This window comes from Dubosiella newyorkensis (genome assembly GCF_001945605.1).
In the GTDB taxonomy this organism is placed as follows: Bacteria; Bacillota_I; Bacilli_A; order Erysipelotrichales; family Erysipelotrichaceae; genus Dubosiella; species Dubosiella newyorkensis.
Genome location: NZ_MPKA01000139.1, coordinates 1 through 57,671, shown reverse-complemented (window position 1 = coordinate 57,671; position 57,671 = coordinate 1). Strand labels below are relative to the sequence as shown.

55 protein-coding genes, 1 rRNA gene and 1 riboswitch (1 of these 57 running past the window's edge) are annotated in these 57,671 nt (G+C 42.8%); of the genes, 11 read left to right on the top strand and 45 right to left on the bottom strand.

Translation table 11 applies throughout. The features are described 5' to 3' along the window. The 9 genes from BO225_RS11720 to BO225_RS11680 all read right to left on the bottom strand — a co-directional run. A protein-coding gene (locus BO225_RS11720; RefSeq protein WP_076342378.1) for a dipeptidase crosses the window boundary here: on the bottom strand, nt 1-526 show its 5' portion. 476 nt of this gene lie to the left of the window's left edge; 526 of the gene's 1,002 nt are visible here — the first part of the coding sequence; its start codon is at nt 524-526; the stop codon falls past the left edge of the window. A gap of 50 nt (nt 527-576) precedes the next feature. Beyond that, nucleotides 577-2,565 (bottom strand): ABC transporter permease, encoded by a 1,989-nt coding sequence (locus BO225_RS11715; protein WP_076342377.1) that lies wholly within the window; start codon nt 2,563-2,565, stop codon nt 577-579. After that, the gene (locus BO225_RS11710) at nt 2,558-3,325 is read right to left on the bottom strand and encodes an ABC transporter ATP-binding protein (RefSeq protein WP_076342376.1); all 768 of its coding nucleotides are present in this window, start codon (nt 3,323-3,325) and stop codon (nt 2,558-2,560) included. The genes BO225_RS11715 and BO225_RS11710 overlap by 8 nt, the downstream gene beginning before the upstream one ends. A 115-nt stretch (nt 3,326-3,440) precedes the next feature. Continuing rightward, nucleotides 3,441-4,439, bottom strand: a complete 999-nt coding sequence (locus tag BO225_RS11705) for a sensor histidine kinase (RefSeq protein WP_076342375.1) — start codon at nt 4,437-4,439, stop codon at nt 3,441-3,443. Next, the gene (locus BO225_RS11700) at nt 4,436-5,104 is read right to left on the bottom strand and encodes a response regulator transcription factor (RefSeq protein ID WP_076342374.1); all 669 of its coding nucleotides are present in this window, start codon (nt 5,102-5,104) and stop codon (nt 4,436-4,438) included. Before BO225_RS11700 ends, BO225_RS11705 begins: the two co-directional genes overlap by 4 nt. Before the next feature lie 9 nt (nt 5,105-5,113). Beyond that, nucleotides 5,114-9,412 (bottom strand): PolC-type DNA polymerase III, encoded by a 4,299-nt coding sequence (locus BO225_RS11695; protein ID WP_076342373.1) that lies wholly within the window; start codon nt 9,410-9,412, stop codon nt 5,114-5,116. A 12-nt stretch (nt 9,413-9,424) separates the two neighbouring features. Beyond that, the gene (gene rnc, locus BO225_RS11690) at nt 9,425-10,108 is read right to left on the bottom strand and encodes a ribonuclease III (RefSeq protein WP_076342372.1); all 684 of its coding nucleotides are present in this window, start codon (nt 10,106-10,108) and stop codon (nt 9,425-9,427) included. After that, nucleotides 10,105-10,578, bottom strand: a complete 474-nt coding sequence (coaD, locus tag BO225_RS11685; protein ID WP_076342371.1) for a pantetheine-phosphate adenylyltransferase — start codon at nt 10,576-10,578, stop codon at nt 10,105-10,107. Before coaD ends, rnc begins: the two co-directional genes overlap by 4 nt. After that, nucleotides 10,575-11,846, bottom strand: a complete 1,272-nt coding sequence (locus BO225_RS11680; RefSeq protein WP_083632210.1) for an FtsW/RodA/SpoVE family cell cycle protein — start codon at nt 11,844-11,846, stop codon at nt 10,575-10,577. Before BO225_RS11680 ends, coaD begins: the two co-directional genes overlap by 4 nt. 278 nt (nt 11,847-12,124) lie before the next feature. Between BO225_RS11680 and def the strand changes: the two genes are divergently transcribed. The 4 genes from def (at nt 12,125) to BO225_RS11660 (ending at nt 16,184) form a co-directional block, all read left to right on the top strand. After that, the gene (gene def, locus BO225_RS11675; protein ID WP_076342370.1) at nt 12,125-12,685 is read left to right on the top strand and encodes a peptide deformylase; all 561 of its coding nucleotides are present in this window, start codon (nt 12,125-12,127) and stop codon (nt 12,683-12,685) included. A 68-nt stretch (nt 12,686-12,753) separates the two neighbouring features. Next, nucleotides 12,754-14,586: a ribonuclease J gene (locus BO225_RS11670; RefSeq protein WP_076342369.1), complete on the top strand. Its 1,833-nt coding sequence runs from the start codon at nt 12,754-12,756 to the stop codon at nt 14,584-14,586. A 31-nt stretch (nt 14,587-14,617) separates the two neighbouring features. After that, complete coding sequence (locus BO225_RS11665) at nt 14,618-15,469, top strand: metallophosphoesterase (RefSeq protein ID WP_143356848.1); 852 nt, start codon at nt 14,618-14,620, stop codon at nt 15,467-15,469. A gap of 70 nt (nt 15,470-15,539) precedes the next feature. After that, nucleotides 15,540-15,635: riboswitch (TPP riboswitch) on the top strand. A gap of 27 nt (nt 15,636-15,662) precedes the next feature. Beyond that, nucleotides 15,663-16,184: an energy-coupled thiamine transporter ThiT gene (locus BO225_RS11660; RefSeq protein WP_076342367.1), complete on the top strand. Its 522-nt coding sequence runs from the start codon at nt 15,663-15,665 to the stop codon at nt 16,182-16,184. 371 nt (nt 16,185-16,555) lie between these two features. Here BO225_RS11660 and BO225_RS11655 read toward each other — a convergent pair whose 3' ends face one another. After that, nucleotides 16,556-17,548, bottom strand: coding sequence for a tyrosine-protein phosphatase (locus tag BO225_RS11655; protein ID WP_076342366.1), 993 nt, complete (start codon nt 17,546-17,548; stop codon nt 16,556-16,558). 167 nt (nt 17,549-17,715) lie between these two features. Between BO225_RS11655 and BO225_RS11650 the strand changes: the two genes are divergently transcribed. Beyond that, nucleotides 17,716-17,988, top strand: coding sequence for an FRAT-87 protein (locus BO225_RS11650; protein ID WP_076342365.1), 273 nt, complete (start codon nt 17,716-17,718; stop codon nt 17,986-17,988). A 113-nt stretch (nt 17,989-18,101) separates the two neighbouring features. Here BO225_RS11650 and BO225_RS11645 read toward each other — a convergent pair whose 3' ends face one another. The 19 genes from BO225_RS11645 to BO225_RS11565 all read right to left on the bottom strand — a co-directional run bounded on the left by BO225_RS11645 (nt 18,102) and on the right by BO225_RS11565 (nt 36,197). Then, a complete protein-coding gene (locus tag BO225_RS11645; protein WP_233120337.1) occupies nt 18,102-18,395 on the bottom strand; it encodes a rubredoxin in 294 nt (97 codons plus the stop codon). A gap of 697 nt (nt 18,396-19,092) precedes the next feature. Further along, nucleotides 19,093-19,440, bottom strand: coding sequence for a hypothetical protein (locus BO225_RS11640; RefSeq protein WP_143356847.1), 348 nt, complete (start codon nt 19,438-19,440; stop codon nt 19,093-19,095). 315 nt (nt 19,441-19,755) lie between these two features. Beyond that, entirely contained in the window at nt 19,756-20,994 is a 1,239-nt protein-coding gene (locus BO225_RS11635; protein ID WP_076342363.1) for a hypothetical protein, read from the bottom strand. Next, nucleotides 20,991-21,701: a LytR/AlgR family response regulator transcription factor gene (locus tag BO225_RS11630; protein ID WP_076342362.1), complete on the bottom strand. Its 711-nt coding sequence runs from the start codon at nt 21,699-21,701 to the stop codon at nt 20,991-20,993. The genes BO225_RS11635 and BO225_RS11630 overlap by 4 nt, the downstream gene beginning before the upstream one ends. 181 nt (nt 21,702-21,882) lie before the next feature. Then, nucleotides 21,883-22,911 carry a hypothetical protein gene (locus tag BO225_RS11625; RefSeq protein WP_143356846.1) on the bottom strand — a complete coding sequence of 343 codons (1,029 nt, stop codon included), beginning with the start codon at nt 22,909-22,911 and terminating at the stop codon, nt 21,883-21,885. A gap of 243 nt (nt 22,912-23,154) precedes the next feature. Beyond that, complete coding sequence (locus BO225_RS12930; protein WP_143356845.1) at nt 23,155-23,298, bottom strand: nucleoside/nucleotide kinase family protein; 144 nt, start codon at nt 23,296-23,298, stop codon at nt 23,155-23,157. Further along, a complete protein-coding gene (locus tag BO225_RS11620; protein ID WP_083632209.1) occupies nt 23,288-23,743 on the bottom strand; it encodes a cytidylate kinase-like family protein in 456 nt (151 codons plus the stop codon). The genes BO225_RS12930 and BO225_RS11620 overlap by 11 nt, the downstream gene beginning before the upstream one ends. A 12-nt stretch (nt 23,744-23,755) precedes the next feature. Further along, nucleotides 23,756-24,736 carry an ArsB/NhaD family transporter gene (locus tag BO225_RS11615; RefSeq protein WP_198936150.1) on the bottom strand — a complete coding sequence of 327 codons (981 nt, stop codon included), beginning with the start codon at nt 24,734-24,736 and terminating at the stop codon, nt 23,756-23,758. Further along, the gene (locus BO225_RS12570) at nt 24,699-25,079 is read right to left on the bottom strand and encodes an SLC13 family permease (protein ID WP_198936149.1); all 381 of its coding nucleotides are present in this window, start codon (nt 25,077-25,079) and stop codon (nt 24,699-24,701) included. Before BO225_RS12570 ends, BO225_RS11615 begins: the two co-directional genes overlap by 38 nt. Nucleotides 25,080-25,230: 151 nt before the next feature. Next, nucleotides 25,231-26,478 (bottom strand): cation:proton antiporter, encoded by a 1,248-nt coding sequence (locus tag BO225_RS11610; RefSeq protein WP_076342360.1) that lies wholly within the window; start codon nt 26,476-26,478, stop codon nt 25,231-25,233. Between the two features lie 112 nt (nt 26,479-26,590). Next, nucleotides 26,591-27,904 (bottom strand): phosphopyruvate hydratase, encoded by a 1,314-nt coding sequence (gene eno, locus BO225_RS11605; RefSeq protein WP_076342359.1) that lies wholly within the window; start codon nt 27,902-27,904, stop codon nt 26,591-26,593. An 89-nt stretch (nt 27,905-27,993) separates the two neighbouring features. Further along, entirely contained in the window at nt 27,994-30,174 is a 2,181-nt protein-coding gene (locus BO225_RS11600) for a peptidase U32 family protein (protein ID WP_076342358.1), read from the bottom strand. A gap of 31 nt (nt 30,175-30,205) precedes the next feature. After that, nucleotides 30,206-30,610, bottom strand: a complete 405-nt coding sequence (locus BO225_RS11595) for a metal-dependent transcriptional regulator (RefSeq protein WP_233120336.1) — start codon at nt 30,608-30,610, stop codon at nt 30,206-30,208. 98 nt (nt 30,611-30,708) lie between these two features. Beyond that, nucleotides 30,709-30,969, bottom strand: a complete 261-nt coding sequence (locus BO225_RS11590) for an FRAT-87 protein (RefSeq protein WP_076340869.1) — start codon at nt 30,967-30,969, stop codon at nt 30,709-30,711. 267 nt (nt 30,970-31,236) lie between these two features. Continuing rightward, nucleotides 31,237-31,452: a hypothetical protein gene (locus BO225_RS11585; protein ID WP_076342357.1), complete on the bottom strand. Its 216-nt coding sequence runs from the start codon at nt 31,450-31,452 to the stop codon at nt 31,237-31,239. Between the two features lie 56 nt (nt 31,453-31,508). Further along, nucleotides 31,509-32,261: an N-acetylmannosamine-6-phosphate 2-epimerase gene (locus tag BO225_RS11580; RefSeq protein WP_076342356.1), complete on the bottom strand. Its 753-nt coding sequence runs from the start codon at nt 32,259-32,261 to the stop codon at nt 31,509-31,511. Continuing rightward, complete coding sequence (locus BO225_RS11575) at nt 32,258-33,040, bottom strand: DeoR/GlpR family DNA-binding transcription regulator (protein ID WP_076342355.1); 783 nt, start codon at nt 33,038-33,040, stop codon at nt 32,258-32,260. Before BO225_RS11575 ends, BO225_RS11580 begins: the two co-directional genes overlap by 4 nt. After that, entirely contained in the window at nt 33,041-33,940 is a 900-nt protein-coding gene (locus BO225_RS11570; RefSeq protein ID WP_076342354.1) for a glycyl-radical enzyme activating protein, read from the bottom strand. It abuts the gene before it with no gap. Then, nucleotides 33,933-36,197, bottom strand: coding sequence for a pyruvate formate lyase family protein (locus tag BO225_RS11565; protein WP_076342353.1), 2,265 nt, complete (start codon nt 36,195-36,197; stop codon nt 33,933-33,935). The genes BO225_RS11570 and BO225_RS11565 overlap by 8 nt, the downstream gene beginning before the upstream one ends. A 229-nt stretch (nt 36,198-36,426) precedes the next feature. Here BO225_RS11565 and BO225_RS11560 point away from each other — a divergent pair, with 229 nt between their 5' ends. The 4 genes from BO225_RS11560 (at nt 36,427) to BO225_RS11545 (ending at nt 38,354) form a co-directional block, all read left to right on the top strand. Then, nucleotides 36,427-36,930 (top strand): ECF transporter S component, encoded by a 504-nt coding sequence (locus BO225_RS11560; protein ID WP_143356844.1) that lies wholly within the window; start codon nt 36,427-36,429, stop codon nt 36,928-36,930. A gap of 72 nt (nt 36,931-37,002) precedes the next feature. Further along, nucleotides 37,003-37,449: a DUF6568 family protein gene (locus BO225_RS11555; RefSeq protein WP_076342351.1), complete on the top strand. Its 447-nt coding sequence runs from the start codon at nt 37,003-37,005 to the stop codon at nt 37,447-37,449. A 120-nt stretch (nt 37,450-37,569) separates the two neighbouring features. After that, entirely contained in the window at nt 37,570-37,914 is a 345-nt protein-coding gene (locus BO225_RS11550) for a hypothetical protein (protein ID WP_076342350.1), read from the top strand. Then, nucleotides 37,911-38,354 carry a hypothetical protein gene (locus tag BO225_RS11545; RefSeq protein WP_076342349.1) on the top strand — a complete coding sequence of 148 codons (444 nt, stop codon included), beginning with the start codon at nt 37,911-37,913 and terminating at the stop codon, nt 38,352-38,354. The genes BO225_RS11550 and BO225_RS11545 overlap by 4 nt, the downstream gene beginning before the upstream one ends. 35 nt (nt 38,355-38,389) lie before the next feature. Here the strand turns inward: BO225_RS11545 and metK are convergent, their stop codons facing one another. From metK to BO225_RS11490, 12 genes are all read right to left on the bottom strand, one after another. Beyond that, nucleotides 38,390-39,490, bottom strand: coding sequence for a methionine adenosyltransferase (gene metK / locus BO225_RS11540; protein WP_076342348.1), 1,101 nt, complete (start codon nt 39,488-39,490; stop codon nt 38,390-38,392). Nucleotides 39,491-39,671: 181 nt separating this feature from the next. Continuing rightward, nucleotides 39,672-39,845, bottom strand: a complete 174-nt coding sequence (locus BO225_RS12565) for a hypothetical protein (protein WP_198936148.1) — start codon at nt 39,843-39,845, stop codon at nt 39,672-39,674. Beyond that, complete coding sequence (gene metG / locus BO225_RS11535) at nt 39,845-41,803, bottom strand: methionine--tRNA ligase (protein ID WP_083632207.1); 1,959 nt, start codon at nt 41,801-41,803, stop codon at nt 39,845-39,847. The genes BO225_RS12565 and metG overlap by 1 nt, the downstream gene beginning before the upstream one ends. A gap of 21 nt (nt 41,804-41,824) precedes the next feature. After that, nucleotides 41,825-43,339 carry a PHP domain-containing protein gene (locus BO225_RS11530; protein ID WP_076342346.1) on the bottom strand — a complete coding sequence of 505 codons (1,515 nt, stop codon included), beginning with the start codon at nt 43,337-43,339 and terminating at the stop codon, nt 41,825-41,827. An 89-nt stretch (nt 43,340-43,428) separates the two neighbouring features. Next, nucleotides 43,429-44,844 (bottom strand): hypothetical protein, encoded by a 1,416-nt coding sequence (locus BO225_RS11525; protein WP_076342345.1) that lies wholly within the window; start codon nt 44,842-44,844, stop codon nt 43,429-43,431. 58 nt (nt 44,845-44,902) lie between these two features. Further along, nucleotides 44,903-46,042: a 1-deoxy-D-xylulose-5-phosphate reductoisomerase gene (gene dxr / locus BO225_RS11520; protein ID WP_076342344.1), complete on the bottom strand. Its 1,140-nt coding sequence runs from the start codon at nt 46,040-46,042 to the stop codon at nt 44,903-44,905. A gap of 56 nt (nt 46,043-46,098) precedes the next feature. Next, entirely contained in the window at nt 46,099-48,510 is a 2,412-nt protein-coding gene (locus tag BO225_RS11515) for a glycogen/starch/alpha-glucan phosphorylase (RefSeq protein WP_198936147.1), read from the bottom strand. Nucleotides 48,511-48,629: 119 nt separating this feature from the next. Next, the gene (locus BO225_RS11510) at nt 48,630-49,121 is read right to left on the bottom strand and encodes a winged helix-turn-helix domain-containing protein (protein ID WP_076342342.1); all 492 of its coding nucleotides are present in this window, start codon (nt 49,119-49,121) and stop codon (nt 48,630-48,632) included. Between the two features lie 97 nt (nt 49,122-49,218). Then, complete coding sequence (locus tag BO225_RS11505) at nt 49,219-49,710, bottom strand: hypothetical protein (protein ID WP_076342341.1); 492 nt, start codon at nt 49,708-49,710, stop codon at nt 49,219-49,221. Between the two features lie 2 nt (nt 49,711-49,712). Continuing rightward, complete coding sequence (locus tag BO225_RS11500) at nt 49,713-50,033, bottom strand: FtsB family cell division protein (RefSeq protein WP_076342340.1); 321 nt, start codon at nt 50,031-50,033, stop codon at nt 49,713-49,715. A gap of 34 nt (nt 50,034-50,067) precedes the next feature. After that, the gene (mnmG, locus tag BO225_RS11495; RefSeq protein WP_076342339.1) at nt 50,068-51,918 is read right to left on the bottom strand and encodes a tRNA uridine-5-carboxymethylaminomethyl(34) synthesis enzyme MnmG; all 1,851 of its coding nucleotides are present in this window, start codon (nt 51,916-51,918) and stop codon (nt 50,068-50,070) included. After that, nucleotides 51,918-53,549, bottom strand: a complete 1,632-nt coding sequence (locus tag BO225_RS11490; RefSeq protein ID WP_076342338.1) for an oligosaccharide flippase family protein — start codon at nt 53,547-53,549, stop codon at nt 51,918-51,920. The genes mnmG and BO225_RS11490 overlap by 1 nt, the downstream gene beginning before the upstream one ends. A gap of 91 nt (nt 53,550-53,640) precedes the next feature. On the opposite strand from BO225_RS11490, the gene BO225_RS11485 reads away from it, so the two are divergent. Both BO225_RS11485 and BO225_RS11480 read left to right on the top strand, forming a co-directional pair. Next, on the top strand, nt 53,641-53,922 hold the full coding sequence (locus BO225_RS11485; protein ID WP_076342337.1) for a Dabb family protein: 282 nt from the start codon (nt 53,641-53,643) through the stop codon (nt 53,920-53,922). Further along, on the top strand, nt 53,912-55,435 hold the full coding sequence (locus BO225_RS11480; protein WP_083632205.1) for an NAD(P)H-hydrate dehydratase: 1,524 nt from the start codon (nt 53,912-53,914) through the stop codon (nt 55,433-55,435). The genes BO225_RS11485 and BO225_RS11480 overlap by 11 nt, the downstream gene beginning before the upstream one ends. 10 nt (nt 55,436-55,445) lie before the next feature. Here BO225_RS11480 and BO225_RS11475 read toward each other — a convergent pair whose 3' ends face one another. The 4 genes from BO225_RS11475 to rrf form a co-directional block, all read right to left on the bottom strand. Further along, nucleotides 55,446-55,745: a hypothetical protein gene (locus BO225_RS11475; protein WP_076342336.1), complete on the bottom strand. Its 300-nt coding sequence runs from the start codon at nt 55,743-55,745 to the stop codon at nt 55,446-55,448. Further along, nucleotides 55,742-56,029, bottom strand: a complete 288-nt coding sequence (locus BO225_RS11470) for a hypothetical protein (protein ID WP_076342335.1) — start codon at nt 56,027-56,029, stop codon at nt 55,742-55,744. Before BO225_RS11470 ends, BO225_RS11475 begins: the two co-directional genes overlap by 4 nt. 4 nt (nt 56,030-56,033) lie before the next feature. After that, the gene (locus tag BO225_RS11465) at nt 56,034-57,494 is read right to left on the bottom strand and encodes a DUF1846 domain-containing protein (RefSeq protein WP_083632204.1); all 1,461 of its coding nucleotides are present in this window, start codon (nt 57,492-57,494) and stop codon (nt 56,034-56,036) included. Between the two features lie 88 nt (nt 57,495-57,582). Then, a 5S ribosomal RNA gene (gene rrf / locus BO225_RS11460) occupies nt 57,583-57,671 on the bottom strand; the annotation flags it as partial.

The following is a 57,671-nucleotide window of genomic DNA, read 5'->3' as shown; positions in this document are numbered from 1 at the left end:
GATAATCGATCCCAAATTCACTCAATCCATGTTCGGTATCGACTCTTTGGAGCGGATCCGGGATCTTGGAGTCTTTGTATTCGTAAGCGGAAAGATTGGGCGATCCGATCCGATTTGGATAGTTCCATGTCAAAGCGATCATTCGAACACCCATCCGATAATAATTGCGAAGCATGGCCAAAGAAGAGAAGACGACATCTCCTTCCTCAAGGGTTAAAAGCCCCGAGATCTTCCCGTCTTTCTCGTTTTTTGCGATATCGCCATATGTAAGCACAGGGGCGATCAAATCCGAATGCTCTTCAAGCATCCGGCAATAGAGATCATAGAGCTTCATCGTTTCTTCTTCAGGGATCGCTCTTTTTTTTAGATCCGTAAACAGCGCAAAATTTTGCACGAGAACATTTCCTTTCTTTAACGCGTTCAAATTGATCGACAAATCATTCTCCAAGTAATTGATCGAATGGCCGTTTTCTTCTTGCTCAAGCAATGCGAGGATCGTATCGCAATGCATATCAATAACTTTCATTTTTCTACCTCATTTTTTTTACTATACACGAAAACACAAAAGCGTCCAACTCAAGGACGCTTTGTGACAATATCATAATAGACTTTCGCAGTGATCGAATAGATCAAAATATAGAGAAGACTAAAGCCCGCAAAACAGCCGATCGTCGTCCAAATAAATAGATTCGTATTTGTCAGCGAAAGAATGCGCAACATTCGACTGACCATCGGGAAAGCAAAGACGATATGGATTCCTGCGACGATCAGAGGCAAAAAGAAGACGATGAGCACTTGCGTTTTGATCGTGCCTTGGATCTGTTTTTGATCCAAGCCGACTTTCTGCATGATGTCGTAGCGTTTTTCATCCTCATAGCCCTCCGAGATCTGCTTATAGTACATGATCAAGATCGTCGCCATGATAAACAAGATGCTCAAGAAGATCCCTATAAAGAAGAAGCCAGCATATAAGCTTCGAAACGAAAGCATGATTTCATCAAAATTGCGCGCATAATACGTGAGCACATCGATTGGTTCAAGGTTTTTGTGCAATGCTTCATCCAACACTGTTTCATCGACTTTTCCTTCGGCGACATTGAACTGTTCACGATATTCAAAGCTTGGCGCGTATTCTATGCCGACTTTGGCATAAGTTTCAATGATATGCGAGCGGATCTCTTCGAATTGAGCATCTGGAACGATCAAAGTATGCGTATCGTTAATGTACGTATCGGTACTCGAGAATAAAGAAGTTTCATGTAGGATGCCCTTGATGCGAAGCGGGATCGAGTCGACCTCGATCTCTTTGGCATCTAGGCTTCCTTTTTTGGAATACACATAACATTCATCTTGCCCTAAATACAGATCGGTTTTTTCGGCTTCATTAAAAGCGGACAAAGGAATAAACTCGATATAGACTTCAGCCATATGACCTGGTTGTACGATAAATCGGTTTCCTTCTTTTTTAAAATCTGTGGCATACGAGACAAATCGTTCGGCTTCTTGGGGATCGAGTCCGCTTTCTTGGATCGATCGTTGAACAGCTTCTTCGATCAGCGGCGCTTGCTCAATTTGATCAAAATGAACAGTGATCGTTTCATCTCTCTTTAGCATCGAGTTGACAGAGTCGACCATTCCCGTCCATAAGGAGAGCGTGCTCGAAAGCATGACGAGGACCATCGTTGACAATATACAAATGTTGGCTAAAGAAACGGCATTTTGCTTCATGCGGAACTTCATGTTCGAAACACTCAAAAAATGAGAGGTTTTATAGTAGAAGTGTTTGTTTTTTTCAAGAAGCTTGAGCAGCGTGATGCTTCCTGTCGTAAAGATCAAGTAGGTGCCAATGATTACGAAAACAACAGCGACAAAAAAGAGCACCATCGCTTCTACAGGATTGGTGATCGATAAAGAAAGACCATACCCGATCGCAAGACAGATCAAACCTGCAATCGCCAAGACCCATTTTGATTTTGGCTCTTTTTCGGAAACTTTATCGGCGTTGATTAAATCGATCGGCTTGCTTGTCTGGATCTGAACAACAGAATAGAGCCACATCAAACCATAGATGACGCCAATATACGTAGCTGTCTCGATCAAGCCGCGCTTCGAAATATAGAAGCCTAAAGGAACTTCGGTGCCGATCATTTTAATGATCAACAAATAGAACAGCTTGTCGAACAAGATCCCAAACAATAAACCAAGCGCAAGCGAAGCTGCCAGCACGTAAAATAGTTCATAAAAAACCACTCTAGCTAGATGCTTCTTTTCCATCCCAAGAACGGTCAGTACACCAAATTCTCTTTTTCTGCGCTTCAATAAAAAGGAATTGGTATAAAACAAGAAAATGATCGCGAACAATTCGACGATGACGACACCAAGCCCTAGCATCATGGCGATCTCCCCGCCCCCAATCATTTTATTCATTTGCGGATTGTCGGAAAGAGCGATGATCATATACAACATCATAGTCGTCATCATGCTTGTGATCATAAAAGGTAGATATGTCTTTTTATTTTTCTTCAGATTTTCAAAAGCGAGCTTTGCGTAAAATCCTTTAGACATGGAAAGATTCCTCCCTTGTCAGCAAGGAGAGCGTATCCGAAATCATTTGATACATCTCGTCTTGGTTTTTTTCACCTCGATAGATTTGATGAAAGACGATCCCATCTTTGATAAACAAGACGCGTTTGGCATGCGAGGCCGCCAAGATCGAATGGGTGACCATCAAGATCGTCTGCCCTCTTTCATTGACTTGCTTAAACAAGCGCAATAGCTCTTCTGTGCTTCTTGAATCCAAGGCGCCTGTAGGCTCATCGGCCAAAATGAGTTCAGGTTCTGTAATCAGCGCTCTTGCGACGGCGACACGCTGTTTTTGTCCGCCACTGATCTCGTATGGAAATTTTTTGAGCAGATCTTGGATCCCTAGCTCTTTGGCAAGAGGCTGGATCTTCTTTTTCATTTGACTGTACTTCTCATTCGATAAGACGAGTGGCAAAAAGATATTGTCTTGATTGTTGAATGTTTCTAATAAATTAAAGTCTTGAAACACGAAACCTAGATGTTTGCGGCGGAAAGCGGAGATCGAAGAATCTCTGATCGTGGTCATATCCTTTCCGTTGAGCAAGATCGAGCCGCTCGTCGGTTTATCAAGCGCGGCCAAAATATTGAGCAGCGTCGTTTTTCCGGCCCCCGATTCTCCCATGATCGCGACATATTCCCCTTCATCCACCGTAAAATTCACGTTTTCAAGCGCTTGGACTTGATGGACCCCTAACCGCGATGTATACACTTTTTTTATATTTTTAACTTCCAATAATGGCATACGATTTTCCTCCTTAACTGCTTTTATTATAAAGAGTTCAAAAAATGCCTCCCATCGATTTGGCTTACAAAAAAGTCAAGAATCTTACAAACGCGAAAGAAAAAGACCTTGAATGTTAGGATCCAAGGTCTAAGTCGTCTTTGAATAGATCATGTCGCTGCAAGGAGAGGATGATGGTCGTTCCTTTTCCAACTTTGGATTCAATCGTATAAGGATGATGGAGGCGTTTGAGCACAATGTCGCTTAAATACAAGCCTAAGCCGCTCGATTCTTTGGAGTAGAGACGGCCATTGTGTCCCGTATAGCCTTTTTCGCGTATCCGCTCAAGATCTCGCTTCAAGATCCCGATCCCTCGATCTTCGATAAAGAGATCATAGCCAATATTTCGGATCGTGATCTTCTGTCCTTCTGAATATTTGATCGCGTTGGATAGAAACTGTTCTAACGCGAAGCGAAGCCATTTTCGATCGGAAAGTACGATAAGATTTGTCTTTTGAAAGTCGATCGGGATCTTGCGATAAATGAATTCGATCGAAAACTCCCGAATGACAGAGGCGATCACCTCGTCAAGATCGACATTTTCAAACACGTAATCGCCGCTTTCACTCTCCAAACGCAAATACGCCATCACCATATCGGTATATCGTTTGATTTGAAGTGTTTCTTCTTTAAGATCCACCACCCGTTCGGGATCGTTTTTGAGTAAAAGCTCCATCGCCGAGATCGGGATCTTGATTTGATGAGTCCAAAGCGTAAAGTAATCGATCAAACGCCCATACTTGGCATGCTCGTTTTCTTGCCGTTCAAACTCTTCTTTCTCGATTTTTTTAAACACCTCCTGCAGCAAGGGGTCGCTCGTGCATTTGCTTAGATCGACATCGAGGAGCTTTTCTTGGTTGAGGACGAGCTTCCATACTTTGTTTTGTTCTTGAAAGCGATAAAGATCGACGCTCATGAATAAAAGGAGAAAGACTGCGGCGATCGCGCTTCCATACCAAAACGCTTCCCATGTCAGGCTATATAAAAAGGTGATCAATAGAGCCGTGAGCCAGAAGCTGAGCAGCATCCATACGATCCTTTTTCGATTGGAAAGATACTTCCAAAACGACTTCATACAAGATAGCCCAATCCTTTTTTCGTTTGGATAAAGTCGTGGATCCCGATCCGCTCCAATTTTTTCCGGAGGCGATTGATATTGACGCTTAAGGCGTTTTCATCGACATAATAATCCGTCTTCCATAAATATTCCATCAATTCTTCACGCCGGACGATCTTATCTTTTTTTTCCATCAACAATCGTAGGATCTTGCCTTCGTTTTTGGTCAATTCGACAGATCGATCTTGATACGTGACAAGATTTTCATCCATATTGAAGCGTACCCCGTTTTGTTCGAGCCATTCTGTCTTTCCGGAAAAATCGTAGGTTCGTCGTAAAAGCGCTTTGATCTTATAAAGGAGGACTTGCAGATCGAACGGCTTAGCGATAAAATCATCCCCGCCTTGCGAGAGCGCCATCACGATATTCATATTGTCGTTGCGGCTCGATATAAAAATGATCGGGACTTTGGAGTACTTTCGGATCTGTTCTGTCCAATAATAACCGTTTTTATAGGGCAAAGAGATATCCATCAAAATCAGATCGGGATTCGTGTTTTGCCATTCCTCGAGAACTTGATGAAAATCATGGACCAGAATTCCTTGATAATCCCACGATTCAAGAAATGTTTTCATTTCTCTAGCGATGATCTTGTCATCTTCGATAATCATAATTTTATACATAATACTTCCTTAAAAGAGTGTCAGCTGATTCTTTTCATCTAGGCCTTCGGTCGCGTTCATTTGTGAAAGCTTATCGAGAAGCGTTTTTGAGATCAAGGTCCGTTTCAATACATCTTCTTTGGAGAGGAAAGGCTGCTCCTCTCTTGCTTTGACGATCGACCTTCCTACGTTGTCGCCTAATCCATCCAGCGCCGTAAAAGGAGGAATGATCTCTTTTTCATTGTCTGGATTGACTCTAAATTCCGTCGCGGCTGAGCGATTGATCGAAAGATTCGTGAAACGGAAACCCCGCAGCACCATTTCTAAGGCGAGCTCGAGCGTATCGTAGATCGCTTTTTCTTTTGGCGAATTTTGATCTTTATTCATCTTGATTTCGCTCATGCGCTTGCGGATCGCTTCTTCGCCTTTGATCATCGTCTCGATATCATAAGCGTCGCAGCGAATGCTGAAATATTGACAATAATAATAGACAGGCTTATGGACCTTGAACCACGCGATGCGGACAGCCATCATCACATAGGCGACCGCGTGCGCTTTCGGGAACATGTATTTGATCTTTTTGCACGAATCAATATACCAGTCTGGCACATTGTGTTCTTTCATGAGCTGCTCCCACTCGTCTTTTAGACCTTTTCCTTTCCGCACGCTCTCCATGATCGTAAAACTTTGTTTCGGCGGAAGGCCATATCCCATGAGATCGACCATGATGTCATCTCGACAACCGATGACTTCATTAAGCTGACATGTCCCATTTTCAATGAGGTCTTTGGCGTTCGAGAGCCAGACATTCGTTCCATGCGATAAGCCTGAGATCGTCACGAGTTCGGCGAATGTCTTTGGTTTTGTCATTTCCAAGATTCCGCGGACAAATGGCGTTCCAAATTCGGGAATACCGGCAGCTCCTGTCACTTCCGAATAGCGTGTCGAATTGATGTCCAAGCCATCAAGCGAAGAGAAGATGGACATCGTCTTAGGATCGTTCATCGGGATCGTCGTCACGTCGATGCCGGTCATTCTTTCGAGCATCTTCATGGCGGTTGGATCGACATGGCCTAATATATCGAATTTCAAGATGTTGTCGTGGATCTGGTGGAAATCGAAGTGCGTCGTTTTCCATTCAGCATACGGGTTGTTGGCTGGATATTGAACAGGTGTAAAATCGTGCACATCCATATCGAGAGGAACCACGACGATCCCTCCTGGATGCTGTCCTGTCGTTCGTTTGACGCCTTCGCACCCTTTGGCAAGATCGGTCCGTTTAACTTCGCTAAATGGGATCTCCAAGTCCATTTCTTCTTCATAGCCGCGCACGAATCCATACGCGGTCTTTTCTTGGACGGTTCCTACTGTGCCAGCGCGGAAGACGTGATCTTCTCCGAACACTTCTTTCGTGTAGGCATGGGCGTTGGCTTGATATTCTCCCGAGAAGTTCAAATCGATATCGGGAACTTTATCGCCTTCAAAGCCTAAAAACGTCTCGAATGGAATATCTTGTCCATCGCCTCGCATCGTATGATGGCAGACAGGACATTCTTTGTCGGGCAGATCAAAGCCGGATTTTACTTCCTCTCCATCTAAAAACTCATAATGGTGGCAATGATGGCAAATATAATGAGGCAAAAGCGGATTGACTTCGGTGATTCCGGACATGGTCGCCACAAAGCTAGAGCCGACAGATCCTCTCGATCCAACAAGATATCCATCCTCTCGGCTCTTTTTAACGAGCAGATGGGAAATGTAGTAGACCACATAATAACCAGCGCCAATGATCGAATCGAGTTCTCTTTGCAGGCGTTGGACGACGATGTCAGGAAGATCGTCTCCATACCATTGATGTGCGGTTTCCATACAAATGTCGCGGAGCTTTTGGTCAGAGCCTTCGATGTCTGGCGGATACAGTTTATCTTTGATCGGATAGATCACTTCCATTTGCTCGGCGAGCTTTTTCGGATTCTCGATGACGATTTGACGAGCTTGCTCTTCTCCGATCCAGGCAAAGGCGTCGAGCATTTCCTGGGTGGTGAGCAAGTGTTGGTTCGGGGCTGGATACATCCGACGATCTTGGAGTTTATACTTATAGAGTGGATGGCGCGCGTTCCCGATCGCTTTCGCGTTGATATAAATATCCCGGATCCTCTTTTCATAAGGATGGACATAATGGGCGTCGCTTGTGGCGATCACGGTTTTTCCTTCTTCTTGCGCGGCTTCTAGAATGTAGCCGATGATCTTGCGTAGATCGTCTCCATTCAAGATGGAGCCGCGATCGATCAAGTTTCGATAGCACTCGAGCGGTTGCACTTCGATATAGTCATAAAAGCGCATCGCTTCTTTGAGCTTCTGATGATCTCTTGTATGCGCAAGGTCGAAGATCTCTCCGTTTTGGCACGCGGAGCCAAACAGCAGATTGCCTTTCGCGTGCATTTTTTCGAGTTCGAAGCGTGGAATGCGAGGTTCCGCGACGACGTTTTCGGTCGATTTTCCGTTATAGGCCAAATACTTGGTATGAGAGAGCGTGATGAGTTCAAAAAGCTCTTTCAGGCCGGCTTTGTTTTTGGCGAAAACCGTGATATGGGAAGGCTTGACTTTTTTAAAGCTGTCTTCTTTTTGGTTGTTTTGCAGATCGTCCAATGTGGCTTCGCCACCAAACGCGTTAAGCATATGGAAAAGGACTAGCGAGAGCACTTCCGCATCATAGTCGGCTCTATGCGCGCCTTCGCCATCGTATTTGACTCCATAATGGCGACAGACGTTTCCTAGTTTATAGCGTTTGAGATCGAGGAGCGAATGAGCAAGCGGCAGCGTATCGATCACGGGATTACTCAGTTCTTGAAGGCCGACTTGACGGCAGGCGGCGTTCATGAAGCCGACATCGAATGTGGCGTTGTGCGCGACCAAGATCGTGTCCCCGATCCAGTCGAGCAAGTCTTGGAGGACCTCTTCGATCGGTTTGGCGGTATCGACATCGCTTTGGTGGATGTTTGTCAACGAAATGATGTTGGCGGGAATCGTGCGTTTTGGGTTGATAAAGAGCTGCTTGCGGTCGATCACATCGCGTCCTTTGATCTTGACGGCGCCAAATTCAATGATCGAATCGAGGCGGTTGGATAAACCGGTCGTTTCCAAGTCGAAGACGACATATTCAGAGTCTTCAAGAGTTCGATGATCGTTGTTGTGGACGATCTTGTATTCTGGATCGACCATGCTCATTTCGCATCCATACATCATTTTGAAAGGGCGGTCTTTATTTTTCTTTAATAGAGCGCTGACTTTATGTTGGGCCATCGGAAAGGCTTGCACGACTTGATGATCGCAGATCGCGATCGCTTCCATGCCCCAATCATAGGCGGTCTGGATATATTCTTCGATATCGCACACGCCGTCCATTTCGGAAAAATTGGAGTGGACATGCCATTCGATCCGTTTTTCTTCGCTTGTGTCTTTCCGCTTTTTGACGGGGATCTCTTCGATCTTGGAGATCATGAAGGCGTTTGTCTTTGAATACGTATCGTAGACGACATCGCCCGTGACTTTGACTTGCATTCCTTTTTGGATCGATTCGATCGATTCGATCGTATGGCGTTTTCCTTCGAAGCGTTTAGCGACGATCGCGTCGTCGTAATCCGATAAATACAGCATTTGGAGCGTTTTCCCCGCTTTAGTGACACGGTTGTCGATATCGAAAATATGGGCTTCGATGGCGACGTTTTCTAATCCTTGCTGGAGTTCGTGGATCTTTAAGGTCGGCGCGGCTTCTTTTTTATAGCGAGTGTAGCTTTGGACCGGCTTTGGTGGTTGCGCCTTTTCATAGGCGGGAAGCTCGATCTTGACTTGTTCGATGGGCGCGTCGTCTTCGCTCAAATCGATTCCGATTTCCATATCGATTCCTGCGCTGGCAAGCGCTTGTTGAAGGCGTGAGAGCTGTCGTTTCATGGCACTGGCTTTTTCTTCGCTCGATGTGATAAAGCGAAAAGATTGTTCGCCTTGGACAGGGCTTAAATGTCGAAAGCACGAGAGCTTGTTGTCCTTTTGAATAAAATAGGCAATATAGCGGGCGAGCTCGTTGATCGAGAGGCTTGATGTTTTAGTTTGGATGCTAAGATCCAAAGCGCAATGAAAGGCGAGTTTGATCTTATCGATCAAGTTCTCGTAGACTTCAAAATCAAGAGGGGCTGGCAGCTGGATCCCTAATACGAGTTCTCGTCGTTTGGTATGAAATTCTGGTCTTTTATAAAAGGAGGCTTCCTTAAAAAAAGAGGCGAGCTCCTGTGGCAGGAACTCGATCAAAGCTTGTATATCGTTTGTCTGCATCGTTCCCCTTTCTTAGCGTGCCATTTTCTCGAAGGCATCTTTGGCGGCCATTTGTTCGGCTTTCTTTTTGGTGCTGCTTACACCTACGCCTAAACAAATATCGTCGAGATATACGCCCATCGTGAAGGTCGGCGCGTTGCTTGGACCAACTTCTTCGATGAGCTTGTATTGGATCGTCTTGCGCGTATCGGCTTGGACGACTTCTTGCAGGTGGGTCTTGTAGTCGGTGACTTCATCGCCTTTTTCTTCTTTGAATACGGGTTTCATCACTTTTTGAAGGATCGAGTCGACGGCCTCGTAGCCTTGATCTAGATAGACGGCTCCGATACACGCCTCAAAATGATCGGCCAAGATGCTGGCGCGCTTGCGCCCTCCGGATTTTTCTTCGCCGACTCCTAGCAGTAAGTATTTATACCAGCCAAGCTGCTCGTTCAAGTGAGCGAGGGTGGCTTCGCATACGGTTTGGGCGCGCAAGGTGGTCATTTTTCCTTCACGCATTTTGGGGCGCATTTCAAAGAGCTGCTGCGCGCTCCAGATCTGCAAGACGGCATCCCCCATGAATTCCAGGCGTTCGTTGTCGTCTTCTCCTTTATGGTGTTCATTTGCGTACGAGGAGTGCGTACACGCTTCTTTATAGATTTTTGGATCGTTGACATGATAACCATGCGCTTCCATCCATTCTGTCAATGTTTTCATGTTCTCTCCTTTTCTAAGCTTTTGAATACGCAAGCAGGCACAAAAGGCTGAATGTTTTGGTGGTATTTTAAGAGTTCCCGAACGTTCGAGCTCGAAAACAAGTCATATTCTGGTTTGGTAAATAGGCAGATCGTCTCTATGTTTGGGTCTAGATAGGCGTTCATAAAGGCCATGTTTTGTTCATAGGCGCAGTCTTGTTCGTTGCGGATGCCGCGTACGAGAACATGAATCTCGTGTTCTTGGCAGGCTTGAACAATCAGTCCTTTTTGGATCTTGCAGGTGACGTTGGGCAAGTCTTGGCAAGCTTCTCGAAGCCAGGCGAGCCGCTGCTCCATGGAAAACATGGAACTTTTTGATGAATTGGTGGCGACTAAAACGATCAGCTCATCAAAAAGTGTGCTCGCGCGCTCGATAATATCGAGATGGCCTAAGGTTGGCGGATCAAAGCTTCCGCAAAAGGCGGCTCTCATTTGAATTCTCCTTTCATTTCTTGTTCGCGGATACGAGAGATGCATTGTTGTGCGACCCCGATCGTCAAAGAGATCGCTAAGATCGATGAGCCACCGCTGGAAATATATAAGAGCGGGATTCCTGTCATCGGGATCAAAGCGCCGACTCCTCCGACATTCAGCGCGAAATGCATGAAAAGATAGGCGCCTGTCCCGATCAAAATGATTTTTTTGGGGACATCCCTTGTCCTTAATGCGTAATAAAATAGTCTATATTCGATCAAGGTATACATCAAGAGGATAAAGCCCAAGCCAAAGATGCCGGTTTCTTCGATCGTGACCGCTAAAATATAGTCATTGTCGGCTTGGGTCAAATACCCATATTTTCGCGAGGAATTCCCAAAGCCTTTTCCAAAAATATTGCTGTCGGCGATCCCATACAAAGAATTCGCTGGTTGATATCCGTTTCCATAAATATCATTGAATGGGTTTTTCATATTTTCGATGCGGGTGGCGATATGGGCCAATGGCGTTTGTTTGAGCATATTGACGCCGATGTCGCTGACAAAGAACAAGAGCCCGGCGCTCAGCGCCCCGACCACAAGAAGGGTCGTCGCGATCCTTTGGACTTTTTGGATCTTTGGATAGCTAGGCACCATCAAGCAGAAATAAAAGATCCCGGATATGATCATGAGCGTTCCAAAGTCTTTCTGCAAGACTAAAAGGATCAATGTGATCCCATAGGCGATGAGCGGAAATGAAAACATTTTCCAAAACGATTCTTGCATTTTACGTTTTCGGATGGCGGCAAATACCGCGCTGGCGGTAAACAAAATGATCAAAGGCTTTCCAAATTCAGAAGGTTGGAACGTGACTCCGATCGGCAATTGGATCCAAGCGTGGGAGCCTCCGATAGCCGGGAAAGCAAAAGGGATGATCATCAGCGCGACAAAGATCAATAAAAGCATCGCTCTCAATCGCCATACGCGTTTTAGGGTGATGATTTTATTAGCTGAAACGATACAGATATAGGAAGCAAGCAAAAAGCTGATCTGCTTTACGATCGCTTTGATGACGGTCATGATCGATGATTTTGTCGCCCCCACTGCAACAGAAGCGATCATAGCGGTTCCAAAACACATTAATAAAAAGACGCAGATATTGATCGTTCGATCGCTATTTTCTCGCAAGCTGATCCCATTGAGAAAATCGCGCAGCGCTTGTCTGCGCTTGATCCGTTTTAAATATTTGGCTTCTTTTTTTGAAGTTTTTTTTCGAGTCCTAGGCATGGATTTATCATATCACACAACGAAGGAAGGAAACAAAAACATTATCAAAGAGCGTCAAGATCCATAGATGGAGTGGGTAAAGTCATTTTAAAACTCAATTTTCGAGTCTGGTTCACTGCTCAATATTGCCTATCACATTTTACTTATGAATCCATTGGAAACAATGAGTTTTTTTGGATGCGATGCTATAATATGAAAGTGAATGCGATGTCTGAAGTTACAGGCTCATGGCTATTGCTGTGAGTTGTTGACAATAAGATATACAGGAGGTTACATTGATGAAAATTACAGTAGATTCGATCATCAGCGATCATGATCCGCTGATCCGGACAAAAAGCGAACCTGTGTCTTTGCCTCTTTCTAGCGAAGATCGAAAATTGTTAGAGGCGATGCTTACCTATGTGCGGGATTCGCAGGATGATGAAAAAGCGGAGGCGGAAAATTTGCAGCCGGCTGTCGGGATCGCGGCGATCCAAGTTGGCGTGCCTAAAAACATGATCGCGGTCGTCGTGCCGGATCCAAACAATGAGGAAGAAAATATTGAATTCGCGCTCGTGAATCCAAAGATCATTTCGGAATCGGTGCAGAACTCGTATTTAGAGCATGGCGAAGGGTGTCTTTCGGTCAAAGAAGAGCATCAAGGCTATTCGTATCGGCATGCGCGGATCAAGGTGAGAGCGTATGATCTTTTGCGGGATGAGTCGATCGTGATCAGCGCGTCTGGTTTTTTGGCGATCTGCCTCCAGCACGAGATCGATCATTTATCGGGGATCTTATATTATGATCGAATTCATAAGAATGATCCGTTCTTGAGCGATCCAGAAGCAGAAGTCTATTGAAGCTTCTGTTTTTTTTATGGTTTTAATGTATAATATGAATAGGTTTTTTGCTTAGAAAGAGGTCTTAAATGCCAAAACAATCAAATCAACATTCGGGGCATTTGACAAACAAGAAGACATATCATAATAAAAACCAAGTTCAAAAAGGCGACACGCTCATTTACGCGTTGGGTGGTCTTGGCGAAGTTGGTAAAAATATGTATTGCTATGAGTATGAAAACGAAATATGTATCGTCGATTGTGGGGTCTTGTTCCCTGGCGATGAACTTCTTGGGGTCGATTATGTGATCCCCGATTATCACCATTTGATCCGTATGAATAAGAAGCGGAAATTTCTCGTGATCACGCATGGTCACGAAGATCATATTGGTGGTATTCCATTTTTGCTCAAGCAAGTTCAGATCGACGCGATCTATGCTCCTCGGTTTGCCAAAGCGCTCATTCTAAAAAAATTAAGTGAACACAAAGGATTGGAAAAAGTTCCGATCATTGAGATCAATGAGGATTCTTCCATTAAGACTCGTTATTTTACGGTGGGCTTCTTTAATACGATCCACTCGATCCCGGATTCTTTAGGGGTCTTGATCACGACGCCAAATGGTTCGATCGTCCATACTGGCGATTTCAAGTTTGACTTGACGCCGATCGGCACGAATGCCGATTATCAAAAAATGGCGTATATTGGCGTGATGCAGCCAGATCTTTTAATGTCGGATTCGACGAATTCAGGGGTTGAGGAATTCTCTATTTCGGAAAAGGATGTCGCCAATGAGTTGTTGGAGATCATGCGCAACGCCAAGCATCGGATCATTATCGCGACGTTCGCTTCTAATGTCTATCGTGTGAATCAAATCATCGAGGCGGCTTTGAAATGTCATCGTAAAGTGGCTGTCTTTGGAAGAAGCATGGAGAATGTCGTGGATATCGGGCGTAAGATGGGTGTGATCAAGATCAAGAATTCGGATCTTCTTTCCCCAGACCAGCTTGCGCATACGCCAGATTCGGAGGTTTGTATTTTATGTACAGGTTCTCAAGGCGAGCCTTTGGCGGCTTTGTCTCGGATCGCTTCGGGCACGCATCGGCATATTCATTTGAAGCCAAGCGATACGGTCGTCTTCTCGTCTAATCCGATTCCTGGCAATACGGCTAGTGTCAACAAGATCATCGATAAGCTGTTCCGTTCTGGGGCGACGGTTTTGTCGCGTTCGGTCTTGACGAACCTGCATACGACGGGGCATGCTTCGCGTGAAGAGCAAAAGCTCATGCTTCAGTTGATCAAGCCTCGTTATTTTATGCCGATCCATGGCGAGTTCAAGATGCTCATGCAGCATCGGCAAACCGCTATCGATACGGGAATGGATCCGAATAAGATCTTCGTGTGCGCGAATGGAGATATTTTGATCTTGCGCAATCATGAGGTGCTTCAAAGCGACTGGCGTTATCAAGGCGATGATATCTATGTCGATGGAAACGATATTACGGGTCTTTCGACGGCTGTGTTGAAGGATCGTCGTATTTTGGCGGACAATGGTCTTGTGGCGGTCGTGATCGCGATCGATTCGAAGGAAAACAAGATCTTATCGCGTCCGATCATCGTTTCGCGCGGTTTCGTCTTTATTAAAGATTCGCAATCGCTAATCAAGGAGGCTGAATTTATCGTGAACGCTTCTTTGCAGGAAAAGATGAAGGAGAAAACGACGTTCTCGGAGATCAAGAATTGTATTCGTTCGACGCTTGAGCCTTTCTTGTATAAGAAGACGAAGCGAAATCCGATCGTCATCCCTGTGATCTTGAATTCAAAGCAGACGATGGAAGAGCTGACGAAAAAGCGGACGGCGCATGCGCGTTCCAAACGTCCGATCCATACAAAAAAAGAGCATATTGAAAGAGAAGAAAAATAATTCTTCTCTTTTTTATGATAAAATTTGGTGTATGACGAAACTACAGAAGATTTTATTTGTGATCGTTGCGTGCTTGAGCGTGTGTATGATGACGATTTGTTTCTCTTTGTATCGCGCGATCTATGTCGATCCCAATGAAGTGGTGATCCAATATAAAATGATCAAAGAAAAGAAAATCCCCGATGAAATGAAGGATGTTTCGATCGCGTATTTTACGGATCTAGAATATGGCGCTTTTGAAAATAAAGGGCGGGTGGATCGTTTGTTCAAAAAGCTGAACGATCTGCATGCGGATATTTTTATTTTTGGCGGCGATCTGCTTGCGGAAAATTATACGGTGAGCGAGGAAGCGAAAGCGGATATGATTGCCCGCCTTTCGGCGATCGACGCGCCGTTGGGAAAATTCGCGGTCCTTGGCGAACAAGATCTGATCAATGAAGAGCGCTTGCAGCAGGTGAATGATATTTATCATCAGGCGCAGTTCGAAGTTTTGAACAACACGAATCGGCTGATCACGAATCGATCTTCGCAAGGGATCGAGCTGATCGGATTGTATCCGGATCCAAATATGGAGCAGGCTTTGACGGGGATTGGGGATCAAACCTATAATTTATTAGTTTCTCATTATGCCGATCCTTTTTTAGATGATTCTTTGAAGGGGCATAGTATTTCGTTGGGGATCGCGGGCAATTCGCATGGGACCCAGATCATGTATCCGATTTATGGTGGCTATCGTAAATGGCCTGGCAATGAAAAGCTCAATCGGGCGGATGGTGCCAAGCTTTCTTTTCCTTATATGATTTCGAGTGGTACGGGGTGTATCAAAGTCAATGCGCGGCTCAATTCGAAGCCGGAAATCATTTATCTTGTTTTTTCTCGTTGATCTTCTTTTTTAACCAGCTTGGCTGGTTTATTTTTTTTATCTATTTTTCTTTTTTTATGGTATGATGTTCGTGTCAAGACAGGGGCGCCGAAAGGCTGAGATGCGTATGCGGTCCCTTCGACCTGATCTAGATAATACTAGCGTAGGGAGTCTCTATTTTTTTCCTACGCCTCGTAAACGGAGGTGTTTTTTTATGAAAAATCTATCGGTCAGAGAATTGGTGTTAATGGCGTTTTATGTGGCTTTGTTCATGGTGTTGGATACTTTTGTCAACGCGCTTCCTCTTTTTCAGATGCCTAATGGCGGCAGCTTGGGGATCTCGACGATCGCCTTGTTGATGGCAAGCTATCAGCTTGGCTGGAAGAAAGGGCTTGTGGTATCGATCTTGAGCGTGTTCGCTCAATTTGTGACAGGTCCAATGTACACGCCGAATTTGTTAGGTTTTTTACTGGATTACTTTATTGGCTTTAGCGTGTATGGTTTGGCGTGCTTGTTTCCTAATTTTGGGTATTTTTATTCGGGTGTGCTGATCACAAATTTGATTCGTTTTGTTTCGAGCACGATCAGCGGGATCGTTTGTTGGGAAACGCCATTGTGGGCTTCGATCACTTACAACGCTTCCTATATGTTGCCAACTCTGATCCTTGGTTTGGTTTTGGTTCCTTTATTGTATAAAGCTTTGGAGCCTGTATTGAAGAAAACGTTGAAAGCTTGAGTGGATCTCAAGCTTTTTTGCATCAAAAAAAGACCCTTTCGGGTCTTCGAATTTGGAAAGTGTTTTCCGACAGTCTATATTCGAATTGAAACGAAAACTGCAAGTTCCATTTTCTAAGCTGGCGCAAACATCCCCGTTATTAAATCCACGATTTCCCCTTATTGATTCCAATTCGATCTATATTTTTAATACACCAAGAACTCCCATGTCCAAATTAAAATCCACTCAATATTATTTAGGTAGACTGTCTTTGAAGGGCTTAATCTTAGAATTTAATCGTTTCGCTGTCTAGCTCTGTTAATAAACTACCATTTATATAGAGTATTCGCAATCCATAAGCCCCCTTATTTGTTATAGGTGTTATATAACTTTTATACAAGCAAACGGTCTTGTAGTGTGGTGATATCTTCTTGGCTGAGTTCGAGCGCTTCTTTCAAATAGCGATCGACGCTTCCGTAGGCGTCTTTGATGTTTTCATAGGCGATGTCTAGGTATTTCTTTTTGGCTTCGCACCAGGCATCGACTCCTTCTTTCCATTCGGGGTGTTTTTCGCACTTCAGCAGCAAGTCTTCTTTTTGCCCTTTTAAATATAAGGAGCTTTGTTCATAGTCTTTGTAGATGTCTTCTTTGGATACGCCTAGAGCGCTCAAGATCAGCATCGCGCCAATGCCGGTTCGATCTTTTCCTTGGGTGCAATGCCAGAGAAAGGCGCCTTCTTCGTGGTCGAGCAAGATCCGAAACAGCTTCTTATAGCAATTGATTCCTTGTTTGCTGACGACAAGATCTTCATAGAGTTTTTCCATGAGTTCTTTTGCTTCAAAGAGCGTGCCTGTGATGCCTTTTGCTTTTAGATCGTGCTGCAAAAGATCGAGTTCAGATAATTCTCGGGCTGTATCGTCATAATGCATGACGGGAAGCATGATCGGATCGGGTTGCAAAAGTCTTTCCGCTTCGGAGCGAAGGTCAACAATTGTTTTAAGATCGTATTCATTTAAGAGCGTTTTCTTGTCTTCTTTGGATGCTTTATGGAGTTCTCCGGAACGAATCAGCTTTTTTGGCAGGATAAAGCGTCCATCGGTAGTTTGCATGCCGCCATAATCGCGCGTATTGGGAAGAGAGCGAAGGCCAATGCGATGTCCTTTCAATGCGCCTGTATAGATCGATGGATTGCTTTTTTGAAGGGCTTCGTAAATCGAATCGACTTTATCTTTGTTGATTTCAAAGACATAGATATGGTGTTCTTTGCTGATAAGATAGAGTCCATTTTGATGATAGAACGCCCAGATGAGATCGGCTACTTGCAGTTGTTCTTTCTTTCCGTTATTTATATAGGTGATTCTTTCTAAAGAATGTTCTAAAGCCATACGATCCTCCCATTTAAATCGGTTATATTATACGCACTTGCTTAAAAAAAAGAAAAAGCCTTGCTTGATAAAGAAAGAAGAAGGACGCTTGATTTATCAAGGTCAAATTAATTTACTCTTATAATCCTTTATTTTAGAATGTTGACATTCAATAGGAGGTATTCACCATGAACAAAAAAGATTTTGAAGCCAACTTGAAAAAAGCGATTGGCCAAACAGAGTATGGAGATGAAGTCGTTGCCGATCTTGTAGAGCATTATGAATCCACTGGAAAATACGCTCAAAACAGTAAAGACCGCATCGATGATCGCATTGGTTCTTTAAAGGGCTGGGAAAAACGCCATAAAGAAAACGGCGATGAAAAAGCCGCTCAAGTAGAAGCCGATAAAATCGCTTTGTTGGAAAAAGCCTTAAAAGTCGTAGAAGACATGGAAAAATAAGGGATCGTTTGATCTAAACCAGCCTCGTGCTGGTTTTTTTATTAAAAAAAGACGTCAACTCAAGGAATGACGTCTAGAAAGAAACATGAAATTGATTATTTTTCTTTTTTTTACTACGCGTTCGTGATCGATTCACCGCCATCGTCTGGATTGACTTCGACTTTCATCACAAAATCGGATTTTGGCGCGTGACATAGTGGACATACAAAATCGTATGGAAGGTCTTCAAAGCTTGTTCCTGGTTCGATTCCTTTTGCTGGCAATCCTAATTTTGGATCATACATCCATCCACATACTGTGCATACCCAAACATCGGTCTTTGGTTCTAATTGAACTGCCGTATCGAATGCTTCCATCGCTTCAAGATCTTCTTTTGAATTGTCTTTGATGATTTTATCTTCTGCCATATTCTTATTCTCCTTTGTTCTATTTCTATTGTAGAAAGTTTTTAAGAAAAACGCATGATAGATGCTTAAGGATTCTAAATAGAAGCCGCCAAGCTAGGAGAGAAGAATCGTTGAAAATGATGAGTAAAAATGGCTACATCGACTGTCTGCAAAGAACTTGGGATGAACATGACTCCTACATTTACTGTCTATGCAGGTCGGCTGGGCTAAAAGCAACGTTTACCATTTAAAGTATTTGTTGATCCCTTTGCGCATTTCGGTAAAACCAGACTTCAAATACATTTCACAAACAGGACAGGATCATTCTGACCCGTTCAAGATCCGCGTGATTGTGGATATAAATCTTGCCTTTGGAAGAATTGATCAGACTGCCTGCTTTTCTTTTTGAAAAAGGAATCTCCGTAAATACAAGAGCAGTGGTGTTCAATATAGGGTAGCCACCTCCTATTTTCGAATTAAAAAATCGACCGGGGATAGGCCGATTCTTTTGAAGATCTTTTCATTTGCTATGGTCAAATTTTTCCTGATACTCATCAAGGGTATACATTTTCTGATCATCTATACTTTGGGTATTTTGAAAGGAACGAAAATAACCTGCTAAGATTCCCACGATAATCAGGATGAAAATAAGAATAGCAAAAATATGCTTTTTAGTTTTCATTGATTAAATTTATCTTATTTATTAGAGAAGTACGATTTATTGAGGATAAAATACAGCTGAACCGCTTTGTTGAAAATATCCATTTGAGAATGTAGCATAAACAACAATTCGGTCTCCCGAGAAAGATAGACTTGAGTCTACGCAAGGCCATCCGTTATAAGCAGATGGATGACCTAAGTAACACTTATCATATACGAATTGTGGTCTTCCACCAATTATTGCGGTTTCTGCATCGAGTGTAACTGTACCAAGTTGATTGCCGCTCGCATCATAGATATAGGAAGTATAGCGTAAATAACTCAATGGTGCGAGACCTAAATCCAAAGATGAATAGTCAGGCAAGATTATTTCATTGGAAGACATATCCTGAGAAAATGTTTTCATATATTCATCCAATGAATACATTCTCGTGTCTTCATTATATGGTTCTGCGTTTGTGGAAGTTTCCGGATTATCTGAAACTTCAGGATCTACCCTTTCGGTTGCAAAAATATGTTCGGAACTAAGAGAAACACAAAAAATAGTAGTTATGATTATTTGACTTATTTTTTTATAGTATTCATAATAGCTTTCCTTTTCTAACTATGGATCTCTGAAACCGGTATGAGAGATTTTCTGTTATCCAAATAATTATTTGTTAAATCTATTATAAATGACTATTTATTTATATCCAGCAATCAGGAACAACAGGTACTTATTTTACTTAACAGGTTGTAAATCGCTCAATAACAATTCTATTTTTTCTTTTTTATACTCTTCCAGTTTTTGATGCTGTATTTTTAAATGATATTTAGAAGCAAAATTATCATCAAAATCACAATCGAAGTTTTGAGTGGATAACGGAATGAAGCATTCAATTTTACGAAAAGATTTGTTGCGTTTACAAGTGATAATAATTGATTGATCTGTTTTAGTAATTCGTTTTTCTGCGCAATGAAGGAGATTATCAATCAAATGATAAAAAAAATCATATTGTTCCGATAAATTCATAAATTCAAAATCATTGATCGAAATTGTCGTTCTTAATTGAAATCCTGCCTGATGAATTCGAGGATGGAATTGCGTAATGATCGCATTGAAAACGTTTGATTCGGTAAGAATTCCATTAAATTCCTGAAATGTATTTTGTGCCAAGGATTCTAGTGTAGATATTGCTTCGCGTTCATTCCCTTCTTTTATTAAAGAGACAATTTTATTCTCTTTTTGTAAAAGTTCATGAACAAATGACATGTTTAATTTATGTTGCTGATTTAAAAATTCTATTTGATTTAGTAACTGTTTTTCTTTTTCCTTTTGAATTCCAAGTTCGGTTTCAATTTCCATTACAGATGTAAGTTTAGAGTGCAAAAAGGACAAGATGAAATTGGACACGACAAAAATGAGAAACAGTGCGATAACTATGCGTTGTGATTCCAGTACTTTGAAATAATCTTCTGCGTTTAAAAATAAAGCAAAAATAGAGAGTGGAAGAAATATAAAAATCCAGCTATAAGAAGGAAGCACTTTTTGATCAAACAACTGGAAAGTATGGACCAGTATTTTTATAAAACCCCAAAGAGTAAGAATCGCCAAAGCGAGCGTCAAAAAATATACATTCGTATATACCTCGTTTTGTGCATTAAAAGACATCTCGAATATAGATAATAATCCACCAATATATTTTGTAATACTTGCGATTGAAAAAAAGCAAAAAGCAATAGGAACAACTTTTGACCATGGAAGTTTAAACAGAAAGCGGTATAAGGCAATCGAAGCAAAAAAAACCAAGATTTCGTTCCAGGAGCTAAACATAGGAATATTTCCCAAATTCAAGAATAACCACAACCCTATAAGAAACAATCTGTTCTTTTTTATAGAAATGCTTGCGGATATAATTTCTTTTCCTATATAAAAAGCTATGACTAGATAAATAGTGTTGAACAAAAATAAAAATATCATTCGTAATCCTCGCATTGTAAATAGTTGATATAGTTCTGCAAAAAGCTTTTTCGATAATGGCGCGAAACCGGAACGGTTTGTCCATTGTGTAAATAAATGTCCTGTTTACCAATTGTTTGGATTGCTTTGAAATTGACAACAACAGACTTATGGGATTGATCAAAAGGCTGTTCTTTTAGTATTTCGATCCACTCGGATAATGAATGCTTCACGATACCTGATTTTCCGTTTTCTAATGTGATCTGTGTTTTTCGATTATATGCTTCAATAAAAAGAATCTGATGATAAAAAATCTTTCCTGGCTGAATTGTTCTTTCATAAAATCCCTGCTGATTTTTAAAATAATCATTCATGATCGAATCCATTTCGATAAAAAATTCAATTTTTTCTATCGGCTTAAGTAAATAACGACAAGCGTTGATTTTATATCCGGCAATTAGATAATCCTGAAAAGCAGATGTGATAATGATCCTAATGCGACAATTCATTGTTTTGATCTGCATCCCTATATCAATTCCGTTTTCGTCATCTAATTCAACATCCAGAAATAAGAGATCACAATCCTGAATTGAACGGAATACTTCATTTGAATGATGACAAATCTTTATGTCTTGAATCACAAGTTGTCTATACTCGCAATACTCGTTAAGTAAATGGGATAGATGATGAATATCATCAGGATTGTTATCACAGATTAATATTTTCATATTTTAAGCCCTTTCTAATTTTTGTTTATTATTAGAGTAACAAATATTAGACAGAATGAAAAGCTACGTCTTAGGAATAAAAACAACCTCTCATGCATAGGGTATAAATATGAAATGCCAGAAAATCATGCGATCAACTGGCACATTTCCTGATGAGAATGTTTTTTAGCGACCCAGATTTTTAGGGGATTCTTTCATAATCAGTATAGCTTTTATTTTGCGTACTTAATACAGCCACCGCGTTCTCTGCTCCTTGATTTACATCCGAAAGAATATCCTCATCTCTCCAATCAGCGGGATAAATATACGCTCTTTCGCCATCAAAATAAACCATTTCTTTTTCAATATCCGCTGGTGTTTCCAAATCAAAACATTGTTCTATCGTCCGTGGCACTAAAGCCATATCATACCGGAATCCATATCCTTGACGCGTGACATCATAGGTGCCATACGAAGCCACCTTTTCATCCTCGTCAACCATCAAAAACGTCACGATCCCATACCCTTTCGCGTTATAGTGGACTTCACTAAAATAATCTTTCGACTGAATATCCTGCGCTATCTCTTTCGAAAACTCGATCGTAGGAACACCGATAAAATTTGTTCCCTCATAAGAAACACCAAACTCGTTTTCCATATTTTCAAGTAAAAGATCGAAGTGCTCAAATGCCTCCTTCATCAAGGGAAGCTCGTCATAATCGACCTCATTTCCATGGATCGTCAAAGACCCTTCCTTGGTATCCGTACGATCAAACACGCCATTCAGATACTCATACACCCGATAAATCGTCTTAAATTGTTCAGCTTTATAGTCGGTGGAGCGCAACACAAATTCTTTCTCCGCCTTTAAATTGTCTCCATCGAATTCGCTGACCTCATACACGAATTCAACCGCTTTATCCTTTGAGGAATCTTCATTCATGCTCAAGCTCGTTTTCGTCTGGCGATCGTTTTCGTCTTCTGCATATTGGATCAAAAGACCAGGATATTCCGCCTCCACTGCATTCTTTCGATCCTGCAAGACGATCTTCCAAGAGGCGTCCTCAAATTTAAGCCCACCGATTTTCTTGGCAAGAATATCATACGTTTCTTTCCAAAAATCAAAGTCATCGTGCACCACTTCTTTTTTATTCGGAACAAAAATGATCAAGCAGCCAACAACGAAAACTATCATGATCGTCCATACGATCCATTTTTTTGATTTCTTCATATTCATCCTTTCTATCTCTTCTATTCTTGAAAAAAGCCATGCATCATTGAGCATGACTTTCCATTTTACAGGCTCGCTAAGACCAATGCGATCATAAGCAGACCAAGAATGACCGTTTTTTCGGCCGTAGTTCCCTTTTTTTCTGTCAATCTTTCCATAATGTACCTTTCTTGTAAGCGCTTGTTTTACAAATTATAGCACATATCCGAAAAGATTGATTCATTTTTTTATAATTATGTTTTTTTATTTTCTTGCTTCGATACAACGGTCAATAAAATCGATCAAAAAATCGATCGTTTCGTCCACCCCAAGCGTCGAAGACTCGATACACAAATCATAATACCGAGAATCATCCCATTTATTGTCGCAATAGTAATTATGATACATCTTGCGATTGCGATCCGTTTTTTTTGGTCAGCGCATACGCCTCTTTTTCATCGAGTTCAAACTCTTGCATCGTCCGCTCGATCCGCAAATCCATGCTCGCGTTCACAAAAATCGAAATCGGATCATATTCTTTCAAAATGCTTTCCCCACAATGACCAAGAACGATAAACGATTCTTTGACCCTCGCCTTCTCGCGCAAAAAGTCAAACTCCTTCATCGCGATATTGTCGATATTCGAATTCGTCAACCCCCGAACCGTTCGAGAACGGATCATCCAACGAGGCGCCTCATCGTATTGATTGATCCGGTCGATATCATAACTCTCATCGATCCCGATCTCGCTCAACATATTTTGATCATACAACGGCACATCATAATGGGCAGCCAATGCCCGCGAAATATCCCGACCCCCACTACCAAACTCTCTTGAAATCGTTATAATCATAGTCTCTTCCCTCTACACATACCGCACAAAAATACAAACCATCGAAATCATGACCACAAGCAACGTCGCCGTCACACAATATCTACAATATTTTCCCCATGAGATCGGATAACCCGCCTTCATCGCCACAGCCGTGCCCACCACATTGGCGCTTGCGCCAATCGGCGTGGCAGAACCACCAACATCCGTACCCATCGACAACGTCCAAGCCAATGTCGTCAAAGGAACCGATTGACTTTGCGCCAACATCCGAATGATCGGAATCATCGTCGCCGCAAACGGAATATTATCAACGACCGCGCTAGCCACAGCAGAAACCCATAAAATGACCAAAACCATCAAATAAATATTTCCATTCGACCAATTTGCAATCCATTCCGCCACGATTTCTAGAACACCCGTTTCTTCCAAACCGCCAACGACCACGAACAACCCCACAAAAAACAACAACGTCTTATAGTCGACTTGTTTCAGCAAATCTTTCGCCTGAGAGCCTGCGCAAACTAATGTGAGCAAAGCGATGAACACACCAATAAAAGCGACCGTCAAATGCGTATACGCATGCGAAACAAGCAAAACGATCGCAAGCAAAAAAATCAAAGTCGATTGAATAAAACACATCCTATTCAAGATCGCTTGAGATGGATCTGGAAAAGAGTCGATCTGTTCTAAATACGCTTCGCTCTTTTTTAATTTCTTCGCAAAACAAAACCAAAAGTAGAGTACGACAAAGAACAGCGAAATTCCAGCGATCATCCCCGTATTGTTTATAAAATCAGAAAAAGAATAGCCTAAAGCCGTTCCGATAATAATGTTAGGCGGATCGCCGCACATCGTCGCCGCACCCCCAAGATTCGCGCAAAAGATCTCCGCCAAGATCACAGGAACCGGATCAAATTTCAAAAGCTGCGCCAACTCGACAGTCACAGCCGCCAAAAACAAGATCACCGTGATACTATCGATAAACATCGCCAAGATGGCAGACATGATCATAAAAACAAAAAAAAATCCTTGTCGAACGATACTTGACGAGTTTCGCAAACCGCAAACAAAGCGAACGAAAGAAACCAGCCGAAGCTATCCCTTCCACCATGATCATCATTCCCGCAATGAATAAGATCGTCGCCCAGTTGATTCCTGAAGAAGACTTGGCACTTTCAGATGCCGAATACCAGAAATCTAAAGTAAAGATATTTTGAATGTTTAGCGTATACCATGCCGCCTGCCACGAGCGCAAACAAAAGCCAAACACGATCACCAAGACAGCCTCCCCACACCCTAAAGTAACGATGTGACGTTCAAACTTTTCCGTGATCACAAGGATAAACATGAACACAAAAAATAAAGCCTGCGACCCATGGCGCCAATGCTGCCAAACCCATAATCTTTCCTTCCTTCTTAATTACCACTTTATTTTAATTCTTTTTTAGAAAGTCTTAAGCCATTTTTTACCACAATAAAAGACCTGCTAAAAGAGCAGGCCTGCATTACTCGACAATTGGATCCGTGAGCGCTTCATGGATCTCTTGTTTTTCAACTTTTGTTTCTCCATGATGCGTAAAATCAGGATCATCTGGTTTATGTTTATATACGATCTTCAACAAGATCGGCGTGATGACCGTCGTGAATACGACACAAAGCAAAATCGGAGTGACAAAGAACTCGTTCAAGATCCCCAAGCTCATCCCTTTATCCGCAATGATCAAGGCGACCTCGCCACGAGAAATCATCCCGCATCCGATACGCAATGCCTGCGTAGGAGAATATCGACAAATCAGCGCGCCAAGACCACAACCAACGATCTTGGTCAAAACAGCCGCTACACACAAAATCAAAACAAGACCCAACATCGTCCACGAAGCTTGGATCGGCTCAAGCTTGAGCCCGATACTCGCAAAGAAGATCGGTGTGATCAACATATACGATAAAGTCCCGATCCGCTTCGTGACATATTCACATTGCGCCGTTCCAGAAATGATCAGACCACCAACAAAGCTTCCTGTAATATCAGCGACACCAAAGAACTCTTCCGCACAATACGCCATGATCAAAGCGAACGCGAACGATACGATCGAATACCGTTGGAGACCATGATTTGGATCATGACTAAACCACCATTTGAACACTTTATGCATTGCGATACCGACCACGATCGAGAACACAAAAAAGCCTAGGATCTTGAGCATGACCGTGCTGATCACGACAGAACTATCCGCCAAGGCGGTGACGAGCGTCAAGCAAATGATTCCAAGAACATCATCGATCACAGCAGCCGCCAAAATAACATTGCCACTCTCCGTAGACATGCAATGCATTTCCTTCAGCGTCTCGACTGTGATGCCGACACTTGTCGCGGTAAAGATGACACCAATAAACAAGTTTTCGATCCATGCAGAAGGTCCGACATTATAGATCATGCCGATCAAATATCCAACACTCAATGGAACAAAAACACCCAAAGTAGCGATCAGAAAGGCTTTCAACCCTGCTTTTTTTAAATCCGTGATGCTCGTTTCAAGACCAGCAGAAAACATCAGGACGATGACGCCAATTTCAGAAAGAGCAGAAATCAAATTGCTCGGTTCTACGATATGAAGAACCGCAGGCCCTAATACGATGCCCGCGATCAGAGCGCCCACGACACTTGGCATCCTCAATTTTTTCGAGAAGATCCCAAATGCTTTGGTGAACAACAAGATAATCGCAATATCGAGAAGATAACGGTAGCTTTCCATACTTTTCCTCCAATATTTACTTATTCTTTTCCATTAAACCACTAAAATATGTTTTTTGCTTGTCAATTGCAAAAAAAAAGAGGCTTTTCGAGCCTCTTAGAAAATTTTATTCTTATTTGAATAAGTTGTAGAACGCTTTCAATCCTGGATAACGAGCGATCGCAGTGGCTCCGCGTTTGTCGAGTTCGTCCTCGATACGGATCAAGCGATTGTATTTCGCGATACGGTCTGTTCTAGAAAGCGAACCAGTTTTGATTTGACCAGCGTTCAAACCAACAGCGATGTCGGCGATCGTTGTATCTTCTGTTTCACCCGAACGATGAGATACGATGCAAGTGTAGTTGTGTTCTTTCGCCAACTGCATCGCGTCGAATGTTTCTGTCAAAGTACCGATCTGGTTGACTTTGATCAAGATCGCGTTCGCGATACCTTTTTCGATACCTTCCGCAAGGATCGCAGGGTTCGTTACGAACAAGTCGTCACCAACCAATTGAACTTTCTTACCAAGACGGTCTGTCAATTTCTTCCAGCCTTCCCAGTCGCGTTCGCCAAGTCCATCTTCGATCGAGATGATTGGATATTTGTTGATCCATTCTTCGTACATATCGATCATTTCATCGCTTGTCTTGTTGCCTTGTCCGGATTTCTTCAATTCGTACATTCCAGTTTCATGATTATGGAATTCAGAAGCGGCAACGTCCATCGCGATCATGAGATCTTTTCCTGGTTCATAACCAGCCGCTTTCATCGCTTCTACAAGAAGTTCAAGTGGTTCTTCGTTTCCGTCTTTGCAGCTAGGAGCGAATCCACCTTCGTCACCAACGTTTGTATTATATCCTTTGTCTTTCAATACTTTCTTCAAAGCATGGAAAGTTTCGGCAGCCATACGTACAGCTTCCTTTTCGTTTTTAGCGCCAACAGGCATGATCATGAATTCTTGGAAATCAACTGTCGAATCCGCATGCGAACCACCGTTGATTACGTTGCACATAGGCACAGGAAGCGTGTTTCCGTTGAATCCGCCAAAGTAGTTGAACAAAGGCATTCCATAGAAATCAGCCGCAGCAAGCGCGCAAGCCATAGAAACACCTAAAGTCGCGTTGGCACCCAAGTTTTTCTTGAATGGAGTTCCATCAAGATCCAACATCGTTTTATCGATCAAGTTTTGGTCTCTAACATCCAAACCGATAACAGCTGGTGCGATGATCGTGTTTACATTATTGACCGCTTTTGACGTTCCCTTGCCACCATAACGGTTTTTATCTCCGTCACGAAGCTCCAACGCTTCTCTTTCACCAGTACTTGCCCCACTAGGCACCATAGCGCGTCCATAAGCGCCAGATTCGGTTGTAACTTCAACTTCAACCGTTGGATTTCCACGAGAATCTAAGACTTCACGTGCATATACATCCACAATAATAGGCATATTAAAATATCCTCCTCTTAGCCTTAAGCTACTAAAATTCTAACACTATGACCCCTTGTTTTCAATGTTTTTTAGAATGTCAAGCGCTTTCATTCAAGGCCGATCTCATCGGATAAGCGCCTCAAAATCGAGTCGATCGTTTTCTTAGACTCATCCACAAAAATACATAAATACGAGTCGATTCCTCTTTTTCTCAAAGAAGGAAGCCAATCAAAACGATCCTCCACTTCCCGTGAAAAGATCCGCATATTGCACGCCGAATCTCCCAATAAAGAATACGTTCGCCTGTCTTTTCCTTTCAACAGATAGTTATGCTCGTGGCATAACCGACACCCTATGCGCTTTCCATCGCTCAAAAGCGTATTGATCGGACAATGCTTCATCAACATCAGCCGCCTCTTTTGATAGAGACAAGGAACGATCGGAGGAATTTGATGATAGCGCGCCCTAAAGCCATCGATCATTTCAAGAAGCTGCTCTTTGCTCAATTCGTCGCTGACACCAATTTTCTCATACCCAAGCTCTATAAGCGCCGCGATCGCGTACGAATTCGAAACATTCATATTGAAAATGATAGGCCCCTTGCCCAAATGGCGGACCACGAATCCTTCATCCTCTGTAATACGGGCAAGCTTCTTGGCGCCAGACACATGCTCCGCGATCCATACGACATCCTCTTTTCCTTTTTGGTGCTCCTCTTCGATCTGGGCGAAGATCATTGGCGCATCTTGGATCGTGAAAGAATACGTGTACGGCCGCTCTTTTTCGATCGTAAAGCGCAAATGCGCCTCTTTTAAAGCGTCCAATCCTTCTTTTCGAAGAGCGTTCATCGCCTTGAGAGAAAAGAACACATCATCCGCCACATCGTATTCGATGCGGGAAAACCTAGCCCATGAAGTGTTGGTCTTCCGCATTTGTTTCTCGATCGTTTGTGGATCGCTCGCCTTCGATTTTGCCAATTGCGCCATTTCCTGGCTTTGAACTCGAACTGTATGCTTCCCATCGCTCAATTCGAGCACAAGAGGATGACCAACCCCTTGGCAAGATACTTTTCCAACAATCTCGATCTGACGATGATAGCTTTTCAAGATGGATTTGACCTCATCTTGAAGATTGGCGTCCACCGTCTTTTTGACATGGTTTCCTACTTTGACATGAAGTGGACCATCGATCGTGATCGTTTGATTTTTAAGAGCGCTATTTACAAGTTTTCCTTGCTTATTATAAATATAGTTGACATGACATCCTTCGCTCCAATTTTCCTTTTCAAAGCGGATCCCATCGTTTTGATGCAGATCTTCGATCAAACGAATCGTGATCTTTTTTCCTTTTACAGCAATTACTGTGCCGACCTTGATTCCGTGATGATTGCTCGCCTGCATTTCCATGAGCTCTTTACCGGTTTGATGGAACGCATGCCCCTTTGTGAATGTTCGATTGAAAGTGACTTCAAGCTTTTGATCGTCTTCTTTTGTGATCGTCTCGTGTTCGAGCGCCTTTTTGGTCGCCTTCACCGTCTCGTACACATATTCGGGCGATTTCATCCGTCCTTCGATCTTTAAAGAAGCCACCCCGATTTTTTGAAGCGCTTCTAGATCGTGGATCAATGAAAGGTCTTTTGGCGAGATCAAAAAAGAAGGGACATTCTTTTTCTCCTTCCCATCTTCTAGAAGGGTATACGACATCCTACATGGCTGGGCGCACTGGCCGCGATTGCCGCTTCTTCCATATTCAAGCGCCGAAAATTGACATTGTCCCGAATAGGAGATGCATAAGGCGCCATGAATAAAGACTTCGATCTCAATTCCAGTTTGTACGCACGCTTTGATTTGTTCGATCGTGCACTCCCTAGCTAGAACGACTCGAGAGACCCCTAGTTTTTTAAGCTGTTCGATCTGTTCAGGGGTCGATACAGAAAGCTGCGTCGAAGCGTGCAGTTCAAGAGCAGGAAGTCGATGATGCAATAGGTGCAACAAGCCAAGATCCTGAATGATCAAAGCGTCCACATTCATTTCATAGAGCGCTTTGGCTTGCTCGTACGCCTCTTCGATCTCATCTTCAAATAAGATCGTATTCATCGTGATATAGACTTTCACATTCATTAAATGCGCGCGCTCGATGATCTCCTTTGTTTCTTCCAATGTAAATCGGTTGGCGTACGCTCGCGCTCCAAATTGAGGCAAGCCAAAATAGAGAGCATTCGCCCCCGCCGCAAAAGCGGCTTCAAGCGACTCACGACTGCCGACGGGCGCTAATATTTCTGGTTGCATGATATCCTCCTTGAAACAAAAAAGAAGCCGGCTAGCGGGCTTCATGTTCTTCATAATACTTTTGGATCGCCTCGAATGTTTCCTCCGAAATCACATGTTCGATGCGGCACGCATCTTCTTGGGCGATTTCTTTTGGAACGCCAATTTGCTGAAGCATTTCGGAAAAGAAGACATGTCGCCGATAGGTGCGTTTCGCGACCTCTTCTCCATGTTCGCTTAAATATAAGCATTTATTCTTATCCAATTGAATCAAGCCCTGCTCGTTCATGATCTTGACGGCATGCGAGACGCTTGGCTTCGAAAATCCTAAATAGCTCGCCACATCGACGCTCCGCACTTGAGCAAGCTGATTCGATAAGACAAGAATCGCTTCAAGATAATCTTCGAGCGATTCTCCAAGATGCTCTTTCATCTTTCCTTTTTTTTCTGTATTCATATTTCTAATTTTAGATAAGACTAACTTGAATGTCAAACAGGAAACTGTCACGAAAAAAGACCGATCACTCGGTCTTTCTCTTTCAATGAATAAACAAATTAAGCGATTGCTTTCAAAGCTTTTTCTACGATCGCGATCTTAGCGGCTTCTTCATCAGCTTTTGCTGCGTCGCCTTCTTCACGATGTTTCTTTTCCCAACCTTTAAGTGTTCCTAGACGATCATCAAGGCGGTCTTTAGCATTTTGCGCATATTTTCCTTCTTCACCGAAGTTTGCTACTAAATCAGCGATTACTTCATCACCATATGCAGATCCACCGATAGCGTCAGTCAATACTTTTTTGAATTCATCTTTTGTCATGATAATTACCTACATTCCAAACGTAAAGTCTTTGTGATCCTCGGCCTGGTTCTGGAATGCTTTAACCTTTCATTTTCAATGTTTTAATCTATAAATTCAGGTCTGAGTTGGGCTCTTGATGTGCCTTGTTACTTTACATTCTCATAATACAAATATAACAATCAAAAAGACAGTGAAATGCAACATAAAATTTACAACTTTTTTACCGCCCCGATTTTATCGTTCATTCCGTCCCTTAGTATTATAAAAAATAATACATTTTAATTTTTAGAGCGGTTTGCTTTCTTGAAAAGCCTTCAAAAGCATTCCCGCGTCTAGCATCGTTCGTTTCGTCTCGCTTTGAAAACAGAACAAGACATTATTGCTCGCTCCGCAACAATTGCAGTCCTCCACGATCTCGAATACTCCTTCTTGTTCTTTCCAAAGAAATTTCTTTCCTTCATTTTTTTGACACAAAACGATCGCTTGTTGTTCTTGGTCCATAAAAACACCCTTTTTTAGAATACCGAAAAAAAGAAAAGAAGCGAAATCTTTCGCTCCTAATGTTTCGCCCGTTCTGCCTCTCTCCAATTGTCTTGGTATTTGCCTAGTAGATCTGTGAACCGTTTGGTCGTTAAATGCGGACGTGTGATGGCGCTGCCGACCACGACACTATGCGCGCCTAAAAAGATACACTTCATAGCGTCCTCTGGCGTATAGATATGCCCTTCCATCATCACATACGCTTCGTCTTGAAAGTCTTTGCACATTTTAGCGAACATCCGCATATCGGGCTCTTCGATATGCGCCGTCTCTTTTGTATAGCCATATAATGTTGGCGCCACGATATCCGCCCCATTTTCAATGGCGCGTCTCGCCTCTTCATAATTTGAAACATCCGCGAAAACGATCGCTTCCGGGATCTCTTGCTTGACTTGCTTGATCAAATCCCATGCTGGCTTTCCTTCATGGGTGATTTGCGCCGTGCAATCTAACGCGATGATCTCGGCGCCCGCCTCCCAGATCGCTCTAACTTCCTTTATCGTCGGCGTGATGAATACATCCGTATCGTCATGCCAAACTTTCCAAAGACCGATCATCGGAAGTTCTGGCACTGCTTCTTTGATCTTCTTGATCTGTTCAGGCGAGTTAGCACGTATTCCCACAGCGCCGCCCCAGCGAGCGGCTTCGGCCATTTTCACGACCATATCTTCCGTATAGATCGGATCATCTTTTTGAACTTGGCAGCTCACGATCAATCCGCCCTTCATACTTTCTAAAATCGCTTTTTTTCTTGCGTCGGTTGTTTTCATACGTTCTCTTTCTTTCCTTTCTCTTCATAGACGATCACATTTTCTGGCCGTTCCTCTAGTGGACAGGTATCCATATAAATATCTTGAAACGAATCAAGCTGTGCCCACGAACAGATCGCGCGCTTTCCGATCTTGGAAGAATCGACAAGAAGCCGGTTGTGTTTGCACCGTTTCAGCACTTCTTTTTTGACAGCTCCCACTTGGAAATCAAAAACGCTGACTTCTTTTCGTTCTAGATCGATCCCGTTCGTTGATAGAAATGCCAAATCAAAGTTGAACTGCTTCAACATCTCGATCGTCAAAGGTCCATAGCTCATGTCGCGGCCAAGGCCAAACTCGCCACCGAGCAAATAGATCGTTCCCGGAAATGTCACGGAGAGTTTTTCTAAAAAATACGTGTTCGGCGTGATGATCGTCACTTTCATGTTCGCGATCTTTTCCGCCAAAAACAAAGGTGTCGTCCCTCCATCGATATAAATGCAGTCTCCTTCTTGGATCGTTTGCGAAGCCATTTTACATATTTCTCGTTTTTGAGAAGCGTGCAGATTTTCTTTGGTCCGGATCGCGGCTTCATTGGCACTCGATACGGTCGCCGCCTTTTCTTTTAACATCGCCCCTCCTCTTTCTCGGATGACGATGCCTTGATTTTCTAATTCGATCAGATCCCGCATGGCGCTTGAGCGAGACACTTCAAAGCGTTCCATGATCTCTTTGACCGAAACAAACGAATTTTTCTCGATCATTTCTTGGATCAATTTTAGTCGTTGTACACTGATCATCTATCCACCTACTTTCACGAAGACGCCTTTCTTTTTTCCTAGCTCGATATATGGTTTGAGCTGTTCTTTATCCATCATCGGCTCCTCTTGATATAGATATAAGCGATCGAGCTGCTGCCATTTATTGGCGCCAAGAGGATGAAAAGGCAAAAGATCGACTTCTTGGATCCCGTATTCGCGAGCAAAATCGAGGACGGCTTCGATCGTTGGTCGATCCGCGTTGAATCGAGGAATGACAGGCATGCGAAGAATCACTTTTTCGGGATAGTGCTTGGCTAAATATTGAAAGTTCTCGATCACTTCCGCTCCATTTGCGCCTGTGATCTGTTCTAGCTTTTCTAGATCTAAATGTTTGAAATCCATTAAAAACAAGTCCACATCCTCAACGACTTGCTTTAAAGAGCTGAGCGGGTAGCTACCCGTGGTTTCAAGAGCGATATGATAGTTTTCCTGCTTGAGCTTTTTTAAGAGTGTTTTGACTTCCTCAAGCTGAAGCATAACTTCCCCGCCAGAAAGAGTGATGCCCCCATGACTTTCTTCATAAAAATCTCGATCTTTGGCGACGATGCTTTGCAGCTCCTCGATCGAATACTCTTTTCCTGAAAATGTGATCGCATCATTCAAACACGCTTCTTCGCACTTACGGCATTGATCGCATTGTTTTTTTTGAAGCCTCCACTTTCCGTTCTCGATTTTGATCGCTTGTTTTTGACAAACGATTTGGCAACGAGCGCATTGAGTGCATTTTTTTGGATCGTGAAGCAATTCGATCTCAAAATTCCAGGTTTCTGGATTGGCGCACCAAGGACAATGCATATGACATCCCTTAAAAAAAAGAGTCGTTCGGATGCCTGGTCCATCGTGGGTGGCGAATCGTTCAATATTGCTTAATCTAATCATACAATGTCCGGCTCAGCAGTTCTTCCTGCACATCTTTTCCTAAATTGACAAACACCGCGCTATAGCCTGCGACTCGAACGATCAAGTCAGGATAAAGTTCTGGATGGATCTGGGCGTCTTCGAGAACGCCTCGATCCACGACAGTGACCATGAGCTGGCAGCCTCCTTTTTTAAAATACGTTTTGAAGAGCGCTTTGACCTTTTCTTGATCTTCATGCATCATGCGAGGCGTGAATTTGATGTTTTGCACGCTTCCCCCATGGTATTTGGCATCAAAGCGAGCCAGAGAATTCAATACGGCCGTCGGTCCATTTTTTGAATTTCCGCCTTGTGGATTGTTGGCTGGATTCATGTAGACTCCTTTTTTTCGTCCATCGAGAGAAGCGTGTGTCTCATGTCCCCAATCCGTATTGGTCTGGTTGTTGGAAATCACGATCAAATAATAATCCATCCCGTGATCGATTCCTTTTTGACGGATTCCTTTGGCAATATATTCAAATAGGTCGTTGGCAAGTTCATCGCAATCCATTTCATCGTTTCCATACTTAGGTAGCGCCATGATTTCTTTATGGAGTTTTTCATAGCCGGCAAAGTTGGCAAGAGCTGCTTCGTTGAGTTGATCGAGCATATATTTTTTTTGGTCAAAAACGAGTGTCTTGATCGTATAGAGCGCATCGCTCGCGTTGATATTCCCATACGTTTCGTTGGTACCGCCAACGATTTCGACACCACCATCCAAGAGCGCTTTTTTTCGTCCAAGACAATCGTCCATCAAGATTGAATTGAATAGAAACGAAACTTCTTGATTCATGATCGTGTAGCTGTGCTTTTGCGCTTGAACGCTCAATTCAAAATAGTAGTCGAGCAACCTTTTGTATTGGTCATAAAACTGATCGAAGGTTTGAAAGGAAGCAAGTGGTTTGACTTCCACAGGTCCTGCTTTATAGATCCCATCCATCGGATCGACGCCTTGATTGAGGGCGAGCTGCAAGATCTTGACGAGATTGAGCAATGTATTCGGTGTTCCGATGCTTTTTCCTTGGATGACGAATTCGCCACATCCAAATGGAACATATTGTTCAGCGATCTCCTCAGATACACGCATGGCGTATTGGACGGCTGGGACGTTGACATCATCGTTGTAAAGTGTAGGATAGGTGGCTCCCGAAGCGATGCAATCATAGGCCATATCCAAGATTTCAGGGTCGGTGTCATGGTCGAAGCGGAGCGTGAATTGGGGCTCGACATAGCGGGTGTTTTTGCAAACGCGTAAACAAAGTTTGGTAAATAGATCGCAGGCCTCTTGATCTTTGCGGCCCTTTCCGCCGACAATGATGCGGCCATTGACGGTCGTCCTTCGATTCTCGATCATTTTCCATAACGATCGAATCAAGTCGTACGCTTCTTCTTCGCTGATCTCTTTTGTTTCAATGTCTCTTTTTAAAAATGGACCAAGAACGATATCCAATCGGCCATAGTTGATGCATCCAGCGCATAGCGCGTACAGCCAGAAGAGCTGGAGGGCTTGACGGAAGGTGGCTGGCTTGTGTTCTAACAAATAGGCTAGATCGTCCTGCATTTGTTCGAGTTGTTTGATGCGTGACTGTTCTTTGTTTTTCTTCGCTTGTTCGCATAATTCGATTTGAGCTTTGATCACGTCTTTGAAAAGAGCGAGAGCTTCGATGCAGCCATGAATGAACGGATCCTCTTGATCGTTTTGGATAGAATGGAGGATGCCATTGATTCCTTGAGTGACCAGTTTTTGATAATCGAGAATCATGCCAGATAGGCGAGCGGTCGCCATAAATGGATAGGTGCAATCGATAAAGCGTCCAGTCGTCGTATCGTTGAGGATATCTTGACAATAGAGGGTCTTTACATCGTGGTCTTGCCAAAAATCGTAGAGCGCATCGACGCGAGCCCATTCACTTTGTGGAAGCTCTTCTTTGAATGCCCGCAACTTATGAAAGACGCAATAGTGTCCCACGCCCCCTACGCTTGTGACAGCGCCAAAGCCGATCGGCAAAAAATCAAGTCGTCCTGCGATCAGATCATCGTCTTCGATCGAACGAAACAAGATCGGATAGATCGTTTTAAGACATTCGATTTCCCGCTTCGCTTTAGGCGCGTCTATATACTTTTGATAAGTCCGCGTATAGTTTTCCATGATTTCCAACTGTTGTTCGATTGGCTTTTCACAAGGGATCTTCTTAGAGATCTCAACGTTTTGCACGCCATCGATATTGATTTTTGCCATGTATCGTATCCTCTTTCTTTCTGTCTTCACTATAAGTATTTCTCGGACCAATTGCAAGTGATTTTTATTCTTTTTTGTTCAATTTGATTCATATTTATTCAATTTTCGATTGTCCCTTTTTTTATTTTATAAACTGTCCCCTCTGTATACTTTTTTATTTACGATTTTGTATATTTTTTAAAGAGCAATTCTTTGTTACGATAAACGCATATCAAAGGAGAGAATGCGTATGAAAACAAAATACACCACGAATGAAATCGTTTTGACCGCTTTAGGAATGGCTCTTGTCTTTGTCGCGACAATGTTTATCAAGATCCCCAATCCGCTGGATGGCTACTTTAATATGGGAGATGGCTTTTTGATGTTGTTTGCAGGACTACTGAGTCCTTTCGGCGCTTTTCTAGTTGGCGGTCTTGGTTCAGCGATGGCTGACTTGGCTGGCGGTTATGCGTATTATTTTATTTGGACCCTTTTGATCAAAGGAATCGAGGCGTACTTGATCTCGTATTTGTTCCATCGCTTTGGAGCGAAGTATCGACTCGCGTATTATGGGGCTGGTTCGATCGTGATGGTCGTTGGCTACTTTTTTGCGAAATGGTTTTTAAAAGGGAGCGCGATCATCGCTCTTTCGGGTGTTCCTGAAAACATCCTTCAAAGTCTTGTTGGAATCGTGATCGCTTTTGTCGCGTATCCGATCGTTCAAAAGGCGTTATATCGAACGAAGCTTCAATGATCCTTTCTTTTCCATCGCATTTTTTCCATTCTGCGTTATAATTTAACTAGGTAAAAAAATGGGGAGATGCTCATGAAAAAGCACTATAAACTGATTCCGGTTCTGATCGCGCTTTGTTGTGTTTGTGTTCTTTTTGTCTTGACGCGCGCTGTATCGTTCAAGAGACAAACCGGTTTTGTCGATCTCCCGTATGAAGAATGGCAAAATCAAGATCTTTCCAACCATTTCCTTGTGATTTCGCGAGATGATTGCGCTCATTGTGGTACATTTTTTGATGGTATGAATTCGATCATTCGCGATAACCGCGGCTTAGTGATCTATTATCTCGATGTGAATCAAATGACCGATGCCCAAAAGGAAGCGATCGAAACAAAATATGACGCGCAATACGTGCCGACCCTGCTCTACATTTCTAAGGAGGGGAAAGCCATAAAATTCAAAGAGTCAAATAATTATGGCGCGATGAAGGAAAATGATTATGCGCTTCTTAAAAAATTTATCAATAAGCACGATCAATAAAAGGTCAGTTTAAACTGACCTTTTGTTTTTTTATTCTTCTTTCTATTTTGCGATCTATACAACCTAAGATATAATAATAACAAATAAACATCTCGTTTATAGAAAGGAGAATTACGTGCGATGAAACAAACGCTTTCGACATCCCAGCGCTTTGCCGCCTCTTTCGCGCTGAGCTTAGGCATGCTTGTGATCTTGCCATTTTGTCTTGAAAACTTAGAGAATTTAGATCGGGCACGATACGCGCTCTATCTCCCTATCTTTTTGTTGATCGGCTGTACTGCCAATTATGAGCTCCGCAAACAAAAAGAGCGCGATTCTTTTAAGATCGTCGTCTTTTCGCTCATTGTCTTTGATGTCTGCAATTTGTTTTTCTTTCCTGTTCATTGGATGGTGTATTTTCTGCAGATTATTATAATAGCTCTCTACTTTGTGTATCATAAACAAAGTTCATGGAAATCAAAATGAAAACATACTACATCCAGGACACTTTAGAAAACGAGCTCGATTATACCAACTTTGTACAACGAGTCGGAAAAGATCACATCCAGCTATTTAAAAAAGGAGAAGAACCCGCCCTTCACGATCCTTACTCAGTCTGGATCTATGATGAGCGGGATTGGATGCCTGAACTGGGTCTGATGGCTGTTTTTCCTAAGCAATCGGTCCAATTTAAAACCTTCTCCTCGATTCCTAGGTATGATCTTGCGATGAAGATCTTGTCCGTGTTTTTGATCATTGCCTCTTTGGTTTGCACGATTTTATGGATCACATCTGGTTCTACAAAGCTGTTTGGAATGATGCTTTTGTGTTTTGGGAGTTTGATTTACTTGATCTTCAAGCCGATGTCGATCTATTTGATCCTCCTTTTTGTTGTGCTGTTTTTCAATATCCTTTATTTCTTTTGATCAAAAAAGAGTCCTTTTCAGGACTCTTTTTCAAATTATTCGATGTTTGTATCCAATTCCTGGACTTTTTCCCAGCTGAACTGTGGATCGCCAAAATGTCCATAACAGCTCGTTTTTTTGTAGATTGGCTTGCGGAGATCGAGATCGTTGATAATGTTATTGACATCGAAGTTGAAGTTCTTCTTGATGACTTCCAAAAGCTTCTCGTCTTCCATCACACCACTTCCGAATGTATCGATACAAATACTGATCGGCTCTTTTTTTCCGATCGCGTACGAGACTTCGACTTCGGCCCGTTTCGCGAGCTTGTTGGCCACGATATTTTTAGCCACTTTTCGGGCATAATAAGCCGCCGAACGATCGACTTTTGTAGGATCTTTTGAAGAGAAGCAGCCTCCGCCGATCCGTCCGCGTCCTCCATAGGTATCGCATACGATCTTGCGTCCTGTCGTTCCCGAATCGCCAAAGCTTCCACCCACGACAAAGCTGCCCGATGGATTGATAAAGTATTTCGTGTTCTCATCCAGCAAAGCCGGATCGATCACTGGCTTGATGACCTCTTCCATGATGATTTTCTTCAATTCCTCTTGAGAAAGCGAAACATCGTGCTGAGAAGAAACGACGATCGCATCGATCCGTTTTGGAATATCGTTTTCATATTCTACCGAAACTTGTGTCTTTCCATCTGGTTTGAGCATCGGATTTTTACGACGCACCTTCGCGAGCTGCATGGCCAATTGATGCGCGTAATAGATTGACATTGGCATATATTCTGGTGTTTCGTCGCACGCGTAACCAAACATGATCCCTTGATCTCCAGCACAGATCTCGTCTTTATTGACCGCATTATGGATTTCTGGGGATTGTTCGTTGACCACGACTTTGACTTGATAATCTTCCTCGTATCCGATTTTTTTGATCATATCTAGAGCGATCTTTTCATAATCAATGTTTGCTTTTGTGTTCGCTTCTCCATAAATCAAGACGAAATCATCTTTGATCGTCGCCTCAACAGCCATATTCGAATATGGATCTTGCCGAAGCGCTTCATCTAAGATCGCATCGGCGATTTGATCGCAGATCTTGTCCGGATGCCCTTCCGTTACACTTTCACTCGTAAAAATATAATTCTTCATAGTTCCTCCATTGATTTATAAAAGAAAAGCGTACCGAAGTACGCTTATTTTCTATACTTCTTATCGTTGTTAGCAGGACCACCTTGTATGTACAGGTTGGCGTGGTGTCAATGAGCTAACTCTCTCTCCCATCTCTTGATAATTCGATTTACTTGTATTAAAACATTTTATTTCTAGTTTGTCACCTTGAAAGAAAATGCCGGATCAATAGATAACGGGCGATTCCCCACACAAGGACGCCGATCCCGATCCAAAAGATCGCTCTATGTTTGGCAAACAATCCAAAAGCCCCGATCACGATGCCCAAGCCAGCCAATTGGAGCTGCTTGAACAACACTTTTTGTTCGTCATTCATTAACGAACGATCGTGCCATTGATCATTTCTTTCGATGGAGAAATGATCGCAAGATCTTCCTCGTTAGCCGCGCACAAGATCATTCCTTGCGATTCGACCCCTCTTAATTTGACAGGTTTCAAATTCGTCACGACTACAACTTGTTTTCCAACAAGCTCTTCAGGCTTGTAGAATTGAGAGATCCCGCTGACGATCTGCCGCACTTCCCCTCCAAGATCGACTTGTTCGACAAGAAGACGATCCGCTTTCGGATGCGGTTTACACTCTTTGATCGTGCCGATCTTCATTTCGACTTTCGCGAAATCTTCGATCGTAATTTCTGGCTTTTCCGCTTCTTCTTTTTTCGGTTCCGCCTTTGGCGCTTTTTTTGTTTCCTGATCTTTCTTCAAGTCTTTTTCAAGTCGCTTGAAGAATTCTTTTTCATCGATTCGAGCAAACAGCGGCGCCGGTTTTTTCACGACACGATTTCCCGTTTCTAAATGACCAAACGAATTAGTCGATTCTAAACTGCGCTCATTGGTTTGGAGCATATCCAAGATCTTTTGACTCGTTTCTGGCAAAAAGCTTTCTAAAAGGACCGCGCTGATTCGGATCGATTCCAACAAATTGTAGAGCACTGTCGCCAGACGTTCTTTTTTCGATTCATCTTTCGCCAAGACCCAAGGTTCTGTCTCGTCGATATATTTATTGCTTCGACGAAGAAGCTTGAAGATCTCGTCTAAGGCAGCGCCAACTTCAAGCTCGTCCATTTTTTCTTCGACCTTTTCTCGAGTCGCCAACGCTCTAGAAATCAAGCCTTCATCGACAGGATCATAGATCATTGGATTCGAGATTTCGCCATCAAAATATTTATTGACCATCGCGATCGTTCTCGACACGAGATTTCCTAAAATATTGGCTAGATCCGAATTGATGCGCTCAACAAGAAGTTCCCATGTGATAGTGCCATCTTGGGCGAAAGGCATTTCATGCAAGCAATAGTAACGTACCGCATCAACGCCAAAATAATTAACGAGCTCTTCAGCATACATTACATTCCCTTTGGACTTTGACATCTTGCCTTCCCCAAAAAGTAGCCACGGATGACCAAATACCTTTTTTGGAAGCGGCAGATCGAGCGCCATCAAGAAAATTGGCCAATAAATCGTATGGAAACGCAAAATATCTTTCCCGATAATATGCACGCCTGGCCAATATTTTTCAAAAAGCTCTGGCTGTTCTTTTTTCGTGGCATCATAGCCAAGCCCAGTAATATAGTTGCTGAGGGCGTCGAGCCAAACATACACGATATGGCCTGGATCAAAATCGACTGGTACTCCCCATGTAAACGATGTCCGCGACACGCAAAGATCTTGTAGACCTGGTCGCAGGAAGTTATTGAGCATCTCGTTTTTTCTCGACTCAGGTTGAATAAAATCAGGATGCTCTTCAATATAATCGATCAAGCGTTGCGCGTACTTTTTCATATTGAAGAAATACGCTTCTTCTTTGGCTTTCTGCACTGGACGCCCACAATCCGGGCATTTTCCATCCACCAATTGCGACTCCGTCCAAAAAGATTCGCATGGTGTGCAATACCAGCCTTCATATTCGCCTTTATAAATATCTCCTTGCTCATAGAAGCGCTTGAAAATCTTCTTCACCGCTTCTACATGGTCTGGATCGCTTGTTCGAATGAATTTATCATAGCTAGTATTCATGAGATCCCAATTCGACTTGATTTGGCCAGCGATCTCATCGACAAACTCTTGAGGCGTGACGCCTTTTTCTTTCGCCTTCTCCTCGATCTTGATACCATGCTCATCTGTTCCCGTTTGAAAACGGACATCAAATCCTTGGGCTCTTTTAAAGCGCGCGATCGCGTCTGTCAAGATGATTTCATACGTATTGCCAATATGAGGTCTTCCGGACGTATAAGCGATTGCGGTAGTTATATAATACGGTTCTTTCGTACTCATTCTAATATCCTTTCTAAACATTTACTTAGCGGCTTTTGTAAACACTTTAACAAGTGCGATTCCTTTTTCTGGACATTTCGTATCGCCCAATTTTCTTTCCGGACGAGAAGGTCCATGGAAGTCGCTGCCCGCTGTCACAAATAATTTATTCTTCATGACAAGTTTCAATAAAGCCGTCACCGTCGTTTCTTGGATCACTGGCGAGAAGCATTCGATGCCATCGATTCCAAGATGGATCAGATCTTCGATCGTATGATCGTCAAAGTAATCTAGATGCCAGCTTGCCAAGATGGCGATCCCGTTGGCATCGTGGATCGCTTCGATGATCTCTTTGGCCTCTGGATAGATTCCTTGCCCAAAGCAAGGTCCGCCTTTGCCAAACAAGTCTTGTTTAAAGCGAAGCATCGCTTCTTTTTCCGAAGAATATTTGTCCAAATATTTCTTTACGAGCGGAAGCGCTCTTGTCTTCTTGTTTCTGAACACCATTTCACAAATTTGTTCCGCGGTGATCGTCTGGAAGCGCGATTTTGACATCAAAGAATCTAGATCGATCGAAATATGGGTATATTGTTCGAACTTCTTGACGCGCTCGATCGACATTTCTTTTTCTCTTTTCAAGGACTCTTGTTCAAGAACATTGAAGATCTCTTGATTCCAATCAATATAATATCCAAGGATCCTCAATCTTTTTCCTTCGTATTGGCAATCGAACTCGACACCTGGAATATATTGAATGTCATAGAGGTGGGCGAAACGAGTCGCTGCCGCGTTCACTCGAGCACAGTTGTGATCCGTGATCGAGATCGTTTCCAGCTTCGCTTCTTTAGCTAGTTTGAAGATTTCCTCTACATCATAATAGCCATCATCGCTGTAGTTGGATCGAATATGCAGATCGATCGGAGAAAGAGGGAGATCCTCTTCTGTTTCGATCTCTTCTGGAATCACTTTTTCTTTTTTCTTCACGATCTGGATCGTCGTCTTATCATCCTCCTTGACAAGGATCAATTTGAAGATCAAATCAAAGATCGTTTGTTGGTTGGGCGTTATAAGCACGACCAATCCATTGAGCAGCCACCAGCCAACCATTCCGTATACTTTGAAAAAGAAGCCAAGCAAGATCGTCGGCACGCCAAAGCCTAAGGCTTGACGCAACATCAAATGCATCGGGGAAGCCTCTTTTTTGTTTCGGTCCACGAGGCGCAGCCCCATGATCGCATACCCGATCGTTTGACCGGAAAAGCGGGAGGTGACGATCCCTAGCGCTACGACACACGTCAAAAACAAAAGGGCGAACATCAAATAAAATAATAGATCGAAAAAATGCGGAGGAATCAATCCACATAAGATCAATAAAAATTCTATGACCCAAATATATACGGGAAGAAGACAAATATTCACATCAATTAAAAACGCAAATAAATGCGTTTGATAGTCATCCATCGTTCTTTTGAGAGGTTTTGCGTTTTTATAGCCACCTTGCCGATAGAGCTGCGCTCGTTTTAAAAGGAGCCCTATATACTGCTTAAACGTATTCATTGTTTCACAAACCTTTCTTATAGCTTCCATTATAACAAAAATGTTACTGAAAAAAAGACTAAACCCCCGATTCGGTTTAGTCTGTATGATTAGAAGATCTTCTTTTTTCGGCTTAATTCCTCGATCACCAACAAGGAAGCTACGCTAAGGGCTCCATATAAAGAAGCGTTTGTCGAACTCGCTGTTGAAACACGCGAAACACTTCTTTGCCCAGGGATCAGCTGCAGCTGCTGCGCTTCTTGCACAAGGGTCTGGTAGCTTTTTCCCCCATTGTTTTTCAACGTTGTATTGATCGTCCGTCTTTGTTCCGTACTCAGCGACGACCACGCGTTCATTCCCGAAAGAATACGTAAATAATTGTTCGAAGTCGCGCTTTTATACATATTTCCCGAATCGTCACTCACATACGTTTTAATAAAATCAGTTCCTTGTTCAGTCGATGGCTTTTCAACATCCAATGCTGGTGCAGGAACAGGATCTACCTTGGCGATCTCAACTGGCACACTAGGTGTCGGATCACTCAAAGAAGATGGGCTTAGCTTGGGCTGATTGAAGCTTGCAGGAACAAGACCCGGTCCGGCGGCTCCCCTCATGCGCAATGGAGAACCATTTTTATTCGTAGGAACGCTTTTCTCTTCATTTTCCGATTTCTCTTCAGAAATTGGAACTTCTCCAGCTTCATTATTTTCTTCAGCTGGCTGAGGATCCAAAGCTTCATGGATCTCTCCATTTGCGGTTTCTGTATTTTGAACAGGATCGGCTGATGGCTGGTTTTCTTGATCGCTAGGAACTTGTGGTTCGTTCGTTGGCTGATCTTTTCCATCTTGCGATGCTTCCGCATTCGAATCGACATCATTCGTGAGTGCTCCTTCAACAGGGGCGTCTGGTGTTGGCGTAAGAGAAGGCGAGCCGACAATTTGATTTGGCCCGTCTTGATTTGTTGTATCTTGATTCGCCGCATCTTGGTTTGTCGTACCTGGTTTTACTACACCTTGATTGTTGGCATCCTCTTGTTTGTTGGCTTCTTCTTGCTGGATCGCCTCTTGTTTTTTAGCTTCTTCCTGCTGCTGGATGAGGATCGCTTGTCCGATCATTTCATCATAGCTCGCAAAGCTCGCTTTTTTTGTTGGATCGTTAGTCAGTGTCGTATTGAAATACGTCTTTACTTGTTCTTGAAAAGCAGGAGTCTGTTTTTGTAGAAAATCATTCCCCTCCAAAAGGATCATATAGTTATTGATCGTCACTTCGTAAATCCGCTCTTTGATCTCAAGCGGTTTTTGAGTGATCGGATCAAGCAAAGTCTGCTTTGTGTTTGGGTCGACTTGCACGATCGTGTTTGAACAATACGTTTCGATAAATTTTTCTGGCGAGTCGATCATGATTGGTTCCACATTGCTGTTTTGAACAGGTCCACTTTGGCTCAAAGCCAAAACAACATCGTTGTATGGAATCAAAGGGGCAGAGAGAACGGCGCTCGTTAATGTGATCAACACTCGTTTCTTCATGCTAAGCATCACTTCCTTTCTGCGTACGCTTTATTGTAACAAGATTGAAGCAAGAAAGCTAGCTCCAATACATTTTCACAAATTCGCGGGCCTCTTGATCGCTTTTAGCCAATTGCTCATACGTTGGATGTTCAATATACGCGCTATTCAAGAGCGCTTGAACGATGCTTTCTTCAATTTGTAAAAAAGAGATCTTTCCACTCAAGAAAAGCTGGACCGCCTCTTCATCCGCTCCATTGAAGATCGCACCTAAGTTTCCTTTCTTTTCGATCACCTCGTAAGCGATCTTGATCATTGGATAGCGTTCCTCATCCATCGCTTTAAAATCCAGTGTCCGGCTCAAAAGCATATCTAAAGGATGCTTTTCATGAAGAGGCAGACGCTCAGGATAAGTCAGCGCATATTGGATCGGCAAACGCATATCGGCACTTCCAAGCTGCGCCATGATCGCATGATCATCATATTCCACCATGGAATGGACGATACTTTGTTTATGGAGAACAACTCCAATTTTTTCCTTTGGCACATTGAACAAATAATGCGCCTCGATCACCTCGAAAGCTTTATTGACCATGGTGGCGCTATCGATCGTGATCCTTTGTCCCATAGCCCAATTCGGATGCGCCAAGGCTTCTTGGACACTCACCTCTTTGAGCTCTTCTCTATTTTTATCGCGGAAACTTCCTCCACTTGCCGTAATGATCAAACGCTTCACTTCTTTGGTCGAGTTTCCTTGAAGACATTGAAAAATCGCACTGTGTTCCGAATCGATCGGATACAACCGGACTCCATTTCTCTCAAGAGCTTCATTTACGAGCTCTCCGCCTGCCACTAAACTTTCCTTATTGGCAAGTGCCACATCTTTTCCTTTCTCGATCGAAGCAAGTGTTGGCTTCAAGCCACGAAATCCAACGGTCGCATTGACAAGCAAGTCGTACTCCGTTTCTTTTATACAGTTTTCCATCGCTCCTTCGCCATAAAACAGCTGGACATCTCCAAAATCGATTTCTGGCTTTTTGGCGAGTCCGACACATTGAATCGAAGGATGCGAATCTACGATTTCTTTGAGCTTTTGTTCTTGGTGCCCAGCGCTGACCCCAACGAGCTCAAAGCGTTCAGGGTGCTGGTCGATCACGTCGATCGTTTGGGTACCGATCGATCCAGTTGCACCTAATAAGAGAATTCTTTTTGGTTTCATATTTCTATTGTACTCCGAAAACAAGAAAAAAGACGGTCGATCACCGTCTTTTAATCCTAATTTTCAAAAGGGATCGGAGTGAGTCCCCAAATTTGATCCGCATATTCTTGGATCGTTCGATCGGAAGAGAAATAACCCGATTTCGCGATATTGATAAGCATCATTCGAGCCCATCTCGAACGATCTTCGTACATTCTCTGTACGAGCGATTGCGCATAAATATATGCTTCAAAGTCCGCAAGCACGAAGAATTCATCGTTTCTGAGCATCAAATCGTTATAGATCAGCTGGAACGCGTTTGGATCGTTCGCCCAAGTATTATTTTTTAAGCTTTCGATCACTTCGCGAATATTCGCATCCTGGTTGTAAAGATTCCATGCATTATAAGAGTTCTCTTTTTTCAATTCATTGATATCTTCGACATGAAGTCCAAAGATCTGCGCATTTTCGTATCCGACTTGTTCGACGATCTCGACATTGGCACCGTCGAGTGTTCCTAATGTCAAAGCGCCATTCATCATATATTTCATATTTCCAGTTCCGCTCGCCTCTTTACCGGCCGTCGAAATCTGTTCGCTCACATCTGCCGCGTTCATCAGCACCTCAGCGACCGAAACAGAATAGTTTGGAATAAATACGACTTTGATGTATCGAGAGATTTCTGGATCGTTGTTCACCTTTTCAGCGACCATGTTGATCAGTTTGATGATCTCTTTAGCTAAGGCGTAGCTAGGAGCCGCTTTGGCGGAGAAGAAGAACGTCCGTGGATAGATACGGAAATTTGGATCTTTCTTCATCCTCAAATACAAATGCATGATATGGAAGACGTTGAGCAATTGTCTCTTATAGGCATGCAGACGTTTCGCTTGACAATCGAAGATCGAATCGACGTCGACATCGATATTCAGCGTGTCTTTTACATATTTGGCAAGGATGGCCTTTCGTTCCCGTTTCACTTCCATAAAACGATTCTGTAAGATCGGATCATCTACATAATCCATTAATTTACTCAACTCAGAAGGATGCTTGATGAATCCATCGCCGATCGTATCGATCAAAAGATCCGTAAGCTGCGGATTCGAATACAAGAGCCAGCGACGATGTGTGATCCCGTTGGTCTTATTGTTGAAGCGGTCTGGATAGAGAGCCGCAAACGAAGACATGACATCATTGACTAAGATTTCTGAATGGATCTTAGCCACCCCATTGACACTGTGGCTTCCTACGATCGCAAGATGGGCCATATGGACTTGGTTGTCTTTTAAGATTGAGACAGAATTGAATAAATACCCCATATTGCGGTGATCCACTTCATAATGGAAGCGGCGCTCGATTTCCTCGATGATCATATAGACACGCGGCAATAAGTCGCGCATCATATCTTGTGGCCATTTTTCAAGCGCTTCCGCCATAACTGTATGATTTGTGTAGGCGACTGTATGTGTAACGATATTCCATGCCGGATCCCAGTCATAATTGTAGTCATCCATCAATACGCGCATCAATTCAGGGATCACGAGAACAGGATGCGTATCATTGAGCTGGATCGCTACTTTTTCCGCAAGATTATCCAAGCTTGGATACACGCGCAAATGCGATTCGATGATCTGATTGATTCCCGCGCAGACAAAGAAGTATTCTTGCTTCAAACGAAGGCGTTTTCCATCCAACGTAGAATCATCCGGGTATACGTTGGCTGTCAGTGCGCTGACATCGCTTAAATATTGACCGAGTTGACCAGGTTTTACCGAGTTTTCATCGACCTGGGCATCCCACAAACGTAACGTGTTCGTAGTTTTCGTATGATATCCGATGATCGGCTCATCATAAGGAACGGCCCGAACGACAAAGTCTGGCTCGTACTTCATATGGAATTTACCGTTGTAATCCATATAGGCGTCGACTTTTCCGCCAAATTTGACTTTGACTTCATGCTGTGGTTTCCAAACTTCCCAAACATTTCCATATTTGAGCCAGCAGTCTGGCAATTCGACTTGTTGGAAATTTTCGATCTTCTGCTTGAATAAACCGTACCGATAACGAATACAGTTCCCGTTTCCGGCAAGATTCAAGGAAGCGAGCGAATCCATAAAGCAAGCGGCTAAACGACCCAATCCACCATTTCCTAGACCAGCGTCGCTTTCCACTTCTTCGATTTCATTGATGTTCATGCCCAGCTCATCAAGGCCATCTTTGACGACATCATAAATTCCTAAGTTCATTAGATTGTTGGTTAGAAGGCGGCCCATTAAAAATTCCATTGAAAAATAATACAACTGCTTAGTTTGTGATTTTTTAATGGCATTCTTTGTTTCCTTCCAATTTATTCCTGCATAATCGCGGATCAAATGACCTAGAACAAGATACCGTTCTACGCTTTTTGTATCTTCAAAATCACGGCCATAGGTTTCCGCGACCGCTACTTTGAAGGTGTTTACAAAATTTTCTTTCGAACTGAAAGTTGACATAATATTCCTCCCTGTTTACCTATTATACCAATTGAATTCCACAAATCAAAGAAATTATGGGCATTAAACTTGCAGAATTTGTATTTTCGTATACAAACAAACACTAAGGATATTAAATTTTATAAAACTCCTTCATCGATTCGCTCCACAGGATATCCCCAACGATACCCGACTCCTTTCACTGTCTGGATATATTGTTTTCCTCGTGGCCCTTCTCCGAGCTGTTTTCTAAGATCGCTGATTGCTTGTGTCAGTGTGTTTTCTTCAATTTCGTGATCATAAATCGTATGAAGCGAATCACGAGTCACAGTAAAAGCACTGCAAGCAACGAGTCGATGCAAGATCTGAAACGTGGTCGGCGTCAAATGAAGTTCTTTTTTTCCTTTGAACACTTGCTTCGATTGAGGGCGAATGATCAAATCAGCCGTTTCGATCCAATAGATCATTCCATGCGTATCGCTGCCGGGGATACAGATCCATGTCGGTTTCGTATTGATCGTCCAATGCTCTCTTTGCCATAAATTGAGGGAAATGAAGATTTCTTTGGCTAGATCCGATCTATAAGGAACAATTAAATATTTTGGGATATTTAATCCATGATCTTTTTCCATAATTATGGCCCTCCTATTTAACTTATATAGTATAAAAGAAGTCATATAATTACAATTGATATGTTCGTAAAACTTATTCGTGTTATTTTATTAAGGTTTATTGTGGTAATATCGCATAAAATCCCTGTATTCTTGTGGGTTGGTTTTTTGCATCCCATGTGAGCATAAATAGATGATCTCCCGTTTCGCTTTGCGCTTTTACGAACGTGATTTCTTTGTTTTCGTAAACCTGGATCAAATGCAGCTCTTCAGAAATGTCAATCCAGCTTGCTCGAGCTAGAGCTTTCCCGTCTACGCTAAGCCACAAAAAAACAGGCGCGAAAAGATCTTCATCAAAGCGATGTTCCTTCAATCCTTTGACAAACTGATCGATTGGCTTTTTTTCTTTTTTCTTAGATTTGAATAAAATGGATGTCTTAGAATTTTTTCTTTTGGCAAAATCCTGCAACCCTTGGTATTGCGCCATTTCTTTTTGATAGCTCTCTAAAACAAAAGAGGGTGTATCCTCCTTGAATAGGATCTTTCCCTCTTGTTCTGTATAGTATTGTTTATATTTTCGCCACTCATACATTGAATAATCTTGCGCCATTTTCATTCCCCTTCTTGCAGATCGATGCTAGGAAACTTGAACACTTGTTCCCCTTCTTTCGTGACCAAATACTTTCCGCGAGCAATATATTCCACATATTCCGGATTGGAAAGATTCTCTTTTGTAGCTTCTAGTTCTTTCTTTTTTGAATCCAATTCAGCGGATTCTTTTAAGTTTTCCTGGATACTTTCTTTTAAAGCGATTGTAGTCGAAATATCCTTAGCTCCAAAATAAAAGAAACATCCAGAAACGAACAACAACAGTACAGAACCTAACTTACGGATCGGTTCTGCGAGCTTTCGGCGCTTTTTTACTTGTTTCATCGTCTCTATCCCCTCGCTTTATATCTCTACTATATCACGAATTTATATGCATCGCCAAAATCGCGATGTCACTTGGATTGATCCCGGAAATCCGCGATGCTTGCCCTAAGGTCATCGGTCGGATCGAATCGAGCTTTTGACGTGCTTCTAAAGACAAATTTTCCATTTGAAGATAATCAAGATCTTGCGGAAGCTTTTTATCTTCCATCGAACGCAGATGCGCGACATCTCGTTTTGCTTTGGCGATATATCCTTCATATTTACATTCGATTTCAATATCTTGCGCAGCTTTCGGATCATAACGTTTGCTAATGAGCTCAGCCATATTTTCAAGAGTGATCTTAGGACGTTTCAGCAATTCTAAAGCCGAACATCCATGCTTGAGTTCATCATAGCCGAATGTGGCTAAATACGCGTTCGTCTTGGCATCTGGTTTGATGCGGATCTGTTCGAGTTCTTCACGAGCTTGCTTGATCGCTTCCATTTTCTTTCGATAGGCGTCGTATCTTTCTTGACTGACAAGACCGATCTTGTACCCTTTTTCAAGAAGACGCTGATCAGCGTTGTCATGGCGCAACAGCAAACGAAACTCAGCGCGCGAAGTTAAAAGGCGATATGGCTCTTTCGTTCCCTTGGTGCTAAGATCATCGATCATCACACCCATATACGCTTCATCTCTTTTTAAGATCAGCGGTTCTTTTCCATCGATCTTCAAAGCCGCATTCGCTCCAGCCAATAGACCTTGTCCTGCCGCTTCTTCATAGCCGCTTGTTCCATTGACTTGCCCAGCCGTAAATAAATTTTCAATGACCTTGTTTTCTAAAGAAGGTTTCATCTGCAGCGGATCGATCGCGTCGTATTCGATCGCGTACGCGTATTTTTCAATTTCACAATGCTCCAATCCTGGCAAGGAATGGACCATTTTTTCTTGAACGTCGATCGGCATCGAAGTTGAAAAGCCTTGAATATAGATCGTATCGAGCGATTTGGATTCAGGCTCTAAAAATAACTGATGCCTTGGCTTATCGGAAAAACGAACCAGCTTATCTTCTATGCTTGGACAATAACGCGGGCCTACCCCTTTGACAAGTCCTGAATACATAGCGGAATCATGAAGATGTTCATGAATGATCGCGTGCGTTTCTGGTGTTGTATAAATAAGATGGCACATTTCTTGTTCTTGAAAAGAGAGCACCTCATCTGGTTTTGTCGTCTCAGAAAAACTATAAAACGCTGGACTGCCTGGTTGTTTTTCCGCATGAAGAAAATCAACAGTGGCCATCTTGATTCGTGGAGGTGTGCCTGTTTTTAATCGAAACAAGCGCACGCCTTCTTTTTCCAAGGAAGCCGATAAAGTATTGATCGTTGGCTGGTTTTCTGGTCCGCTCTCGATCGATGTATGGCCACGAAGAACATTGGATGTCATGTAGGTGCCCGCTGTCAATACGACCGTTTTCGAGAATAGTCTTTCTCCGTTGGCCAAGATCACCCCTTTGGCAACACCCTCTTCGATCCATACTTTGGCAACAGCAGCCTCGATCACATCCAAGCCTTCTTGATCAAGAAGGTAGTTTTTCATGAACCGCTTATATTCTTCTTTATCGCTTTGAACTCGCAAAGACCAGACACCAGGACCCTTTGTGGTATTGAGCATTTTGAATTGGAGGGCGGTCCTATCCGCGGCGATAGGCATCAAGCCTCCAAGCGCGTCGATTTCACGGACAACGATTCCTTTGGCTGGTCCGCCAACGCTAGGATTGCAAGGCATCGAGCCGATCATATCGATATTTAAAGTGATCAGCGCCGCTTTTTTTCCCATACGATGAGCCGCCAATACAGCTTCGATTCCCGCATGTCCTCCTCCGATCACGATCACATCATACATTAGCGTACCTCCGTTCTGCTTGGCTTTCTTTTCAGCTTAAAATGAAAGATCGTCTGCGGAATCTGAAAAAACAAGCTCATTCCAATATAGAAAAGCACGACAAACAATCCGTTGATGCCAAGCTTAAAAAATCCGAAGACTCGTGAGCCGCCTACGCCATCTAAACCGATCTTTGTCAACAGGAAGGCAACTAGCCACATACATAGACAAATCATAAATTCGAGCACAAACTTATGGATCAGCCCTTTAAAATGGATCCCATACGTTTCTGCCATCTCTTTCAGGTTGGAATAAACAAGATAGATCGCAGCAATCATTGAAGAAAGAATAGCACCTGGGAATCCGATCAGCCAAATCATAGGCACCATCAAGATTCCTTTGATGAGCGTATAAATGAATAACCGTTTCAAAACGCTTTTTCGCAAACGCAGCGCCATCATGATATTGGTGATCACGGGCATAAGCGTGCCGGTAAAGCCTTCAAGTGCAAGCCAACGCAACACGCTGCTACTCAATTCAAGATTTTTAGAAGAAAATAAAATATACGTGATCGGTTTTGCATAAATAAATATGCAAAACGAAAGCATAAATCCGATATAAAGAATAATATTTAAACAGTCGATCACGTTAGAACGAACAAGTCGTATATTCTTTTCTTCCAAAGCGGTCGTGATATGAGGAATGATCGCAGCCGTAAATCCAGGGGCTAAAATCATCGGGATCGCGATGATCTTACCGCCAGAAAAGTTGAAAGCCGAAATAATCGTGTCATATTCTTCTGGTAAATATTGGCCAGATTTTAGACCCAATGGCAATAAGATCGAATTGTAGATTTGATCGCTATAGCCAAGAACGGCAACCACAAAGTATGGAATAGCTAATAAAATAAATTCTCGAAATAATTTTTTGGTCGGGATCGCATGAGTCTTTTGAATGGCCGCCTCTTTTTGAAGGCGTTTGTTGCTTTTGCGATCGAAACGGATGATCTGGATCAAACCGGCAATGGCGGCGATCACAGTGCTCGATACAGAAGCATAGAGCGCCCATTTTCGCTCCATCCCTAAAGCATAAACACATAGACACGAAGCGCTTAAGAGAAAACCGACCCGAAATATTTGTTCGAATGTTTGAGAAAACGCATATTCTTCGATTTCTTTTTCGCCTTGGACAAAGCCTCGATAAGCCGACAAAACAGGGACAAAAAAGATCGCCACGCCTAATATGCATAAGACGATCTGCATGATCTGAATGATGGCTGGATCGGATGAGGCGGCAACAAGATGTGCGATCGGCCCAGATAATGCGCACATGACAAGCATTCCGACAAATCCAGTCAAGGAAAGAAATAAAATCGAGATCCTTTTAATGATCAAGATCGTTTTCGCATCCTCTTTAGCTGAGTATTTAGCCACCAGAGTCGCGATAGCGAAAGGAAATCCTGCGCTAAATATATTTAAAAAATAGGAATAGATATTATAGGCTGTTCCATAAAAGTTCGTATACGTTGCTGAATCTAAGATCGAACTCAAAGGGATCACATAAAACAGACTGATCAGCTTCGCAAAGAAATAGCCTCCTGTTCCAATCAAGCCACTGTATATAATTGACTTTTTTACTTTTCCTTTTGGCATAGTAGTCTCCTTCAGCTCATCATTATAGCACATGAAAATTGTGGTTTTGACACAACTTGTTTAAAATAAAAAAGCAAATAAAGGAGGATTTATGAAACATATCGTATTGATCAAATTAAAGGAGCGCACTTCTCAAAATCAGAAGCGTGTCATGGACATTTTAAGAAAGATGGATCAGGAAACGATCCCTTATGTTTCGTCATTTTTTGTTGGCGCCGATTTTTTAGATTCCCCTCGCAGCTATGATGTTTTATTAGAAGTCGAATTGAACAAAGAGGATCTAGACCGGTATGCCAACGATCCATTTCATCAAAAGATCAAACAAGAATTCGCACCCTATATGGATCATTCGGTGACGATCGATGTCGAATGAGATTTTTATCGCTTCTAGAGAACAAGCTCGTCAAATCGATTATGAAGCGATTCATTCAATCAAGATCCCTTCTTTGGTCTTGATGGAGCATGCCGCAATCGAACTTTTACATTCGATTCCAGACACTTCGTATCAAAAAATCGTGATCGTTTGCGGACCAGGAAACAACGGAGCCGATGGAATGGCGCTCGCTCGGCTCCTTGCACTCAAAGAACAGCCCGTTTCTTGCATCCACCCTTCTATGGATCGTTTTTCAAACGAAGAAAAAATTCAATTTGAAGCGATTCAAAAGCTCGATATTCCATGTTTTTTAAACACGGATCCTGCTGCCTTTGTCGAACTCGAGCAAGCAGACATGATCGTAGATGCTCTATTTGGAAGCGGCCTTTCTAGACCCATTGAAGGGATCTTTGCGACGTGGATCGAAGCAATCAATTCTTTAGATACTTTTGTGTTGGCAATCGATATTCCTAGCGGCTTAAATGCGGATACTGGAGAGATCTTGGGAGTTTGTGCTCACGCCGATCTCACCATAGCGATCGACTCGATCAAATGGGGAGAATTGTTGAGAGAAGGAAAAAATGTATGTGGCACTCTTAAGAGCGTCGACATTGGTATCCCTTCTTTTTTGCATCGGGATTGTGCGAGTCTATTGAATTTAGAGTACGTCCGCTCGATCTTTCCTAGGCGCGATCCGTTCAGTTATAAAAATAAGAATGGAAAAGTATTGATGATTGGTGGGAGCGATGAAATGCCTGGCGCCATTTCTATGGCTGCCGATGCTTGCTTTCATAGCGGAGTTGGTTTATTGAGTGTTTTTGTACCAAAATCGATCCAGATGCTTCTGGAAACAAAGATGAGTTATGTCATGAGTCTTGGCGTTCCGGAGGAGAATGGCCGATTTAGCCAAGATGCGCTTTCTATCTTAAAGGAGCAGCTTGATCGGTATGATGCTTTCAGCATTGGAAATGGAATGCATAAATATGCGGTTACAGAACAAATGGTCAAACTCCTTCTTGCTTCCAATAAGCCCGTTTTAGTGGATGCGGATGGATTAGTGTATATAAAGAAAGAGATCGATCTAAGTCAAAGGAAGGCGGACACGATCTTGACGCCTCACCTGAAAGAGATGGCCGATCTTCTAGATATAGATGTAAAAGAAATCGAAAGAGATCGTATAAAGATCGTAAAGCGTTTTTGTAAAGAGAATCCTTCCGTGGTTCTTGTTTTAAAATCTTCGATCACATTGATTGGTTTCCAAGATCGATTATTCGTGCTCGATCACCCGACTTCTGCGCTGGCCAAGGGGGGATCTGGCGATACGCTTGCAGGGATGATCCTTGGTTTGTATGCTTGGTGTCATGATGCCTATCTAGCGGCTCTTTGCGGCGTGTACGCTCATTCATTGGCTGCTTCTTTATCGTCTGTGGATCCAATCAGCTTCACCCCCAATGATCTTGTTGAAAATCTTTCTCAAGCCTTTTTAACGCTTCAATCTAAAAAAACGCCTTGATGGCGTTTTTTTAGTGTAAGTATTCAAATCGCATAAAATAGATCGAAGGATCAAACGGTTTTGTATTGAATCCATAACAAGTGCAGTCGTCTTTTTCTCCATCCCAATCGTTATCTAGAAACTGAAGGAGTGCGTCGACTTCGTCTTGTTCGATCGAAAATGTGGCATTCATTTCGATGCAGTCCTTCAAGCTTGCTTGCTCGCGATAGGGTGAAAAGGAAACCGATTGAATCCGTGATCGAAGGATCTCTTGAATATGTTGAACGGTTTGTTCATTTCCTTTTACGACGATATATAAGAGAGCTTTCATTCTTCTGTATGTTCAAGTACGTAATGGCAGAGCTTTTTTAAGTTCTTATCATTGTAAAGATTGATGACCTTTCCCAGTGATAAGTTCAGAGATGCGATCTTGACATCGCCGTCTTCGACCGCGATATTGAGCGTTCCGTTTGTGTTTTCATAAAAAACATCATAGAAATAGCGAATGCGGTTTCCTTCTGTTTCTTTAGAACGGAGCGCGAACTCAAATGCTTCTTTATTTTTGAGGATCGTGCGTACGGCGCCTGATCCAGAAGCGGAAATTGTTTTTGCCATAAGTTTATCCTTTCTGTGCTTCATAGGTCACTTGAATACCTAGATTGTTGAGAATCGTCATATCGACATTCGAGATCCTGGATGTGATATGAGCTTGGTTTCCTTGGAGTTTAGGAAGCTGCTCGAGCGCTTTTTTCGCGAGTGGGTTTGATTGCGCGCTAAGCGAGAGCGCGATCAACATCTCGTTGGAGTGAAGACGCGGATTGAGGCTTCCTAGATAATTCGTTTTTAGATTTTGAATGGGCTTGAACGCGTCTTTTTTGATTAGATCTTCTTTTTCATCGATATTCGCTAAATATTTGATCGCGTTCATAATGATCGCGGCACATGGTCCCATGAATTGACTTGTTTTTCCGGTGACGAGGGTTCCGTCCTTCAATTCGATGGCGCCAGAAAAAGAATGCGTTCTTGCTTCTTTTTCGCGGGCCGCTTTGACACAAGGACGATCTTCTTCAACGATTTGCGCTTTCTGGAGCAAAAGCTGCTGTTTTTGTAGTTCACTTTCTGTGCACAATTCATTGTATAGGCGTGTAAGTGTTCCAAAATAGCGGCGCAAGATTTCTTGTTTTGAAGCTTCGCGGCAGACAAGATCATCCGAAATGCAGAAGCCTGCCATATTGACACCCATATCGGTCGGCGAAAGATATGGGCTTTCGCCATAGATCTCTTCAAACATATGTTTTAAGACCGGAAAGATCTCAATGTCTCGATTGTAGTTGACGGTGATTTCATTATAAGCCGTCAAATGGAATGGATCGATCATGTTGACATCGTTCAAATCTGCAGTAGCCGCTTCATAGGCTAGATTAACTGGGTGATCGAGTGGTAAATTCCAAATTGGAAAGGTTTCGTATTTTGCATAGCCGGCTTTGATTCCATGAAGGTTTTCATGATAGAGCTGCGAAAGGCATGTCGCCATTTTTCCGCTTCCCGGGCCAGGCGCTGTTACAACGACAAGTTCTCTAGAAGTTTGGATATAATCGTTATGTCCAAATCCTTCTTTAGAAATGATCTTTTTCGTATTCGTTGGATATCCCTCGATCGAATAATGATGATAAACGGGAATATTTTTCCGTTTTAAACGAGACTCTAATCGTTTGGCTTCTTTTTGACGACCGTATTGGGTGATGACGACAGAGCCTACGTAAAGTCCTACATTCGTAAATTCATCGATCAAGCGAAAGACTTCTTCATCGTATCCGATCCTAAGATCTGAGCGGATCTTATTTTCTTGAAGGTGGTTTGCGTTAACGACGATTACGATCTCTGCATGATCTTTGAGCTGCAGGAGCATTTGAAGCTTGCTGTCGGGAGCAAATCCAGGCAATACACGACTTGCATGGTAGTCGTCGAACAGCTTGCCTCCAAACTCTAAATACAATTTATCTCCAAATTGAGCGATTCTGTTTTTTATATTTTCAGATTGTAAAGCTAAATATTTATCGTTATCAAATCCTGTTTTCACACTGTTTCCCCTTTGCCTTATGAATTGTAACATACAAAATGGAATCCTACAAAAAAAGCCAGCAAGTCTGTCTTGCTAGCTTCTCTAGAACCGGCAGCGTCCTATTCTTGCAGGCGCTAAGCCAACTACCTTCGGCGATGGAGTGCTTGACTTCTGTGTTCGGGACGGGAACAGGTA

Excerpts from the sequence above, each read along its gene's own strand:
- BO225_RS11575 (WP_076342355.1), bottom strand. The coding sequence starts at position 33,040 with ATGATCAGTGTACAACGACTAAAATTGATCCAAGAAATGATCGAGAAA.
- BO225_RS11555 (WP_076342351.1), top strand. The coding sequence starts at position 37,003 with ATGAAAAAGCACTATAAACTGATTCCGGTTCTGATCGCGCTTTGTTGT.
- BO225_RS11485 (WP_076342337.1), top strand. The coding sequence starts at position 53,641 with ATGAAACATATCGTATTGATCAAATTAAAGGAGCGCACTTCTCAAAAT.
- BO225_RS11650 (WP_076342365.1), top strand. The coding sequence starts at position 17,716 with ATGAACAAAAAAGATTTTGAAGCCAACTTGAAAAAAGCGATTGGCCAA.
- BO225_RS12565 (WP_198936148.1), bottom strand. The coding sequence starts at position 39,845 with ATGAATGACGAACAAAAAGTGTTGTTCAAGCAGCTCCAATTGGCTGGC.
- BO225_RS11580 (WP_076342356.1), bottom strand. The coding sequence starts at position 32,261 with ATGAAAACAACCGACGCAAGAAAAAAAGCGATTTTAGAAAGTATGAAG.
- BO225_RS11680 (WP_083632210.1), bottom strand. The coding sequence starts at position 11,846 with ATGCCTAGGACTCGAAAAAAAACTTCAAAAAAAGAAGCCAAATATTTA.
- BO225_RS11510 (WP_076342342.1), bottom strand. The coding sequence starts at position 49,121 with ATGGAAAAAGATCATGGATTAAATATCCCAAAATATTTAATTGTTCCT.
- BO225_RS11545 (WP_076342349.1), top strand. The coding sequence starts at position 37,911 with ATGAAAACATACTACATCCAGGACACTTTAGAAAACGAGCTCGATTAT.
- BO225_RS11710 (WP_076342376.1), bottom strand. The coding sequence starts at position 3,325 with ATGCCATTATTGGAAGTTAAAAATATAAAAAAAGTGTATACATCGCGG.
- BO225_RS11715 (WP_076342377.1), bottom strand. The coding sequence starts at position 2,565 with ATGTCTAAAGGATTTTACGCAAAGCTCGCTTTTGAAAATCTGAAGAAA.
- dxr (WP_076342344.1), bottom strand. The coding sequence starts at position 46,042 with ATGAAACCAAAAAGAATTCTCTTATTAGGTGCAACTGGATCGATCGGT.
- BO225_RS11490 (WP_076342338.1), bottom strand. The coding sequence starts at position 53,549 with ATGCCAAAAGGAAAAGTAAAAAAGTCAATTATATACAGTGGCTTGATT.
- BO225_RS11695 (WP_076342373.1), bottom strand. The coding sequence starts at position 9,412 with ATGCAGACAAACGATATACAAGCTTTGATCGAGTTCCTGCCACAGGAG.
- BO225_RS11700 (WP_076342374.1), bottom strand. The coding sequence starts at position 5,104 with ATGTATAAAATTATGATTATCGAAGATGACAAGATCATCGCTAGAGAA.
- BO225_RS11590 (WP_076340869.1), bottom strand. The coding sequence starts at position 30,969 with ATGACAAAAGATGAATTCAAAAAAGTATTGACTGACGCTATCGGTGGA.
- BO225_RS11630 (WP_076342362.1), bottom strand. The coding sequence starts at position 21,701 with ATGAAAATATTAATCTGTGATAACAATCCTGATGATATTCATCATCTA.
- coaD (WP_076342371.1), bottom strand. The coding sequence starts at position 10,578 with ATGAGAGCCGCCTTTTGCGGAAGCTTTGATCCGCCAACCTTAGGCCAT.
- BO225_RS11665 (WP_143356848.1), top strand. The coding sequence starts at position 14,618 with ATGACGAAACTACAGAAGATTTTATTTGTGATCGTTGCGTGCTTGAGC.
- BO225_RS11475 (WP_076342336.1), bottom strand. The coding sequence starts at position 55,745 with ATGAAAGCTCTCTTATATATCGTCGTAAAAGGAAATGAACAAACCGTT.
- BO225_RS11570 (WP_076342354.1), bottom strand. The coding sequence starts at position 33,940 with ATGATTAGATTAAGCAATATTGAACGATTCGCCACCCACGATGGACCA.
- BO225_RS11525 (WP_076342345.1), bottom strand. The coding sequence starts at position 44,844 with ATGAAGAAACGAGTGTTGATCACATTAACGAGCGCCGTTCTCTCTGCC.
- BO225_RS11655 (WP_076342366.1), bottom strand. The coding sequence starts at position 17,548 with ATGGCTTTAGAACATTCTTTAGAAAGAATCACCTATATAAATAACGGA.
- BO225_RS11480 (WP_083632205.1), top strand. The coding sequence starts at position 53,912 with ATGTCGAATGAGATTTTTATCGCTTCTAGAGAACAAGCTCGTCAAATC.
- BO225_RS11585 (WP_076342357.1), bottom strand. The coding sequence starts at position 31,452 with ATGGACCAAGAACAACAAGCGATCGTTTTGTGTCAAAAAAATGAAGGA.
- BO225_RS11560 (WP_143356844.1), top strand. The coding sequence starts at position 36,427 with ATGAAAACAAAATACACCACGAATGAAATCGTTTTGACCGCTTTAGGA.
- metG (WP_083632207.1), bottom strand. The coding sequence starts at position 41,803 with ATGAGTACGAAAGAACCGTATTATATAACTACCGCAATCGCTTATACG.
- BO225_RS11595 (WP_233120336.1), bottom strand. The coding sequence starts at position 30,610 with ATGAATACAGAAAAAAAAGGAAAGATGAAAGAGCATCTTGGAGAATCG.
- BO225_RS11470 (WP_076342335.1), bottom strand. The coding sequence starts at position 56,029 with ATGGCAAAAACAATTTCCGCTTCTGGATCAGGCGCCGTACGCACGATC.
- def (WP_076342370.1), top strand. The coding sequence starts at position 12,125 with ATGAAAATTACAGTAGATTCGATCATCAGCGATCATGATCCGCTGATC.
- eno (WP_076342359.1), bottom strand. The coding sequence starts at position 27,904 with ATGCCTATTATTGTGGATGTATATGCACGTGAAGTCTTAGATTCTCGT.
- BO225_RS11515 (WP_198936147.1), bottom strand. The coding sequence starts at position 48,510 with ATGTCAACTTTCAGTTCGAAAGAAAATTTTGTAAACACCTTCAAAGTA.
- BO225_RS11530 (WP_076342346.1), bottom strand. The coding sequence starts at position 43,339 with ATGAATACGTTTAAGCAGTATATAGGGCTCCTTTTAAAACGAGCGCAG.
- rnc (WP_076342372.1), bottom strand. The coding sequence starts at position 10,108 with ATGAAAACATTGACAGAATGGATGGAAGCGCATGGTTATCATGTCAAC.
- metK (WP_076342348.1), bottom strand. The coding sequence starts at position 39,490 with ATGAAGAATTATATTTTTACGAGTGAAAGTGTAACGGAAGGGCATCCG.
- BO225_RS11705 (WP_076342375.1), bottom strand. The coding sequence starts at position 4,439 with ATGAAGTCGTTTTGGAAGTATCTTTCCAATCGAAAAAGGATCGTATGG.
- BO225_RS11625 (WP_143356846.1), bottom strand. The coding sequence starts at position 22,911 with ATGAAGAAATCAAAAAAATGGATCGTATGGACGATCATGATAGTTTTC.
- BO225_RS11670 (WP_076342369.1), top strand. The coding sequence starts at position 12,754 with ATGCCAAAACAATCAAATCAACATTCGGGGCATTTGACAAACAAGAAG.
- BO225_RS11550 (WP_076342350.1), top strand. The coding sequence starts at position 37,570 with ATGAAACAAACGCTTTCGACATCCCAGCGCTTTGCCGCCTCTTTCGCG.
- BO225_RS11640 (WP_143356847.1), bottom strand. The coding sequence starts at position 19,440 with ATGAAAACATTTTCTCAGGATATGTCTTCCAATGAAATAATCTTGCCT.
- BO225_RS12930 (WP_143356845.1), bottom strand. The coding sequence starts at position 23,298 with ATGTATCATAATTACTATTGCGACAATAAATGGGATGATTCTCGGTAT.
- BO225_RS11620 (WP_083632209.1), bottom strand. The coding sequence starts at position 23,743 with ATGATTATAACGATTTCAAGAGAGTTTGGTAGTGGGGGTCGGGATATT.
- BO225_RS11600 (WP_076342358.1), bottom strand. The coding sequence starts at position 30,174 with ATGCAACCAGAAATATTAGCGCCCGTCGGCAGTCGTGAGTCGCTTGAA.
- BO225_RS11645 (WP_233120337.1), bottom strand. The coding sequence starts at position 18,395 with ATGGCAGAAGATAAAATCATCAAAGACAATTCAAAAGAAGATCTTGAA.
- BO225_RS11505 (WP_076342341.1), bottom strand. The coding sequence starts at position 49,710 with ATGGCGCAAGATTATTCAATGTATGAGTGGCGAAAATATAAACAATAC.
- BO225_RS11615 (WP_198936150.1), bottom strand. The coding sequence starts at position 24,736 with ATGATCATGTCTGCCATCTTGGCGATGTTTATCGATAGTATCACGGTG.
- BO225_RS11660 (WP_076342367.1), top strand. The coding sequence starts at position 15,663 with ATGAAAAATCTATCGGTCAGAGAATTGGTGTTAATGGCGTTTTATGTG.
- mnmG (WP_076342339.1), bottom strand. The coding sequence starts at position 51,918 with ATGTATGATGTGATCGTGATCGGAGGAGGACATGCGGGAATCGAAGCT.
- BO225_RS11610 (WP_076342360.1), bottom strand. The coding sequence starts at position 26,478 with ATGGAAAGCTACCGTTATCTTCTCGATATTGCGATTATCTTGTTGTTC.
- BO225_RS11500 (WP_076342340.1), bottom strand. The coding sequence starts at position 50,033 with ATGAAACAAGTAAAAAAGCGCCGAAAGCTCGCAGAACCGATCCGTAAG.
- BO225_RS11635 (WP_076342363.1), bottom strand. The coding sequence starts at position 20,994 with ATGATATTTTTATTTTTGTTCAACACTATTTATCTAGTCATAGCTTTT.
- BO225_RS11565 (WP_076342353.1), bottom strand. The coding sequence starts at position 36,197 with ATGGCAAAAATCAATATCGATGGCGTGCAAAACGTTGAGATCTCTAAG.